This is a genomic window from Polynucleobacter sp. HIN7 (assembly GCF_030297595.1).
GTDB lineage: Bacteria > Pseudomonadota > Gammaproteobacteria > Burkholderiales > Burkholderiaceae > Polynucleobacter.
In genome coordinates, this window is the sequence record NZ_AP028138.1 from 852418 (window position 1) to 910088 (window position 57671).

Here is a 57671-nt window from a genome sequence, read left to right on the forward strand (position 1 = left end):
AGCGTGAGGTGAAGCGGCGCAGCGAGGCTCTCCTTAAGAATCAGGTCATGGAAGAGCTAATCAAGCAATGCCAACTCGATGTGCCTAAATCACTAATTACCAGCGAACAAGAACGTTTAGTAGAAGGCGCGCGTCAGGACCTGATGCAACGCGGCATCCCCAATGCAAAGGATGCGCCGATTCCTGCCGAGATGTTTGCTGAGCAGGCTGATAAGCGCGTGCGTCTTGGATTGATTCTGTCGGATCTGGTGAAGCTTCATAACTTAACCGCGACCCCTGATCAAATTAAAGCGTCGATCGAAGAGACCGCCGCGACCTACGAGGACCCCAAAGAGGTAGTGCGCTGGTATTACAGTGATCCGAGCCGCCTCAAGGAGGTCGAAGCAGTGGTTCTTGAGGAGAACGTGGTGAAGCACATTTGCGGCCTTGCGAAAGTAGCCGACAAATCGGTTAGTTTCGAAGAGCTCAGCAAAATGAGTTAATCTAGTAGCCAATGATTAATCTGGAAAGTTAATGAGCATGAGCGCACTTGAAACCCAAGCCCTTGGTTTAGTTCCAATGGTGGTAGAAACCTCCGGACGAGGAGAGCGTGCCTACGACATCTACTCACGTCTATTAAAAGAGCGGGTGGTGTTTCTGGTGGGTGAGGTCAATGATCAAACCGCCAACTTAGTGATTGCGCAATTACTATTTCTGGAGAGTGAGAACCCCGACAAGGAGATCTCGCTTTATATCAATTCTCCTGGTGGATCGGTCTCTGCTGGTTTAGCAATCTACGACACCATGCAATTCATTAAGCCCCATGTAAGTACCTTGTGCATGGGAATGGCTGCCAGTATGGGTGCTTTCTTACTGGCCGCTGGTGAAAAGGGCAAGCGCTACGCCTTGCCCAATGCGCGCGTGATGATTCATCAGCCATTAGGTGGTGCACGCGGTCAGGCCTCCGATATTGAGATCCAAGCTCGCGAGATCTTGTACTTGCGCGAACGCTTGAACACGATCTTATCGCAACGCACAGGCCAAACGATCGAGACCATCGCTAAAGATACCGATCGCGATAATTTCATGTCAGCTGAGCAAGCACGTGATTATGGCCTGGTTGATAAAGTGATCGATCAGCGCGGTAGCTAATACCTAGATTAAGCGATGAGCGAAACTACCACCACGGATAAAACGCTGTACTGTTCCTTCTGTGGCAAAAGCCAGCATGAGGTCAAAAAACTAATTGCTGGCCCATCGGTGTTTATTTGTGACGAGTGCATCGATCTATGCACCGATATTATTCAAGAAGAAATTGCGAAAGAGCCGCTGGCTAACAAAGGAGATGCCTTACCATCCCCTCAAGAGATTCGCTTAAACCTTGATCAATATGTAATCGGTCAAGATCTCGCCAAGAAAACCTTAGCAGTCGCTGTTTACAACCATTACAAGCGCTTATTGCATCTGCCCCCACCGAAAGTGAAGAAGGCGGAAGGCGACAAAGCGGAAGCACCTAAAGATAATAAGAAAACGGCCGCCCAAGCAGGCAACAACAAGCCACTGGTCGATGGTGTGGAGTTAGCCAAGAGCAATATTCTATTAATTGGCCCTACTGGTTCCGGCAAAACCTTGTTGGCACAGACCTTGGCCCGCATGCTGGATGTGCCCTTTGTGATGGCCGACGCCACTACATTGACCGAAGCTGGATACGTGGGCGAGGATGTTGAGAACATCATTCAGAAGCTCTTGCAAAATTGCGACTACAACATTGAGAAAGCCGAGCGTGGCATTGTGTATATCGATGAGATCGATAAGATCTCTCGTAAATCGGATAACCCATCGATTACCCGTGATGTCTCGGGTGAGGGTGTGCAACAGGCTCTACTCAAGTTGATTGAAGGCACGATGGCCTCGGTGCCCCCTCAGGGCGGACGCAAACATCCCAATCAAGATTTCTTACAGGTCGATACCACCAACATCCTCTTTATTTGTGGTGGCGCCTTTGATGGCCTAGAGAAAGTCATTGCGCAGCGCACCCAAAAGACGGGTATTGGTTTTGGAGCAGAAGTTGCTGCCAAAGACAGTCGAGGTATTGGCCAGCTCTTGGCAGAAGTAGAACCCGAAGATCTCATCAAGTTTGGTTTGATTCCGGAGTTAATTGGTCGTTTACCAGTACTTGCAACCTTAGCGGAGCTTGATGAGACCGCCTTGGTCGCCATTTTGACCGAACCTAAAAACGCACTGGTAAAGCAATACCAAGCCTTGCTTGGGATGGAGGGCGTGGAGTTAGAGGTTCGCCCCGAGGCCTTAAGTGCGATTGCGAAGAAGGCGATTGCTCGTAAAACTGGTGCCCGAGGCCTGCGATCTCTGCTCGAAGGCGTGCTGATGGATGTGATGTACGAACTTCCATCGATGAAGAATGTCCAAAAAGTTGTGATTGACGAGAGTACCGTGCAATCTGGCGCTAAGCCTTTGATTGTGTACAAGCAGGGTGGCGATGACGCGGAGTCATCCCTAAGCAAAAAGGCTTAGGCCTTAGTCATAAAACTCCCTGAAATCAAGCCGTTTTTGCAAAATTAACCCTAATTTGGGGTATTTTTGATCTTTTTTGTATGATTGGTATTGAGTTTTTCGATGAACTCCCCACATAGGTAGTATGCTAGTCATAGAACTAACTGGAGAACAACGCAATGCCAGGACAATTATTACTTCCTTCTGAACCCATCCAGTTACCTTTGTTGCCCTTAAGGGACGTGGTGGTCTTTCCCCATATGGTGATCCCATTGTTTGTGGGTCGCCCCAAATCGATTAAGGCCCTTGAGGCCGCGATGGAGACCGGTAAGAGTGTCTTGCTGGTGGCACAAAAAGCCGCCGCCAAAGATGAGCCCTCGGTTGAGGACCTGTATGAGGTGGGCTGCATTGCCAGCATCCTGCAAATGCTCAAACTCCCGGACGGTACCGTGAAGGTTCTCGTTGAAGGCTCGCAACGGGCTGAAGTCAGTCAGATTGAAGATAGCTTGGGCTACTTCAGTTGCGAGGCCACTCCTAAAGAGATTGAGGTGGTCGACGCGCACGAGACTGAAGCACTGCGCCGTGCGATCATGGCTCAGTTTGATCAATACGTCAAACTTAATAAAAAAATCCCCCAAGAGATCTTGGCATCGCTTGCAGGAATTGATGATCCCAGCCGCTTAGCTGACACCATTTGCGCGCATTTGCCAGTAAAACTTGAGCAAAAGCAGCGCCTATTGGAAATGAACGGTGTGATGCAACGCTTAGAAAGTCTCTTAACGGATCTTGAGAGCGAAATCGATATCTTGCAAGTTGAGAAGCGGATTCGTGGTCGCGTGAAGCGCCAGATGGAAAAGAGTCAGCGCGAGTACTACCTCAACGAGCAGGTGAAAGCCATTCAGAAAGAACTGGGTGAGGGCGAAGAGGGCGCAGACCTTGAAGAGCTGGAGAAGCGCATTAAAGCGGCACGCATGCCCAAAGAGGCTTTGAAGAAGGCCGAGTCTGAGCTCAAGAAATTAAAACTCATGTCACCGATGTCAGCGGAGGCAACGGTGATCCGTAACTTCATCGATACCTTGGTGAACTTGCCATGGCGCAAGAAGAGCAAAATTAATAACGACTTGAGTAATGCTGAAAAGGTATTGAACGAGGACCATTATGGGCTCGACAAAGTCAAAGAGCGCATTCTGGAGTACCTTGCGGTTCAGCAACGGGTAGATCGCGTGAAAGCACCCATTCTATGTTTGGTTGGACCGCCCGGAGTCGGTAAGACCTCACTTGGACAATCGGTTGCACGCGCAACGAACCGTAAGTTTGTGCGCATGGCCTTGGGTGGAGTCCGGGATGAGTCGGAGATTCGGGGGCATCGTCGTACCTATATTGGTTCAATGCCAGGCAAGATTCTGAGTAGTCTCACTAAGGTTGGTGTTCGTAATCCATTGTTCCTACTTGATGAAGTGGATAAGATGGGTATGGATTTCCGTGGCGATCCCGCGAGCGCTCTGCTTGAGGTTCTGGACCCAGAGCAAAACCATACCTTCCAAGATCACTATGTTGAAGTGGACTTTGATCTCTCGGATGTGATGTTTGTGGCAACTGCCAATTCACTTAACATCCCGGGACCCCTGCTCGATCGCATGGAAGTAATCCGCCTAGCCGGTTATACCGAGGATGAGAAACTCAGTATTGCGAAGAACTACCTCATTCCAAAACAAAATAAGAACAATGGCTTGAAAGACGGTGAACTCACCATTGATGAGAGCGCAATTCGGAACATCATTCGTTATTACACGCGCGAGGCAGGTGTTCGTGCACTCGAGCGCGAGATTAGCAAAATCTGCCGCAAGACCGTGAAGATGCTGCTCCTCAAAAAAGAGAGTGCGCCCATCAAAGTCGATGCCGATAATCTCGAGAAATTCCTATCGGTACGCATGTTTGACTTTGGCTCCGCCGCAAAGGAGAACCAAGTTGGGCAGGTTACGGGTCTGGCATGGACAGAGGTTGGTGGTGATTTGCTCACGATTGAAGCAGCTCTGATGCCAGGTAAAGGTACGATCACTCGTACTGGCTCCATTGGTGATGTCATGAAAGAATCCGTCGAGGCTGCCAGAACGGTGGTGCGCTCGCGCGCCAAGGGACTCGGTATTGTGGATGAGGCCTTTGAGAAGAAGGACATTCATATTCACTTCCCGGAGGGTGCCACCCCCAAAGATGGTCCATCGGCAGGTATTGCAATCACCACCGCACTGGTCTCGGTATTTACCGGAATCCCCGTGCGCTCTGATATCGCCATGACTGGTGAGATTACCTTGCGAGGCGAGGTCCTTCCAATTGGCGGCCTGAAAGAAAAACTCTTGGCAGCACACCGTGGCGGGATTAAGTTGGTCCTGATTCCGGAAGAGAACGTCAAAGATTTAATTGATATTCCGGATAATGTGAAGAATGCGATCGAGATTGTCCCAGTTCGCTGGATTGATAAGGTCTTGGAACTTGCCTTAGAGCGCAAGGCCGAGCCTCTACCCGATCCCAGCCCTGAGGAGTTAGCTAAAAAGGCCGCCGAGGCTGCTAAGCAAACCAGCAGCCCTGCGAGTGGAGACGTCATCAAACATTAAGTTACAATCTCGGTTGTCAGTTTTAAGGGTGCTTAGCTCAGCTGGTAGAGCGTCTGCCTTACACGCAGAATGTCAGCGGTTCGATCCCGTTAGCACCCACCATTCTTTTTAATCCATGCTCGACTCCGTTCGTAAACACCAAAAACTAGCGCAGATCATTCTGTTGATCTTTATCGTCCCATCATTTGCGCTCTTTGGTATCTCGAGCTATACGGATTTCTTTGACAAAGATACCGATTTGGTCAAGATTGATGGCAAACCCATTACCACCCAAGAGGTGGATAACAATGCTAAGCGTCAAGCCGAGCGATTTGGTGGAACTAGTCAAATTGCGCAGAGTCTGCCATTCCGACAAGCCGTATTAGATGAGTTGATTCAGCAGCGTCTCTTGGCATTTGCCGTACGCGACCTCAAACTCAGTATTAGCAATGCCTACCTCAGTCAAAGCTTAGCGCAGATCCCAGAGATCAAGGCCATGTACAAACCCGATGGTAGTTTTGACTCTGCCCGCTATCGTCAACTATTAGCCAATGTGGGCATGACCGTTGATCAATTTGAGAATGCTCAACGCTTTGATCTCATGATTCAGCAACTGGTTACCGCAGTGGCGCGTACCGAGTTACCAAATCCAAAATTAGCAAGCATGATCTCAACCATGTATGAGACCGAACGTCAGGTTCAATCTTTACGATTTACAGCCAATGAGTTTGTAAACAAAGTGAACCCAACCGATGCTCAATTGCAGGAGTATTACCAGGCTAATACCAAACTCTTTGAGTCTCCTGAGACCATCGATGTGGAGTTCCTGGTTCTCAAAGCTGATCCGAAAGAAGACGCTAAAGTATTTAATGACAAGGCTGATCAGTTCGCCAACATCACCTATGATCAAGCAGACAGTCTTAAACCAGCAGCGGATAAATTAAAGCTCTCCATTCAGTCGGCCAAAGGGGTGGGGCGTAATGGTCAAGCGAGTCTTTCCAAAGATCATCCCATGAATGATCGACGCGTGGTGCAAGCGCTATTTAATGATGAAGCACTCAAGAACAAACGTAATATCGAAGCAGTACAAATTGCCCCTGGCACCTTTGTATCGGCGCGCGTAGTAACGTTCAACCCCTCTAAAGTTTTACCCTACAAAGAGGTGAGTGCTGAAGTGCGCCGCCAATACAGTCTGAAGGCTGCCCAAAAACTAGCAGCCGAAGCAGCGGGCACGCGCTTTGAGGTCCTACAAAAGAACCCGAATGACACCAATGGTTTTGGTAAGCCAGTATGGGTCTCGCGTAATAAGCCAATCGATCTTATTGGCCCACAACTCGATGCGGTCATGGCGGTTGATCCAGCCAAACTACCTGTAGTGGTATCTGCTCAAGGCTCGGATGGCGGAATCACTTTGTATCGCATTGATCAAGTGCGTCAACCACCAGCTGCAGACCCTAAAATGAGAGCTGCACAAGCACAGCAAATGGAAGCGTTAGCAGCTCAAGCAGAGTTTGCGGCCTTCCTCAATCACATGCGCATCTTGGCAGATGTGAAGATTATCAATCCTCTAAAGTAGTATTGTTCGTGGAGGATTTCTATCAATCACCAGAATTCATGGAAAAACTTCAGGCAGTCGCTAAGAAAAATCCTGACCTGCCAGTTTCGATGATTGAAGATATTTTGATTGGCCTAGATCAAGTTAGTGCAAATCAGACCACTAATTATCATTTTGAATCAGATCTGACCTGATCTTATTGCTAGGGATAGGGTTTTCATTCTTATCCCACGTTAGCAACAAACCTAATTAGTTTTAAGAAGCTCTCGGTATGGTTCGAGAGCCTTCCAGACATTATTAAACAGGATTGGTTGTGCCTGTTCATTTGGATGAATCCGATCCGCCTGAAATAACTCAGGCCGTGTAGCAACACCTTCTAGAAAAAAAGGCAGCAGGGGAACTTGCTCCGACTGCGATAGGGTCACAAACAGCCGCGCAAACTGCTTGGTATATTCCTGACCATAGTTGGGAGGGATTTGCATCCCTAGTAGCAAGACCTCAGCACCACTTTTCTTACTCATCACGATCATCTCTTTGAGGTTTTTCTGAGTCGCTGCGAGTGAGAGTCCTCGCAAGGCATCGTTGGCGCCCAGCTCAATAATCACTAAACGAGGTTTGATACGTTTTAAGAGATCTGGCAGACGACTTAAGCCACCTGCAGTGGTCTCACCGCTAATGCTGGCATTGGCAACTTGCCAAATACTGCCATCCTTACGTAATTGATTTTGGAGCAATCCCACCCAACCGGTGCCGCGTGGCAGTCCGTACTCTGCAGAAAGGCTATCGCCCAGAACGAGGAGTTGTGGAGTCGCGCTTGGGGTCTTAGCAGTTTGTGCCTGCACGGGTGCGGCACTGACGAGTAAGATGGAGGCCAATCCAACAACAAATTGTTTAAACAAGGGATTCACATTGACTATTGTGCATGAATCTGCCCCAGTCTTGCAGGCCAAAGGTGTGGGTAAAACAGTTCAGACCAGTGATGGGCTGCTTGCCATTTTGCAAGACATTAATTTCACGATTCGATCAGGAGAGTCGGTTGCCATCGTGGGAGCATCGGGATCTGGTAAGAGCACACTGTTGGGATTGATGGCTGGCCTAGATCTACCCACGAGCGGCTCGATTGAGCTTATGCAACAGGATCTTGGTCGATTGGATGAAGACGGTCGGGCAAGGCTCAGGGGTCAGTTCGTGGGCTTTGTGTTTCAGTCCTTTCAGCTAGTACCGCATCTCAATGCCCTCGAAAACGTCATGCTACCTTTGGAGATCCGCGGTACGCCCCTCTCTCAAGCACGTGAGCTCGCAGCCGATTGCCTCGCACGCGTCGGTTTATCGCAACGCTTGATGCATTACCCAAAAACCTTATCCGGTGGTGAACAACAACGCGTAGCCTTAGCCCGTGCATTTGTGAGCCAGCCATCCATTCTGTTTGCCGATGAGCCCACTGGTAGTTTGGATGAGACTAGCGGTTCCAAAGTCATTGAACTCCTTTTTGAGCTCAACCGTGAGAACGGCTCCACCTTAATCCTAGTAACCCATGACCCTCAACTCGCAAGGCGCTGCAGCCGTCAGTTAACCCTGCAAGGTGGTCGTCTGGTCTAAAACAAGGACTGGGGTCGCTGGGATCTTATAATTACATGATGTCCTTTTTCCGTTGTCTGCCCGGGGCCGATGCCCTCTCTGTATTCCGTCAACAACGGCTTCTGAGTCACCTCCATCAGGAAGGGATTGAACTTCAGTCGATTCAGGCTCAGTATCTCCACTTTGTTTGGTCCACCAATGAGTTAACAAGCGATGAGCTCGCGACCCTCGAGGCACTACTGCAGTATGGTGAACCATTTGAAGCAAAAGCAGCGCCTAATCGTGCGATCGTGATTCCACGTTTTGGCACGGTTTCTCCGTGGGCAAGTAAGGCGACGGATATCGCCCATCAGTGCGGATTAAAAGTCCTTCGAATTGAACGCGGTATTCGTTACCAATGGAGCGCAAAACGCACGCTCAACCCAGAACAAGAACGTATTCTCCACGCCAGCCTGTTTGATCGCATGACCGAGGTCATCATTGCTTCCCCAGATGAGGCGAACGCCCTCTATCAAACCTTACCCGATCGCCCATTCACTCGGATTGATGTCATTGGTTTGGGTCAAAAGGCACTGGATGATGCAAATCAATCGCTCGGCTTAGCACTCTCTACCGATGAGATCGCTTATCTGGAGGAGAACTTCAGGCGCTTAGGTCGCAATCCTAGCGATGTGGAGTTGATCATGTTTGCCCAGGCAAATAGTGAACACTGTCGCCACAAAATCTTTAATGCGAGTTGGACAATCGATGGAAAGGAGCAAGAGCATTCGCTCTTTGCCATGATTCGGAACACGCACCGCTTGCAACCCAAAGGGACAGTAGTGGCTTACTCGGATAACTCGGCCATTATGGAAGGGTGCGAAGCGGATATATGGAGCTCCACGGGGCCCGCAGGGCAATACCACACCAAGCGAGTCCTAGTACACACCTTAATGAAGGTTGAGACCCACAACCATCCCACTGCGATTGCTCCGTTCCAGGGGGCGGCTACGGGATCGGGTGGAGAGATCCGTGATGAGGGCGCAACCGGTATTGGTGGCAAACCCAAAGCAGGTCTTACTGGGTTTTCGGTATCGAACTTGCATATTCCTGGAACGAACTTGCCATGGGAGCAAAAGCCCTACGGCAAACCAGAGCGGATCGCGACCCCCTTACAAATCATGATCGATGGCCCATTGGGTGGCGCCGCCTTTAATAACGAGTTTGGTCGCCCTAATCTGGGAGGGTATTTCAGGGTCTTTGAGCAAACGATTGCAGGCAAGCGCCGCGGTTATCACAAGCCCATCATGATCGCGGGCGGGATTGGTGCGATTGAAGACATTCACACCCATAAGAAAACCATTCTAGATGGCGATCTACTAATTCAGTTGGGTGGCCCAGGGATGCGCATTGGTATGGGTGGTGGGACAGCAAGCTCCATGGCAACCGGAACCAACACCGCCGATCTTGACTTTGACTCCGTGCAGCGTGGTAACCCGGAGATTGAGCGTCGTGCGCAAGAGGTGATTAATCAATGCCGAGCATTAGGGGAGAACAACCCCATTGTGTCAATCCATGATGTCGGAGCAGGTGGTTTATCGAATGCATTTCCTGAGCTCGCTGACAGCGCCAAGCTCGGTGCGCAATTTGAGCTACGCAACATTCCGCTGGAAGAGAGCGGTATGAGTCCTGCCGAGGTCTGGTGCAATGAATCGCAAGAGCGCTATGTGATTGCGATCCACGCTAAAGACCTTGAGCGCTTTGCCGCTCTTTGCGAGCGGGAGCGTTGCCCCTATGCCGTCGTGGGCCACACCACGCAAGAGCGTCAACTGCAATTGCACGATCAGCAGCAAAGCGCTAACCCAGATCAACAGTATCCAATTGATATGCCCATGGAGGTGCTCCTAGGTAAGCCTCCCAAAATGCACCGTAATGTAGAAAGTACGCAGGAGCAGTTTGCCCCCATCAATTGCAATGAGATTGATCTCAAAGTGGCGATTGAGGCGGTATTACAACAACCAACGGTAGCCAGTAAATCATTCTTAATCACGATCGGGGATCGCACCGTGGGTGGCTTGAACTCGCGGGACCCATTTGTGGGTCCATGGCAAGTACCGGTGGCTGATTGCGCGGTCACCACCATGGACTATCAGGGTTATCGTGGAGAAGCGATGAGTATGGGTGAGCGCACCCCCGTGGCTCTGTTTAATGCGCCAGCAGCAGCCAAGATGGCAGTAGGTGAAGCCATCACGAATATTCTGGCAGCAGATGTCCGAGGAATTGAAGACATTAAGCTCTCAGCGAACTGGATGGCTGCCTGTGGTCAAGCGGGCGAGGATGCCAAACTCTTTGCCTCAGTCGAGGCGGTCGGTATGGAACTTTGTCCGGCCTTAGGAATCTCGATCCCAGTGGGGAAAGATTCTTTATCAATGGCCACGACCTGGCAGGATCAGAATCAAACCAAACAAGTGATTGCACCGGTCTCACTAATCATCTCAGCGTTTGCCCCAGTGCAAGATGTTCATAAAACACTCACACCGCAGCTCAACACCGAGATCGCAGATACCGAGCTGATTCTGATTGATCTAGGGTGCAATCAAAATCGCATGGCAGGTAGCATTCTTACCCAAGTGTTTGATCAAACCGATTTTGAGGCACCCTCCGTTGACAGACCTGAGGTCCTCAAAGGATTTGCCAACGCGATTACACAACTGCGTGCCAAACAAATGGTCTTGGCCTATCACGACCGTTCGGACGGAGGACTCCTCGCCTGTATTGCCGAAATGGCCTTTGCTACTCACCGCGGTATTTCGATCAATGTTGATCTACTTTGCATTGATGCGCGGACCGAACAAGATTATGGTGATGCGAAGAACTGGGCTAGCCAAGTGAGTGGTCGACGCCACGAGCAAACCATACGGGCACTCTTTAATGAAGAGCTTGGAGTGGTCATTCAGATTGAACGGTCCCAGCGCGATCAGGTATTTGCTATCTTGCGAGAGCAGGGCATCAGTGCCTATAGCCATGTGATTGGCAAAGCCAATCAAAACGACACCCTAGAGATCTGGCGAGATGCCAAATGTATCTATACAGAGAGCCGCATCACCTTGCAAAAACTTTGGCAAAACACCAGCTATCAAATTGCGCGCCTGCGCGATAATCCCGAATGCGTCGATAGTGAGTTCAATGCCTTAGATGACGCCAAGGACCCGGGTATGAGCCCGAAACTCACGTTTGATCCCAGTAAAAATATCAGTGCGCCATATCTCCAACAGGTAAGTCGTCCAAAGATCGCAATCTTGCGCGAGCAAGGCGTGAACTCGCATCTGGAGATGGCGTATGCGATGGATCTTGCCGGCTTCGCCACGCATGATGTACATATGAGCGATTTACTGGCTGGCAGAGCCCATCTGAAGGACTTTCAAGGCTTAGTAGCCTGCGGTGGATTTAGCTACGGCGATGTATTGGGAGCGGGTGAGGGTTGGGCAAAGACCATTTTGTTTAACCAGATGCTCAGTGATCAGTTCAAGGCATTTTTCAATCGCTCGGACAGCTTTGCCTTGGGTGTTTGCAATGGCTGTCAGATGATGAGTAATTTATCGAAACTCATTCCGGGGGCGGATGCGTGGCCGAAGTTCACGCGTAATCAATCGGAGCAATACGAAGCGCGTTTGGTGATGGTGGAAGTATTGGATTCACCATCGCTATTCTTTAAAGGGATGGAAGGCAGTCATTTACCCATCGCAGTAGCGCATGGTGAAGGGTATGCCAATTTTAAACACCAAGGTAATTATCAGCAGATTGAATCCAATCACTTAGCAGCCATGCGTTTTATTGATCACTACGGTAATCCAACTGAACGCTATCCCTTTAATCCCAATGGCTCACCCCATGGACTCACCAGCGTAACGACTGCTGATGGCCGCTTTACCGTGATGATGCCGCACCCCGAGCGCGTGTTCAGAAATGTGCAAATGAGTTGGTATCCCAAAGAATGGAACCAAAACGCCGATGGGGCAAGCCCCTGGTTGCGCATGTTCCGTAATGCCCGTGTTTGGGTGAACTAGGTGGCCAGTAATAAAACTAAATTTCCCCCTGTGACATTGTCGGAGTCAGGCGGAATTCGTTATCTCCATCTTGGTACTCCATGGATCCAAGGCGCGATGCGCATTCGCGATCCAAATGAGATCTATCTCGAGTACTCGCAGCAAATGATGGCATGGTTACTCTTTTTGCAGAGTAAGCCCAAGATGCAGGTCGCGCAATTGGGCTTGGGCACTGGCTCACTCGCGAAGTTCACCCTAGAGCATTGTCCCGATGTTGTGAATACGGTTGTCGAGCTAAACCCCGCAGTCATCCTGGCGGCGAGAACGATGTTTGCTTTACCCGACGACCATACGAAGCTACGAGTTCTACAGGAGGATGCCTTAGCCTTTGTGAATAACAAACGGCATCAGCAGCAGTTCGACGTCTTGCAAGTGGATTTATATGATGCGGATGCCAAAGGTCCCGTCTTAAGTTCGCTCGAGTTTTATCAAGGCTGTTACCGAACCTTAAAGACAGTTGGGGTGATGACCGTTAATCTGTTCTCACAACACAAAAGCTTTGACATTAATCTCAATCATATGTGTAAAGCCTTTCAGGGTAGGGTGCTGATATTCCCGGAATCGCACGATTGCAATGCCGTCGCGATCGCTTTCAAAGGACCAATGATCAAAATTGATTGGGAGCGTATTGTGCAGCGCGCCAAAATCATTGAGAAAACGACGGGATTGCCAACCAAGTCTTGGGCAAATGGCTTACGGGCTGTGAATGCCCACCAAGAAGAGCGACTGGTTATTTAAATAACCCTTTTCTTTTACATGTTTAGGTGTAATATTCGCTTTACACAACCTTTGTGGGGTATTAGCGATGACCGACACTACTTTTATTAGCCTTTTCATCCTCTTTGGCGCGTGTTTTGGGTTTATCACCTATGAACAACGTCACTTATTTAGTGAGGGTCCTCATAAGGCAAAGGGCTCGGATGACAGCCCATTTGAGACCCGCACCTTTTGGGTCCTGCTATGCGCATTACTCTGGCCAATCATGGTCGTTACCAGAGTCCACAGCGCTTGGATCATGCATAAACGCAGAAAACAAGCGAAGCCAGTCGCCTTACATTGAGATTTAAATCATCACCGAAGAGTGAAAACTGAAACAAAAAAGCCCAAGGCTAAAACCTTGGGCTTAATCGTTTAAGGGAAGACTTAAACGCTGACGGTATCCGCAACTTCACTAAAGTCTTTGATCTTGTCAAAGTTCATGTAGCGATACACATCATTGGCTTTGGCATTGACCGCTTGGAACTGTTCCAAGTACTCCGCCATGGTGGGTATGCGACCCAAGAGGGCGGCAACCGCAGCCAGCTCCGCAGAGGCTAAATACACCCGTGTATCAATTCCTAAGCGATTAGGGAAGTTACGTGTCGATGTAGAAACCGCTGAGGCACCCTTGCGCATCTGCGCTTGATTACCCATGCACAATGAACAACCTGGCGACTCCATGCGTGCACCGGTGCGACCCAAAATGCCGTAATAGCCTTCCTCAGTGAGGATCATGGCATCCATCTTGGTGGGTGGCGCAATCCATAAGCGCGTTGGAATATCCGTTTTACCTTCAAGGATCTTGCCGGCGGCACGGAAGTGACCGATATTGGTCATGCACGAACCAATAAATACCTCATCGATCTTGTCACCTTGAACCTCCGAGAGATATTTGACATCATCGGGATCGTTGGGGCAAGCCAAGATGGGTTCCTTGATCTCGTTCATATCGATCTCAATGATCTCGGCGTAATCTGCATTCTCATCGGCCTTGAGCAATTGTGGATTGGCAATCCAGCTCTCCATCGCCTTAATGCGACGCGCGAGCGTACGTTTATCTTCATAGCCATTCGCGATCATCCACTTCATGAGCGTAATGTTGGAGCGCATGTACTCAATGATGGGCTCTTTGTTGAGATGCACAGTGCAACCACCGGCTGAGCGCTCGGCCGATGCATCGGAAAGTTCAAAGGCTTGCTCAACCTTGAGATCAGGCAGGCCCTCAATCTCGAGGATGCGACCCGAGAACACATTCTTCTTGCCTTTCTTCTCAACGGTGAGTAAGCCACGCTTAATCGCAAAGAGGGGAATGGCATTCACTAAGTCGCGCAAAGTAATGCCCGGTTGCATTTGACCTTTAAAGCGAACCAAGACAGACTCGGGCATATCCAGAGGCATGACACCGGTGGCAGCCGCGAATGCGACCAGACCCGAGCCAGCGGGGAAGGAGATGCCAATTGGGAAACGAGTATGGCTATCACCACCCGTGCCACAGGTATCGGGCAGTAACAAACGGTTTAACCAACTGTGGATCACGCCATCGCCTGGGCGCAGTGAGACGCCACCGCGATTGGTCATAAACGATGGCAGTTCATGATGGGTACGAATGTCCACTGGCTTTGGATAGGCCGAGGTGTGGCAGAACGACTGCATCACTAGGTCCGCTGAGAATCCAAGGCAGGCGAGATCTTTGAGTTCATCGCGGGTCATGGGGCCAGTTGTATCTTGCGAACCAACGGTGGTCATATGGGGCTCGCAATAGGTTCCTGGACGAACGCCTTGACCTTCGGGCAAGCCACAGGCACGACCGACCATTTTCTGTGCCAAGCTAAAGCCCTTCTTGTTATCAGGTGGGCTAATCGGTACTCGGAACTCGGTTGATGCAGGTAAGCCTAATGAAGCACGCGCCTTGGCGGTTAAGCCGCGACCAATGATGAGTGGAATACGACCGCCGGCGCGGACCTCATCGAGAATCACCGGTGACTTCAGGGTGAACTCCGCAATCACTTTGCCATCTTTGAGCACTTTGCCTTCATAGGGGCGAAGCTCAATGACATCGCCCATATTCATTTGATTGACATCGAGCTCAATTGGCAGGGCACCCGCATCTTCCATGGTGTTAAAGAAGATCGGTGCAATCTTGCCACCTAAGCAAACGCCTCCATAGCGCTTATTGGGAACGAAGGGAATGTCTTGGCCAGTCCACCAAAGCACAGAGTTGGTAGCGGATTTACGAGACGATCCAGTGCCCACCACATCGCCCACATAGGCAATTTGATGACCCTTTTGTTTGAGTGCTTCAATTTGTTTCATGGGGCCACGCACTCCAGCCTCATCAGGCTCAATACCCGGACGGGGGTTTTTGAGCATGACGGTCGCATGGAGCGGAATATCTGGACGGCTCCAAGCATCGGGGGCCGGGGAGAGGTCATCAGTATTGGTCTCACCAGTTACCTTGAAAACCGTTAGGGTCATGGACTCAGGGACGGCGGGGCGGCTGGTAAACCACTCGGCATTCGCCCAGCTCTGAATAACAGCCTTAGCATTTGCATTACCTTTCTCTGCTAAGTCATTGACGTCATTAAAGTAATCAAACATGAGTAAGGTTTTCTTGAGGGCTTCGGTCGCGGCAGCGCCACACTCCTTATCCTCAAGCAATTCAACTAATGGCTTGATGTTGTAGCCCCCAAGCATGGTGCCCAAGAGTTCGGTCGCTTTGACACGAGAAATCACGGGGGACTGCAGCTTACCTTTAGCAACCGCATCCAAAAACTCAGCTTTCACCTTAGCGGCTTCATCCACCCCAGCAGGCACACGATAGGTAATTAAATCAAGGAGTTGTGCCTCTAAACCCTTGGGAGGGTTTTGCAGCATTTTGACCAATTCAGCGGTTTGATCCTTGGTTAATGGGAGGGCGGGGATGCCTTGCGCGGCACGTTCGGCTACGTGGGATTGGTATGCGTCTAACATAAGATTCCTGATCAGAAGTGGGCCAAAAGAACAGGCTATATTGTAAAACTTTACTGACAGCGGATCTAGTGAAAATACCCCTAATCCGCCTGATATTTACAGGATCTCTTCGTCCTTCAGAGCCCAAACCAGGGCAATCACCCAGCCAATTAAGGACCAACCTAAAAAGAGGTTCAGGGCAAAAATAGCCCCGGTATTGGCGCGTTTGCGGTAAAACGCAATCGCTAATGGGAGGAAGTAAAACAGGGATAAAAGGGTGATGAGGATGGCGAACAATAAACGCATTCCCAATTTTACTTAGGGCAAGTCCGAAGTCTCTTTTTTTCAATCCGCTCCAGCTATCGTTATAATTGCGTATTACCAACAGACGTTAAGCGATGACCAAATACGTTTTTGTCACTGGTGGTGTAGTTTCTTCTCTCGGAAAAGGAATTGCAGCCGCCTCGCTTGCCGCGATTCTTGAATCACGCGGCCTGAAAGTCACCCTCCTAAAATTAGACCCTTACATCAACGTTGACCCTGGAACGATGAGTCCGTTTCAGCACGGAGAAGTATTTGTGACCGAAGACGGGGCTGAGACCGATCTCGATTTGGGTCATTACGAGCGTTTTGTCAGCGCCAAGATGCGCAAGAGCAATAACTTCACCACCGGCCAAATTTATGAGTCGGTGATTCGCAAAGAGCGCCGTGGTGAGTATCTCGGCAAGACAGTTCAAGTGATTCCCCACATTACCAATGAGATTCAGGCCTTTGTGGAGAAGGGTGCTAAAGCCAGTCATGATGGCCATGCCGATATTGCCATTTGCGAGATTGGCGGTACCGTCGGTGATATTGAATCACTTCCGTTCTTGGAAGCAGCCCGCCAAATGAGCTTGCGACTTCCTAAAGGTGATTGCGCATTTGTCCATCTCACCCTAGTGCCCTGGATTCAGAGTGCGGGTGAGTTGAAGACCAAACCCACCCAACACTCGGTGCAAAAACTGCGCGAGATCGGGATTTTGCCAACGGTCTTATTGTGCCGTGCCGATCGCGAGATCCCCGATGACGAGCGCGCCAAGATCTCTTTGTTCTCGAATGTGCGTGAAGAAGCAGTGATCTCAGTGTGGGATGTCGATACGATTTATAAGATTCCGAAGATGCTGCATGAGCAGGGGATGGATGAGCTCTTATGCAAGGAGCTCAATATTCAAGCCAAACCTGCCGATCTCTCGATGTGGGATTCCTTGGTGTATGAGCTTGAGCATCCTCAATATGAGGTCACGATTGGTATGGTGGGTAAATATGTGGACCTCACCGAATCGTATAAATCATTGATTGAAGCACTACGCCATGCTGGCATTCACAATCACACCAAAATTAATATTCGCTACATTGACTCCGAGCGCCTTGAGCAGGGCAATCTAGAGTGTCTCTATGATCTCGATGCTATTTTGGTACCCGGTGGATTTGGTAAGCGCGGCACTGAAGGAAAAATTAAAGCCATTCAGTATGCGCGTGAGAACGACGTGCCATATTTAGGTATCTGTTTGGGAATGCAACTTGCTGTGATCGAGTTTGCTAGGCATGTTGCTAAGATTGAGGCGGCCAACAGCACCGAGTTTGATCCAGAGACCCCCAATCCAGTTGTGGCACTCATTACTGAGTGGCTCGACCGTGAGGGCAAGATTGAAAAACGTGCAGCCGACTCCGATATGGGCGGAACAATGCGCTTGGGTTCACAAAAATGCCCAGTGAAGCCCAATACACTTGCTCATAGCATTTATGGTGCTGAAGTAAATGAGCGTCACCGCCATCGCTATGAGGTGAATAATATCTACGCTCCAAAGCTTGAGAAGGCCGGCATGATTATTTCTGCGCGTACCCCCAATGAAGATCTGCCGGAGATGATGGAGTTGCCTAAATCGATGCATCCATGGTTCTTCGGTGTGCAGTTCCATCCCGAGTTCACCTCAACCCCAAGAGCCGGGCACCCCTTGTTCTTGGCGTACATCCGCGCTGCGCTCGCGCGTCAAACTGCTAAAACAGCAGTCGCTGCGTAATTGGATCTTTATGTTTAATCATTTGTGTGGCTTCGAGATTGGTTTAAACAAACCTTTCTTCTTGATTGCGGGCCCGTGCGTGATTGAGTCGGAGCAGTTTTCCATTGACACGGCTGGTCAGATCAAAGCAATTTGTGCCGATCTCAACATCCCCTTCATTTACAAGTCCTCCTTTGATAAAGCCAATCGTTCCTCAGGATCCTCGTTTCGGGGACTGGGAATGGAAAAGGGCTTGGCAATCTTAGAAAAGGTCAAGAAACAAATTGGCGTACCAGTCCTCACCGACGTACATGAAATCAGCGATGTGGCAGCGGTAGCCTCCGTAGTTGATGTCTTGCAAACCCCAGCGTTTCTCTGTCGCCAGACAGACTTCATTGCTGCTGTTGCTCAAAGTGGCAAACCAGTCAATATTAAGAAGGGGCAATTCTTATCCCCGTATGAGATGGGTAATGTAGTCGATAAAGCGCGGGCTGCTGCGCGTGAGAAAAATCTACCCGATCAATTTATGGTGTGCGAACGTGGTGCCAGCTTTGGCTATAACAACTTAGTCTCGGATATGCGTAGCCTCGCCATCATGCGCGCGACGCAAGCCCCCGTTGTGTTTGATGCAACCCATTCTGTGCAATTGCCCGGTGGTCAAGGCAGCAGTAGTGGTGGGCAGCGTGAGTTTGTGCCGGTGCTAGCGCGCGCAGCGGTAGCAGTCGGCATCAGCGGTCTCTTCATGGAAACCCATCCGGATCCAGCTAAGGCTTTATCGGATGGCCCCAATGCAGTGCCGCTCAATCACTTAAAAGAGCTATTAGCAACGCTGCAACAGTTGGATCGTGTTGTGAAACAAGCCAATATGTATTTAGAAGACCGATTTGTGGGTTGACCCTTAGTCAATCATCGACCTTCATCACCGAACAGATATTTAGGAGAGAGCATGAGCGCAATTGTTGACATTATTGGTCGTGAGATCCTGGACTCGCGTGGTAATCCCACCGTCGAGTGCGACGTTCTGTTGGAATCGGGTGTCATGGCACGTGCTGCGGTTCCATCTGGAGCCTCGACTGGCTCGCGCGAAGCAATCGAGTTGCGTGATGGTGATGCAAGTCGTTATCTGGGCAAAGGTGTACTAAAAGCCGTTGAGAACATCAATACCAAAATTGCTGAAACGGTATTGGGTCTAGATGCGAGTGAACAAGCGTTTCTGGATCGCACCTTGAATGATCTTGACGGTACCCACAATAAAGCCGGTCTTGGTGCAAACGCTACCTTAGCCGTATCGATGGCCGTAGCACGCGCCGCTGCAGAAGAGGCCGGCTTGCCACTCTATCGCTATTTTGGTGGCTCGGGCGCCATGCAATTGCCAGTACCGATGATGAACATCGTCAATGGCGGTGCCCACGCTAACAATAGTTTGGATATTCAAGAGTTCATGATCATGCCAGTGGGTGTGGATAGCTTTCGGGAGGCGCTGCGCTGTGGTGCCGAGGTCTTCCACGCACTCAAAAAAATATTGCACGATAAAAATATGCCAACCTCGGTAGGCGATGAAGGCGGCTTTGCGCCCAACTTCAAGAGCAATCAAGAGTGCCTAGAAACCATTCTGAGTGCGATTGAGAAAGCGGGCTATCACGCCGGTGATGATGTGTTGCTGGCCTTAGATTGTGCGGCGAGTGAGTTCTATAAAGATGGCAAGTACCATTTATCAGGCGAGGGTTTGCAACTGAGTTCTACCGAGTTTGCTGATTATCTCGGCAACCTAGCTAATCAGTTCCCGATCGTATCAATTGAAGACGGGATGCATGAGAGTGATTGGGACGGCTGGGCAACCTTAACTCAAAAGCTTGGTCAAACCATTCAGTTGGTTGGGGACGATCTATTTGTCACCAACACTCGCATTCTCAAAGAGGGGATCGATAAAGGCATTGCGAACTCGATTCTGATCAAGATCAACCAAATTGGCACACTCACTGAGACCTTTGCAGCGATCGAGATGGCTAAACGCGCTAATTACACCGCGGTGATCTCTCATCGCTCTGGTGAGACCGAAGACAGCACGATTGCGGATATTGCAGTGGGTACCAATGCTGGTCAAATTAAAACCGGTTCCCTGTCTCGCTCCGATCGGATCGCGAAGTACAACCAGCTCCTGCGCATTGAAGAGGATCTGGGTGATGTGGCGAGCTATCCCGGTAAGGCTGCATTCTACAACCTGCACAATTTAAAGTAAGCCTGCTTGCGTAATGCGCCTGATTATCTACTCGATGTTGGGGTTGCTGATCGTGATTCAGTATCCGCTCTGGTTTGGTCAGGGCGGATGGCTCAAGGCCTATGAGTTAGAGCGTCAGCTTGATGCGCAGATCCAGAAAAATAAAGCCTTAGAAATTCGGAACAATAAACTGGCTGGCGATGTAAAGGATTTAAAAGAGGGCACACGTGCAATTGAAGAACGGGCCCGATCAGAGCATGGGATGCTCAAAGAGGGCGAATATTTTGTGCAGATCGTGCCAAAAGAAGGCGCGCCTCAGAGCCCAAATACTACTCAGGTACCCGTACCCAAACAATAATTAGTGTCCTTTGGAAGGTGGTCGCACAGCATCGCTGAGCGTCGTGCTAGCGAAGGCTTGTTTGCAATCAACGGTATCAAAACGATATTGCATTCCACAAAAGTCGCAGCGAGTCTCTACGGCACCGAGTTCGGCCAATATGCTATCGACCTCTTCTTGACCTAACATTCGAATGACATCTGCGACTCGCTCACGCGAGCAACGGCAGGCAAACCGAACGAGGCGTATTGGAAAGCTACGCACACCAAAGCGCTCAGATTCTTCGAGAAATAAGCGACGCAATAAGGTCTCAGGCGCAACTTCTAAGAGCTCTTCATTGGTAATGGTGCTTCCTAGCATCTGAATGCGCTCCCAACCCTCGGACATCATCTTGGGGTCATATTGAGAGGCGCCACCGGCATCGGGCATGCGTTGCAATAAAAAACCGCCCAAGGATTTTGAACTTGAGGCGAGCCAGATACGGGTATCAATTTGTTCGGAGCGTTGCATATATTGCATGATGGCCTCTGCGACCGTTTCAATCGGCTCGTCCAAACCGGGGTGGGTGGAGGATGGTCGTTTTAATGCCACGATTCCTTGATAGGGTGTTTGGGATGGCTTGCGATCAATCGGATCGAGGGTGATGGCTAAGCGCCCTGAGCCCTCTGCATCAAGTAATTCAGCGAGAGTGGCATTGTCAGGAATTTGACCAAAATCGGGATTGAGGGTGACACTCGCCCGAATCTCAAGTTGGGATGTGCATTCAACTACCAAGAGCTGAATTGGCCCCTTACTCTGGGCTTGAATAATTAAAGTGCCATCGAGCTTGATGCTAGCCGTTAAGAGCGTGGCTGCTGCAATAAACTCGCCCATCACCTTTTGTACCGCCGGTGGGTCATTGCGCAGGGCCAAGATGTTCTGCCATGCACTACCAATCGAGACAAACTCACCCCGCACGGGGGCGCCGTCACACACAAAGACCAAAAGCTGATTCATCCGAAAAATATCCTAAGCAGTTCTGACCTGAGATAATACTGCCCATGCGTATTCGAACTCGTTTTGCCCCAAGCCCAACCGGCTTTATTCATTTAGGTAATCTGCGTAGTGCGTTATACCCCTGGGCCTTTGCGAGAAGCAAGGGCGGGGACTTCATCTTGCGGATTGAAGATACCGATCAAGAACGCTCCTCCCTCGAGGCCGTTGAGGTGATCTTAGAGGGAATGCATTGGCTGGGCTTAGATCCCGATGAGGGTCCCATCTATCAAATGCAACGCATGGACCGCTATCGTGAAGTTCTCAAGCAAATGCTCGCCGATGGCTCGGCATACTATTGTTATATGAGCGAAGATGAGCTCAATCGTTTGCGTGACCAGCAAATGGCTAATAAAGAGAAGCCTCGCTACAACGGCTTTTGGCGTCCCGAACCTGGCAAGACATTGCCAGAACCTCCCAAAGATGCTTTACCCGTAATTCGTTTTAAAAACCCAATTGGCGGCTCAGTCATTTGGAAAGATGCCGTTAAGGGGATGATTGAAATTAGTAACGATGAGTTAGATGATCTCATCATCGCCCGTCCCGATGGCACTCCCACCTATAACTTCTGTGTGGTAGTGGATGATCTCGACATGCAAATTACCCATGTGATTCGGGGCGATGATCATGTGAACAATACCCCACGGCAAATCAATATTATGAAAGCGCTTGGTGGTACGCCGCCGGTCTACGCGCACCTACCAACGGTCTTGGATGAGAGTGGCGAGAAGATGAGTAAGCGCAATGGTGCTCTGAGTGTGCGCGACTATCAAAAAATGGGCTATCTACCTGAAGCGGTCCTAAACTATCTCGCGCGCTTAGGCTGGTCGCACGGCGATGCTGAAGTCTTTACGCAAGAACAGTTTGTGAAATGGTTTGATTTGGAGCACTTGGGTCGCTCACCCGCACAACATAATCCCGAGAAACTACTCTGGCTTAATCACCACTATATTCAGCAGGGCGATGCAAAACGACTTGCGCAGTTGTGCATGCCGTTTATTCATCAGCAGGGGATTGATCTCTCGCAAGGCCCTGATTTTGAGTCCGTGGTTAACTTACTTAAAGATCGTGCGAACACCTTGTTAGAGATCGTCGAAGGTGCCAAGCTTTTCTATCAGGGCCGACCCAATCTCAGTAATGAGCAAATTTCACAAAATATTCCAAATGCTGTGATCCCAGCCATTGCTGATTTTAGAGAGCGACTAATAGCATCAAATCCCAAAACTAAGGAAGAGGTCGCCACTCAACTGAAAGCGACGCTCACTCAGTTTCAACTCAAGATGCCCGCCTTGGCAATGCCAATCCGGTATGCGCTATTTGCCACCACCCAAACGCCAGCGCTTGATGCGGTGATTGCGGTGATGGGTAAGGACGAAGTTGTCGAGCGTCTCTCAAAAATAGGCTAAAATCTTGGATTGTTTTGAAAGTGCACCAATATAAGGGGGTATAGCTCAGCTGGGAGAGCGCTTGCATGGCATGCAAGAGGTCAGCGGTTCGATCCCGCTTATCTCCACCAACAAAACAAGTAGTCCAAGGTCCCCATCGTCTAGAGGCCTAGGACATCACCCTTTCACGGTGAGTACGGGGGTTCGAATCCCCCTGGGGACGCCAGTCATGCAGTGACGCGCATGATGCAGTATCTGGAGCGGTAGTTCAGTTGGTTAGAATATCGGCCTGTCACGCCGAGGGTCGCGGGTTCGAGTCCCGTCCGCTCCGCCAATTTCCAAAAGCCACCTTCGGGTGGTTTTTTCATTTCCTGGTCATGAAAACCACTATCATTACAACAATATTCTCGTTTGAGGTATTTTTGTTAATTAACCATAGAGGAATTTCATGAAGAAAATTGCACTTGTAAGCGCAGCAGTATTAATGATGGGCACATCCGCTGTCATGGCCCAAAATAAACCACAGGCAGTCGTTGCTGTTGAAACTGCCCCAGGCGTCTTAAAAGTAGCTGAAGGTGTTCAGTTCCAAGGTAAATTCAAATCCGTTGATCCAAAAACCCGTGAAGTAGTGATTGTTGGTCCCAATGGTAATGAGTACAAAACCGTATTGGGTGATGAGGTCAGAAACTTTAATCAAATAAAAGTGGGCGATATTGTTACGCTCACTCATGTTGAGATCCTCGTGGCTGACATTAAAAAGCCAAGCAAAGTTGAAATCCGTGAGCGTGTTGAAACCGAAAAAGCAGCACGTGCAAAGTTGGGTGACAAACCTGCTGCTGCAATCGAGCGTCAAGTTACTGTAGTTGCTGACGTAACCGCTGTCGATGAAAAGAAAGGTACTATCACTCTGCGTGGCGCTACCCGTACATTGGATCTAAAAGTGAAGGATCCAAAAGTACTCAAGGGCGTCAAAGTGGGTACACAAGTTGAAGCAACTGTTACCGAAATCATTGCGATTGAAGTAACTGCTCCCAAGAAGTAATTTATATCGTATTGAAGACCCGTCTAGTGTGAACTAGGCGGGTTTTTTCATCATGACCCTCAAGAAAACCGATTTAGCAAAACGCCAAGGTCTTCAGATAGCGCTGCGCCTGAAAAATGCCAGCAAGGCTGATTTGCAAAACAAGCAAACAAAGTCAAAATTAAACGCCAAACCTGCACCCCTATTGCAGTCAATTTTGCGCAAATCCAAACAAGACGACCCCAAGCGCTAAATTAGTATTAGCCCGAAGTCATTTAGAGTCATCTACCCAATTTAGATATAAAGAGTATTCACATCCAAACTAATTGATCTGATTTGCTCTATTTTTGCTTAAATTTGGGCTATTTTTGTAATAGACTAATTTCAGTTCATCAGGAAGTGATTACCAAGCAAAGATCCGAACGGGGGCGTACGATGAGAACAAGTCAAGCAGTTAATGCCGTGGGTAGTATCCCCAAATCGATTGATGGACCGTGCGCATGGCGAGGCGCCGACCTTGCTCAAAAATCGGATTGGATCGTGCACTGGACTCCGGATCAAGTCGCCGAACTCGAGCGCGCAGCTGAGCACTTTGCTAGCACCGGACTTGCTCTTGAGAACATCACACCAGCGAGTTTTCCTCTTCACAATCTAGAGCCATTTATTCAGGGGCAGCTACAAGAGCTCTTACACGGTCGCGGCTTTGTGATGCTGCGAGGCTTGCCAATCGCAAACTGGTCGATTGAGAAAGCAGCCACCATTTATATGGGAATCGGTCGCCACATGGGAAGTTTGCGTAGCTCCAATGGCAAAGGACATCTCTTGGGTCATGTGCGCGATCAAGGCGCCAAAGTGGAGGCGGGCGCGCGTTTTTACCAAACCAACAAGAAGCTGGACTACCACACTGACTCCGCGGACATTGTGGGCCTCTTGTGTCTACAAAAGGCAAAGCAGGGTGGTGAGTCCTTCATCGCCAGCTCAATGGCTGTTTACAACGAACTTGTGAGGCGCCGCCCCGATCTCATTCCTGCGATGTTTACACCGTATCCCACCGATCGCCGTGGCGAAGTTCCCGAAGGACGTGACCCCTGGTTTGAGATCCCCATCTTTAACTGGTATCACGGTGAACTATCGTGCGTTTATCTACGCCATTACATTGAAGAGGCGCAACGACGCTTTCCCAATGCGCCACGCCTCACCAAAGAACAGGTGGAGGTCATGGACTTGATCGATGCAATCTTGCAAGAGCCCGGATTTGCTCTGCAGATGGCATTTGAACCTGGCGATATTCAGCTTTTGCATAATCATCAAATTCTGCATTCCAGAAATGATTTTGAGAACTGGCCTGAACCTGAGCGTCATCGTCATTTGCTAAGACTTTGGATTGCCCCGCCATCTGGACGACCTTTGCCCGATTACTTTGCATCTCGTTGGGGCAATACGACCCCTGGGGATCGGGGCGGCATTATTGTGCCGGGCACCAAACTCTCAGTGGAATTGAGTATTTAGCCCCTAAAAGAGTAAAAACCTAGTTTTAACCCTGATTGGTTTCCCAAAAATCGACTTGTAGTATGGGTTGTTGTGCCTATAAAAACATCCCATTGTGGAGGAGACCTACTATGTTGAAGTCTAGTAAACGCCTAATTGGCAAATCGATTCTTGCGGGATTAGTTGCAAGTGCGCTTGGTATCAGCCCAGCAATCGCGCAAAACTATCCCAATAAACCCATTACCTTAATTGCCCCATACGCAGCTGGGGGTGATAGTGATTTCTCAGGCCGCAATTTAGCCGCTGTTGCAAGCAAATTGATTGGGCAGCCCATCGTGGTACAGAACGTGGTTGGTGCCTCTGGCACAATCGGCTCACAAAAGGTGAGCGCTGCGCCGCCAGACGGCTATACCTTATTAGTATCACGCGGTGGTTCGCAAGCCATTGTGCCAGCGCTCGATAGTAAGGCGCCTTATAAGTGGAATGATTTCACAATGATTTCCTTGTTGGATTTCAATCCAGTGGTGTGTGTGGTCAAAAATGACGCACCCTATAAGACCATGAAGGATCTTATTGATGCAATCCGCGCTAATCCCGGTAAGCTCAATTACGCAACTGCTGGCCCTGGAACAACACAACATTTAGCAGTGGAAGTCATGCTCAGTCAGCTTGGATTGCCATCTACTGCTGCCATGATGATCCCGTATAAAGGAGGCGGCGAGGCAACTACCGCATTATTAGGTGGTCAAGTGCAATTCATCTGCAACAATCTCACCACCATGGTTGGTCAAATTAAGGGCGGTGCCATGCGCGCACTGGTTACATCAACCCCTAATCGCCTAAAGGACTTCCCAGATGTGCCAACTGCCAAAGAAATGGGTATCGGCAACCTAGAGCAAGTCATGGGATGGAGTGGTTTGTATGGGCCCCCAGGATTACCTGCTGAGGTTGTGAACAAATGGCAAGCTGTTTTGAAGGAAGTCGCTAAAGACCCAGCTTGGTTACGTGGAAACGATACCGTTGGTGCAATCCCAGCGATTCGGTCACCCCAAGATACCGAGAAATTTGCCCGAGAGCAATTTGAGCTCTATAGCAAACTTGGAACACAACTTAACCTTAAGAAATAACTAAAACATCTTAAAAACCACGGCCCCAAAATCTGGGGCCGTTTTTATTTGGTCACATTCTCTCGCTTTGCCGCCTCGTATAAGGGCATGACCTTCGGTATCAATGCAGAAAGCTCTTTAATACGATTCTCATTGGAGGGGTGGGTCGATAAAAACTCAGGTGGGTTCTTGCCCTGACTTTCTTTACTCATCTTTTGCCACAGCGTTATCGCAGCGCGAGGATCATAGCCACCACGCGCCGCAAGCTCTAAGCCAATCGCATCAGCTTCGCGCTCATTCTGGCGAGAGTTAGGAAGTACCATCACGTATTGCATGATTTGATTGGCTGCATCAATCGATTGTGCCGAGCCCGCCCCAGCAGCAGCAAGCGCAACATTACTAATAATGTTTTGGGCCAATGCCTGGGAAACTTGCTCCCGTCCATGTTCTCGTACGGCATGAGCAATCTCATGACCCATGATGGCTGCAATTTCATCATCATTGAGGTTAAGTTTATTAATGATCCCGGTATAAAAAGTAATCCGACCACCAGGTGCGCAGGTGGCATTCACAATAGGGGAATCAATCAACTGTAGACCCCAGTTCCAATTGCGGGTATCGTCCCGAAATACCGCGGTCTGTGGAATCAGTCGATTGGCGATGGTCTTGAGGCGCTCATATTCAGGGCCACTGGTAATGAGGATTTTTTTCTTCTGCGCCGCCTTCGCCTGTTGCTCAAAACTAATCGCCGACATCCGATCAATTTGCGCTGCGGAGATCATCATGAACTGCGAGCGTTGCACGCCTACAACCCCAGGACGGCTAGTATTGGCGCACGCCACCAAGAGGCAGCTTGCTACCAAAATACCAACAACTGCTTGAATAAAACGCGGGCGATACATCAGGTGCATGGTCGTTAAACGCCTGATACGTAACAGCGGATGACCCTAACTAACTGCGCTTGAGATTGGGGGCAGGTAAGCCCTCGATCAAGATGTTCAAGATCGCTGGTAAGCCTTTGGCCTGTAAGCGCTGCGCAGCAGGTAAGACATCAACCGCATCAGTTACTAACTCTCCAGCACCACCAAACGCCTCTGCAACCTGATCATAGCGGGAAGGTAAAAGCTCACATCCCTTCGCCCGTTCTTGACCATATTCCCGAATCTGAATCTGATACTCGGCATTCCAGCAGGCATCATTGCCCACGACCCCAATGAATGGCAGTTGATAGCGAACGGCAGTATCGAGCTCGGACGAATGAAAGCCAAAGGTGCCATCTCCCATCACAGCAACAACTGGCACGCCTGGCTTGGTGTACGCAGCTGCAGTCGCAAAAGGCAGTGCTGCACCAATCGAACCAGCAACACCATTAATCACTCGGTTGGGTGCATGCAGGCAAGCCTGTGCCCATTGGCCAATTTCACCACCATCTGCTACTAGTACTGAATCTGGATGGGAGTCGAGGATGGCTTGTAAGGCAAGCATTGCTCTGCCTGGGTGCGCATGCTTGGGTGTCTTAGATGTAGCGGTTGACCAAGTATTGGGGCGATAAGCGATTGCCTCCTTGACCCATGGCAGCCAACTAATATCTTGAGATTTAGCTTGATCACTGTTAGCAGTTTGCAATAAGGTCTCAATAGATGGAAGTAAATCAGCTTGCACCGCCAACTCCAACCGCGAGCCGAGTGCATTTTGAGAGCGCTGCAGTTCAGCCGCTTCTGAGTCAATTTGCATAAAGCGCGCATCGGCTTTGAAAGTTGGTGAGTTACCAAACTTGAGTGTGAAGTCCAGTCGTTTCTCAAGCAATAAGACACAATCACTTTGTGCAAGCACCTCAGCAAAGGCACCTAAACTGGGATCGCCTACGCCACGAGGACTTTCTGTGGCAATCACTGGCACGCCAAGCGCTTCGCTTAATTGGTGAAGTTCCTCAGTGTATTGGTAGCAACCACGCGGACCAACCAAAACCACCGGCTTTTGCGCAGCACGTAACTGCTTTACGATCAACTGTGCATTCTCCAAACTTAAGGGAGGGTTTGATGCAAGTTTGGGTGCGCCGGGACTCGGCGATGCGGAGGCAGCGGTTAAGGGATTCTCAAGCGCATCGGATGGCAGGCTTAAATGAACGGGGCCTGGTCGACCCGATAGAGCAATTGCACAGGCTAGCTCAAAATCGGCTGCTAAATATTGGGGGCCCGCACAGGTCCACGATGCTTTGCATAAAGGCGCGGCAATATCAGCTTGGGACATTTCTTGGAAGGCGCCTTTGCCTAATTGATTTAGAGGAGCATGCCCAGATAAAAGCACCACAGGAGCTTCGGCCATCGCGGCTGTGTATAAGGCAGATACCGCATTGGCATGACCTGGCCCACCTGTGACCATTGCAATGCCCACTTTGCCACTCAAGCGAGCATATGCATCGGCCATATGAACGGTTGCCGCTTCATGACGCGTATGAATTAATTTAATCGGGTGATCAATCACCGCATCAAAAATTGGCATGATGTGATTACCAGAAAGGGTAAATATTGAATTCACATCCTGTGCCTTAAAGGCATCCACCAATGAATGCGCACCAAGCCGTTCTGCCATGATTGCTCCTTAATAATTGCTTTATTTTAATTAGACGTTCTTATTTTTTCTGGGTAGCAGCAGTAGGAGCCGTAAAGGATGCAGCCATTGCATCGTATAAAACAATCTTGACCTCGTCGTTGACGGCAATATCCTTAAGTAGGGCCGCATTCTTGATGCGGTAGGTATCGGGCTTACCTTTGGGACCCTTAACCGAGATGGTCATCTTCTGGCGATCAATACCAATCACGGTGGCAATAATCGTGGTGGTATTAGAAATGACTGAAGCGGGCTTGCTGCCAAGTGGAGCAGAGGTTTGGCTGGTGGTTTGTACTTCGCTGCGAATACCCTGGTTGTTGACCTTAGCCAATTCAATTACAACTGCCAACTCATGTGTGACGGTAAGACGATCGCCCACTTTAATTTGGGGGAAGTTCTTGATCTCGGGCCCTGCAACAAAATTGGTCACTGTGCCGTCTTTATCTTTTAGGGTAACCGTGCGCGTTTTGCTATCGACCTTTGTTACTACTGCATCGACTAATTGATAGACCTCATCAATCCCAGCAGCCGCGATCGGAGCCTTATTGGGGTCAACCATTGCCGGCTTGTTTTGGGCAAAGCCAGTAGAAGAGAGGCCAATACCTATAGCGAGGATTGCAAGATTTTTTGAGATGTATAACGATGAGTTCATGATTTTGAGCAATAGTTGATTGAATACCAAATGATTATGACCCGATTTCTCTGGCCCACCAGTTTCCCTTAAATTGACCTGCGAGCCAATCGATTAATTTACTAACTTTACTCGTTAGCAGTCGTGGTGAGCTATAGACCGCATGGATCTCTTGAGCGGGCATGGTCCAATCTTCTAACAAGGGCTTAAGGTGTCGGCTTTGAACGGAGGTATAGGCTACATACCAGGGAAGGGCCGCAATTCCGAGATGTTGCCTGGTTGCAGATAGAAGTGCTGAGAGATTATTGGAGTAGAGGGGGCCTTGAACCTGAATGGATTTGTTGGAGCCGTCACGACCAGTAAATTGCCAACGATGGTCTCCTTGAACGGAGCTGTAGATCAGTGCGGTATGACGACTTAAATCACTGGGTATAGAGGGCGTGCCAGCTTGCATGAGGTATTCAGGGGTGGCGACCAGGACCCAGGGATTGAGACCCAAAAAACGTGCGCCCAAACTGGAATCGGATAGACGCCCCATCCGAATCGCTAGATCAACACCTTCCTCAACCAAATTAATGTAGCGGTCATCTAAGTTGAGGCTTACCTGTAACTGTGGATGATCCCTCATGAACTCTAGGACCAGCGGAGTCAGTACACGACGACCGAAGGCGACCGAGCTACTGATATTGAGTTTGCCTTGTACTTCGGTTTGTAAGAGGCCGGCTAGATTCTTGGCATCCTCAACTTCATGAATAATTGTTTTGCACTTCTCATAATAAATCTTGCCGATTTCGGTGGGCGTTACCCCGCGGGTACTGCGATGGAGCAGAAGGGATCCCAGGCGCTTTTCAAGGGCGGCGACATGCTTGGTGGCGGTGGGTTGAGTTATTCCCAAACTGCTCGCCGCTTTGCTAAATGATCCCGTTTCGACCACTCGTATGAATAAGGAAATGCCTTGAATTCGATCCATAAATTATTGATTTAAATGAATTAAAACTAATATATTCCAAAATAGAATAGATGATATTAAGGTATCACACTTCTCAGAATACCTCAATTTAAGGATGATTCATTCATCTTATTCAAAAGGAGGCAACAATGGCACTCATGAAAGCCGCAATGGCAGCTGTTTTGGTAATGGAAAAAGAGGGCATCACCACCGCGTTTGGCGTTCCTGGTGCCGCGATTAATCCCCTGTACGCACAATTACGCGAGCGTCAATCCATCACCCATATTCTGGCACGTCACGTCGAGGGCGCATCTCACATGGCTGAGGGCTACACCCGTGCCAAGGCTGGCAATATCGGTGTTTGTATCGGTACCTCCGGCCCCGCTGGAACGGACATGATTACTGGCTTGTATTCAGCAAGCGCAGATTCAATTCCAATCCTATGTATTACAGGCCAAGCACCACGTGCCCGTCTCTATAAAGAAGATTTCCAGGCGGTTGATATCGAGAGTATTGCCAAGCCAGTGACCAAAATGGCCGTCACCGTGCGCGAGCCTGGTTTGGTACCTCGCGTATTTCAGCAAGCCTTTCACGTAATGCGCTCAGGACGTCCTGGCCCTGTACTGATTGATTTGCCCATCGATGTGCAGTTAGCCGAGATCGAGTTTGATATCGATACCTACGAGCCATTGCCGGTTTACAAACCATTTGCCAATAAGAAGCAAATTGAGAAGGCGATGGAGATGTTGATGTCTGCCGAGAAGCCATTGATCGTGGCGGGCGGCGGAATCATTAATGCAGATGCCGCAGATCTTTTAGTGGAGTTTGCCGAGATTACTGGTGTTCCTGTGATCCCAACATTAATGGGCTGGGGTGCAATTCCAGATGATCATCCCTTGATGGCTGGCATGGTGGGTTTACAAACCTCGCATCGTTATGGCAATGCCACGATGTTGGCCAGCGACTTTGTATTAGGAATCGGTAATCGTTGGGCCAATCGCCATACTGGTTCGTTAGAGGTCTACACCAAAGGCCGTAAGTTTGTACACGTCGATATTGAGCCAACTCAGATTGGTCGCGTATTTAATCCTGACTACGGCATTGTGTCTGATGCGAAGGCTGCCCTCGAACTCTTCGTTGAAGTAGCCAAAGAGTGGAAGGCGAAAGGCAAGCTCAAAAATTACAGCGATTGGGTCTCGCGTTGCCAAGAGCGTAAGCGCCTCATGCTTCGCAAAACAAACTTTGATAATGTACCCATCAAGCCTCAGCGTGTTTATCAAGAGATGAACCAAGCGTTTAAACGCGATACCGTTTATGTATCAACCATTGGTCTTTCACAAATCGCTGGCGGCCAGTTCTTGCATGTCTATGGCGCACGTCAATGGATTAATTGCGGTCAAGCAGGCCCCTTAGGTTGGACTGTGCCAGCTGCACTTGGTGTGTTGGCTGCTGACCCAACTCGCACCGTCGTTGGTCTTGCAGGTGATTATGACTTCCAGTTCTTGATTGAGGAACTGGCCGTTGGCGCTCAGTTTAAATTACCACTCGTCATGGTTCTCGTGAACAACAGTTACTTAGGTCTCATCCGTCAGGCGCAGCGTGGCTTCGATATGGATTACTGTGTACAGCTCGCGTTTGACAATATCAACGTACACGATGACAACCTGAAGGGCTATGGCGTTGATCACGGTAAGGTGGTTGAAGGCTTAGGTTGTAAAACCTTGCGCGTTACCCATCCAGGCAAGATTCAGGAGGCTTTGATTGAGGCCCAGAAGATGGCCAAAGAGTATCGAGTCCCCGTAGTCGTTGAAATCATTTTGGAGAAGGTCACCAATATCGCCATGGGTACCGAGATCAATAATGTCAACGAGTTTGAAGACATTGATTGCCGTCACCCAGCCGGTACTGAAGGTTTGGTAACGGCCGGTCTTTTAGAATAAATCTTTTTTAAACTCACCAGAGGAACTGGAATGCCAAAGTTTGCTGCAAATCTAACCATGTTGTTTAATGAAGTGCCCTTTATGGAGCGCTTTGATCGTGCAGCCGCTTGTGGTTTTCAGGCAGTCGAGTTCCTCTTTCCATATCCGTTTGCAGCGAGCGAGATTAAAGCAGCGTTAGATCGTAATCAACTCAAACTGGTGTTGCATAATTTGCCCGCTGGTAATTGGGAGGCGGGTGAACGTGGCATTGCGTGCCTGCCCGATCGAGTCGAGGAGTTTAAGTCTGGTGTTGCTAAGGCGATTGAATATGCCAAGGCTCTCGGGGTTGGTCAGCTCAATTGCTTGGCCGGCAAAGTTCCAGACGGCGTTGATCACAAGACCTTGCACGCAACATTTGTGAGTAATTTGCGGTACGCAGCGGCTGAACTGAAAAAACATCAGCTCAAATTGCTAATTGAACCTATCAATACATTTGATATCCCTGGTTTCTTCTTGTCTACCACCGCCCAAGGAATTGCAATCTTGGATGAGGTGGGTGCCGATAACGCTTTCTTGCAATACGACATCTATCATGCCCAACGCATGGAAGGGGAGTTAGCCAATTCCATGAAGAAGTACCTCAGTCGCATTGCGCATCTGCAGTTAGCAGACAACCCTGGTCGTAATGAGCCCGGGACTGGTGAAATTAACTACGCCTATTTGTTCAAGTTCATTGATCAATTGGGATATCAAGGTTGGATCGGCTGCGAATATAAGCCAGCCACCACCACGGAAGCCGGCTTGGGTTGGTTGAAGTCGATCTCCTAAAATCAATTTAGTTCGTTATTTTTCTTCAAAGGGATTGCTATGAGTGCAAAGAAATTGGGTTTTGTTGGATTAGGCATTATGGGTTCACCAATGGCTGGTCATTTAATTAAGGGTGGTCATTCGGTCTATTTAGCAACCCGTAGCCAAGTACCCGAGGAGCTCATCAAGGCCGGCGGGATTGCCTGTAAGACCCCTGCCGAAGTGGCTCAACATGCCGACATCATCTTCACAATGGTTCCTGATACACCCGATGTTGAAAAAGTTCTGTTTGGGGAGAACGGTATCGCGTCCGGAATTAGTAAAGGCAAGATTGTGGTGGATATGAGTTCCATCTCACCGATTGCGACCAAAGAGTTTGCTAAAAAGCTCAACGATCTTGGGTGTAACTATGTCGACGCCCCGGTATCGGGTGGTCAAGTAGGCGCACAAAACGCCACGCTCTCGATTATGGTTGGAGGAGACGAAGCGGTATTTAATCAAGTCAAGCCGCTTTTTGAGCTCATGGGTAAAAACATTAACCTAGTGGGTGGTAATGGAGCAGGGCAAACCGCAAAAGTGGCTAATCAAATCATTGTGGCTCTCAATATTGAGGCGGTTGGTGAGGCTCTCTTATTTGCTGCTAAAGCAGGTGCTGATCCAGCTAAGGTTCGTCAAGCCTTGATGGGCGGCTTTGCAAGCTCGAAAATTTTGGAAGTGCATGGTGAGCGCATGGTCAATCGCACCTTTAATCCAGGCTTTCGGATTGAGTTGCATCAAAAGGATTTGAACTTGGCGCTTAGCAGTGCCAAAGCACTCGGCGTTTCATTACCCAATACGGCAACTGCCCAAGAGTTATTTAACTCCTGCGCAGCTCACGGTGGCAAGGCCTGGGACCATTCAGCCATGGTAAAGGCGCTCGAGACCTTAGCCAACTTTGAGATTGGACAAAAAGCAAACTAAGACACTATGCCCGATCATCCTGATCTGCTAATTGTCTATTTGCACGGATTTCGGTCCTCACCGAACTCCTCCAAAGCACAACTGACCAGGGATGCAATTGCATCCCTCGTTGAAAAAGGCAAATCCATTGACTGGTATTGCCCTCAATTGCCCCCATCACCCGCAGAGGCGATCGCGATGATCAGGGCAAAAATTGAAACAGTAAATCCCAAACGGATTAGTTTTATTGGCTCATCGCTTGGTGGCTTCTATGCAACTCATTTAGCCGAGCAATTTCCTAATGCGCGTGCTGTGTTACTGAATCCAGCAGTGCGAGCTGCTCGAGAGTTGGCACCTTATGTTGGGCAACTGACTGCCTATGACAGCGATGAGCCTTTTGATTGGCGCGCAGAGTATGTCGAACAGTTGCGTGCCCAGCAAGTCGAAGCGGTCACCCATCCCGAGCGCTATTTACTGGTTGCAGCAACAGGCGATGAGTTACTCGACTGGCATGAGATGGTTGACTTTTACCCCAATGCGAACCATGTCGTAATTGAGGGGAGCGATCATGGCATCACAGAGTATCCTCTGTATTTAGATCGTGTAGTTCACTTTGCCAGTTATCTCGACTAAGAACTAGAATTAATCCCAGTTCTAAATTGTTCTTCAATCGCTTTGGTGATTTTGGTGCGGGCATGATTTTTTCGTTCAAGTAAGCCCACCCGACGATAAATCGTTTTACGGGGCGGATTTGCAATCACAATTCGTTTGTCTTTATCCCACTCAACATTGGCTAATTTTGGTACTACGGCATAGCCGAAGCCTTGGCGAACTAATTCAATAATGGCCTCTACCGAGTTAACCACCATGCTGTTGCGTATCTCTAAACCATTGACCCGAATAAAGCGATCGACTAGCTCCCCAGTCCAGGTTTTGGGTTCAAACCGAATGAAGGGGAGATTGGCAGGGTTCTTGCCTTTGGGGTATATCAAGATCATGGGCTCTTCATACAGCAAGGTCCAGCGAACACTTTTGGGTAATGCGTAAGGGGATTCAGTAACGATGGCTGCATCGAGCATGCCATCAATCACTTGTTGCAAAAAATCGCTCGATAGGCCGGTACTAATTTTTAATTCCAGACCTGGATACTCATCTTTCAAATGGTCCAATGTTTTACCAAACTGACCCATTAGGCTTGAGACCAAAGCGCCCACGGTAAGAGAGCCAGAAAGTCCCGTCCGAAATTGACTTCCGAGGGATTCATAGCGGGAGAGAATATCTTGGATGGGCTCAATCAGAGCGCGGCCTTGATTATTGAGGATTAGTGAGCGTTTATTGCGATCAAATAGCGTCACACCCAATTCGGCCTCGAGCTGTGCAAGCTGTTGTCCTGCAGCAGCGGGGGTCAAGCCAATTTCACGGGCCGCAGCAGCCACGCTGTTGTGACGCGTGATGGCGATGAAATTTTTAAGTACCCGGATGCTGGTCATTGATTCAATAGTAAATAATTTTTTTATCTCAATTAAAATACTATTCGATTTATTTTTTATTGTCTATCCCTATAATGCTTACATGAATCCAAGCATCCTCAAAGTAAAAGTCTGGCGGGGCACCGATGACGGTGAGTTTGTAGAGTACGACGTGCCACGTGCCGCCAATCAAACAGTATTGGACGTAGTTACCTACATCCAACGCAAAATTGACCCAACTCTAAGCTATCGTTTTGCATGTCGTGTAGGAATGTGCGGCTCCTGTGCGATGACGGTGAACGGTAAAGCACGTTGGACCTGCCGTACTCATGTTGCCAAAATTGCAGATCAAAATACGCTTGAGATTGCGCCTCTCGATAATCTACCCATCATCAAAGACCTGGCCACCGATATGCGCGAGTTCTTTGACAAGATGAGTAAGGCGGTGGGTTACTTTAAAGGTGATAAAACCCGATTTGATGATTTTGCACAAGTCAAACCAGATTCAGAGGAGCGTCAATTGGCGAATGCTGGTATTGAGTGCATTGGTTGTGGGGTTTGCTACGCCTCGTGTGAGGTGGTCTCATCACGTGATAGTTATTTAGGTCCAGCCGCCCTCAATCGTGCCTGGACCCTAGTGAACGATGAACGCGATACCCAGCAACTGGATCGCTTGCGTGCGGTCGCTGGGGATGCAGGATGTCATTCATGCCATACGCAAGGTACCTGCTCAGAGCGCTGCCCTAAACAGATTGAGCCAACCGCTGGTATTGCAGGATTGAAAAAGATGGTTGGTCGTGCAGCAGTTAGGGGTAGCAAATGGGGCAAACTGTAATGACCAGCGGCGCGATTCTTCAGGCCAAACTTTGGTACTACCAACGCATCAGCGCCATGGTGCTTACGCTGTGTGTCGCAATCCATCTCGTAATTATCTATTACGCTATTCAGGATGGCCTAAGTGCTGGAGAAATCTTGGCGCGTACGCGAGGTAATCTTGCCTTTGCTCTTTTCTATGAGATCTTTGTTCTGGCTTGCTTTGTTCATGCGCCCATTGGCTTAGCAAATATTCTGCGTGAGAACATCCAAAGCGCATTTCTGATTCGGGCGCTTCCAATATTGCTTGCCGCATTCATCCTGATCCTGGGAACGGCTGCTGTTATTGGCGTAGTGTGGGGTGCGCCATGAGCAAGGCGGGGCGTCGACTCGACTTTCGAACCAAGGCGCATTGGTCTTACTTTGCCTATTACCTGCATCGCGTCTCTGGACTCTTGCTAGCGTGCTTTTTGCCACTGCACTTTTTTTTCCTCTCGCGCTCCCTGTACGGAGAAGCGGAACTGGGACGGTATCTGCAGTTTACCGACCATCCCATGGTCAAGTTTGGTGAATGGGGACTGGTGACTTTGTTAGCCCTTCATCTAATTGGCGGCACCCGTTTATTGGTGATCGAGTTTGGAATCTGGAAAGGCCTCCGAAAGGCCTGGGTGCAGGTGACCTTAATTGGCTCCTTAATTAGTGGAGCCTTGTTTTTAATTCTTTCTCGCTAAGGCGAATCATTTATGGAACTGAACCTGCAACACGTTGAAGATGCATGCAAAGAGCTTTACATCCGGGCCTTGAAATTATTACCTGACGATATTAAAGAGGGAATTAACGATCTCAAACAGAAAGAGCGCGATGCTCGCGCGCAAGTGGTGCTGGAGACGATGGTCACGAATATTGCCGTGGCAGAACGTGAAGATAATCTGCTTTGTCAAGATACGGGATTGCCAATCTATAACGTTTGGATTGGTCGAGATGTTCAATTTGATGGAGTCCAGCTGAAGCAGGCGATTCGAAAGGGCTGTGAGCGGGCCACAACGGAATACCCCTTACGCTCATCCGTTGTGCACCCCATCACCCGAAAAAATAATCACACCTCCACTGGTATTGACATGCCAGCAATTCATATTGATTTTATGGATAAGCCCGGCGTGATTGAGATTGAAATGATTCCCAAGGGCAGTGGCTCGGAGAATAATTCGTTTCTGAAGATGGCCATTCCAGCTGAAGGAATCTTAGGAGTTAAAGCATTTGTCATTGAGAGCGTTGTCAACGCTGGCGGTAAGACCTGTCCACCGACCATTGTTGGTGTTGGGGTGGGCGGCACATCCGACCAATGCGTGGCACTTGCAAAGCGCGCTGCTACTCGGCCGCTTGGCACTATTTGCAGTGATGCGGAAGGCGCCCAGTTGGAGAAGGAGCTAAGTACCGCAGTCAATCAACTCGGAATTGGTCCCCAGGGACTTGGTGGTGATGGTACAGCGTTTGCAGTGCATGTGGAATTGGCGGCTACGCATATCACCATGAACCCTGTTGCAGTCAATATGCAATGCCACTCGGCTCGACGCGCGCGGGCATCGATTGGATCACACGGTATTGAATACGGCTTTTAAGGAAGATCATGGCGCACTACAACCTAGCAACACCAGTCAGTGAGGGTGATATCCGCAAGTTGAGGATTAATGACACCGTTACCTTACAACAGACCTTATTTGGTATCCGCGATGCAACGCAAATTCATTTATTTGATCGGGGACGAAAAACTAAATTTGATCTTCAGGGGCATGCTGTGATTCATACAGCACCCAATGTTCGTAAAGTGCCTATTAGTTCTGACTTCCCAGCGGGTTATGAGCCGATTTGCATTGGCACAACGACATCGGATCGAATGGAGCGGTTTACAGAACCTCTCATGCGGGAATACGGGGTTCGCATGATTGTGGGTAAAGGTGGCTTACGGGAATCATCCGCAAAAGCGTTTGAGCAGTTCGGTGGCGTCTATCTTGCCATTATTGGTGGCACTGCGGCTCTTGAGACTACCTGGATTGACCAAATTGAGGACGTGGATCTCGATGACCTAAACCCTGAATCACTCTGGAAGTTCAAAATTAATCAATTTGGTCCTTTGTTAGTGGCGATGGACAGCCACGGGGGCAGCATCTATCAAGAAGTGAAATCCGATGTTGCAAGTAACAAAGAAGCGGTACTTAAAAGCTTAGGCATTGTCTAAAGAAAGAGAAGGTTGGTATGTCATCGATTGAAACCATTCAAACTGATATCTTGGTCCTAGGCTCCGGCGGGGCAGGTCTCTTTGCAGCTTTGCATGCGCATCAAGCCAACCCAAATTTGCATATTACGATTGCAGTAAAAGGTCTTTTGGGCAAATGCGGTTGCACTCGTATGGTTCAAGGCGGCTATAACGTTGCGCTGGCCGAGGGTGATTCGGTTGAACGCCACTTTATGGACACCATCGAGGGTGGCAAATGGCTATCTGATCAAGAGCTCGCTTGGACCTTGGTGACTAAATCGGTTGAACGAATTCATGAGCTCGAGAATGAATTGGGCTGCTTCTTTGATCGCAACCCTGATGGCACGATTCATCAAAAAGCATTTGCTGGACAAACCTTCGATCGTACGGTTCATAAGGGCGATCTCACTGGAATTGAAATCATTAATCGCTTGGCAGAGCAAGTTTGGGCTCGTGGAATTCATCGCTTAGAGGAACATCGTGCGATCGAATTAATTAAAAGCACCGACGGTAAAGCAATTGCTGGAGTATTAATGCTCAATATGCGCACTGGTCAATTTGTGATGGTGCGTGCTAAGGCAGTCTTATTGGGAACCGGTGGCGGCCCCACGATGTATAAATACCATACCCCATCGGGTGATAAAAGCTGTGATGGATTGGCCATGGCCCTTCGAGCAGGATTGACGCTGCGCGATATGGAAATGGTGCAGTTTCATCCAACTGGAATGTTGGCTGGCCCCGATACGCGTATGACCGGAACGGTTTTGGAGGAGGGCTTACGAGGAGCGGGTGGTTACCTACTAAACGGTAATCAAGAGCGCTTTATGGGTAACTACGATCCACGCAATGAGCGCGCCACACGTGATATTGTCTCGCGCTCGATTTACTCCGAAATGCGCGCTGGGCGGGTTAGCCCAAATGGTGGGGTTTATATTCAGATGCATCATCTGGGGCCCGACAATGTTCGTAAATTGTTCAAAGGAATGGTCGAGCGTTGTGCCGACTCGGGATTTGATTTGGCAGGAGGATTGGTTGAAGTTGTTCCCACCGCCCATTACATGATGGGTGGAGTGGTGTTCCACGCGGACACTAGTACGGATCTGCCTGGCCTATTTGCTGCTGGTGAAGATACCGGTGGCGTACATGGTGCGAACCGATTGGGCGGCAATGGTGTTGCAAACTCCACAGTATTTGGTGGGATTGCCGGCGATACGATGGCGCGCTATGTATCCGATCGAGAGTTCTTGGAATTTGATCCCGTAATGATCGAACAAAGTATTGCGATACATCGCAAACCACTAACACAAGCCCAAGGGGATATTGAGTTCATTCGCGATGAGTTGGCTGATTGCATGTGGGATCAGGTGGGTATCTTACGTAATCGCAAGGATTTAGAAGCGGCCCGGGAACGCTTAGATCGCTTAGATCAAATGTTGCAAACCATGGGAGTGGGTGATACCAACCCTGCATTTAATCTTACATGGCAGGATTGGATGAATTTACGTAATCTATTGCTAGTTAGCAAAACTGTTGTAGGGGCTGCCATCGCTCGCGAGAACTCTCGGGGGGCGCATTATCGTGAGGACTACCCTGAAGAAGGCGACCTGGAGACTTCCTACTATACGGCTGTGCAAATGGTTGGCGATCAATTAACGATCGATAAAAAACCTGTGATATTTAGCATGGTCAAACCAGGCGAAACTATTTTGGTGGAGGCATAAAAAAAGCCCAGATCAACTGGGCTTAAGAGATATGAAGGGTTTTATTGTTATTGACTTAAATTGCGAGCCTTCACAATCTTTTCCCAGTTTGCACCTTCTTTTTTAATCTGAGCTGCGAATTCTTGTGGTGTATTAAGAACCGGGGTTAAGCCAGCACCTTCAACGCGTGCCTTGAACTCAGGGTTCTTAAAGGCTTCTAGAGTTGAGCGATAAATTTTGTCGACAATCGCGTTGGGTGTGCCAGAAGGGACCACCAAACCAAACCAACCCGTGTTTTCAAAACCAGGAATTGTTTCTGCAATGGTAGGTACGTCTGGTAATTGTGGAACACGTTTCGTACTGGTAACGCCCAGAGGACGAATCTGCCCCGATTTTGCAAACCCAGTCGCAGCAGTTAAGTTACCCACCATAAAATCAATTTGACCAGCAACCAAGTCGTTTAATGCTGCAGATTCACCCTTGTAAGGAACGTGGGTGGCATTGATGCCAGCAGCATAGGTAAAGTTTTCACCCGCCATATGCACTTGGCTACCAATACCTGCAGAACCAAAGTTGAGGTTCTTGGTTTTAGCCAATGCAATTAATTCCTTAACGTTCTTCGCAGGCACCTTTGGGTTTACCGATAGAAGCATTGGGCCGCTTGCGACATTGGTTATAACCTTGAAATCCTTGTCGTAATCGATTGGCAATTTCTTATAAAGGTAGGGATTTACGGTCAACATACTGCCTGAAGCCAGCATGATGGTGTATCCATCGGCAGGGGACTTAGCTACTAAATCCGCAGCGATATTGCCTCCCGCACCGCCTTTGTTCTCCACAATCACGTTTTGTTTCCACTCGGTGCTTAATTGCTGGGCCAACAAACGACCCAAAATATCGGTTGTACCACCAGCAGCAAAGGGAATCACAAGCTTTACAGGCTTATCAGGCCAGCTTTGCGCCTGAATCGAAGGGCTTGTGAACGCGATCGAACTGGCCGCCACAAGACCCAAGGCAAACTTCATACGACTAAGTACGGTTTTATACATACTGATCTCCTTGGTTATCTATCTTCTGATCCATTTAATCACATATTCGATCGGCCGCCTCTTGCAAGAGATCTAAGTCATCTATATGATATGGATATGTCTAATATTTTCATCTCGGAATTCATTACGAGTCAAGCCCTAGAAACCCTTAAGGTTCGGCATATGGTTATTTATCAGCCAGATGCCTATCAAGACCCAAAGCAAATGGCTGATTCCTTGGTCAGCGCCGATGCCTGGATTGTGCGAAATCTAAGCAAAGTTTCGAAGGAATTGGTCGAAGGAGCCAAGCAGTTGAAGGTGGTTGGTCGCTTAGGCGTTGGCCTTGAGAATATTGATTTACATGCCTGTGCTGAGCGAGGCATTCGGGTGATCCCGGCCACCGGTGCGAATGCTGAGTCGGTAGCCGAGTATGTGCTTGGCACTGCGATGGCACTCATGCGCTCGTATCGCGAGGCCACGTTAGAAACTCTCGCAGGAAAATGGCCCAGACCGACTTACTCCAAATGCCACGAAATTGCTGGTAAAACAATTGGCATCGTCGGATTTGGGAGTATTGGTCGTGTCGTTGCTGAAAAAGCACTCGCGCTGGGAATGCGCTGCATTGCCTACGATCCTTTCATTAAACAATCCTCTATTGCCATAAAGGGTGGGGATGTCGTAATGCGCTCGCTATCGGAAGTACTTGCAAATAGCCAAATTGTTAGCCTGCATCTGCCATTACTCCCTGAGACTAAGGGTCTATTCAATCAGAATTTGCTCAACCAGATTCAAGAAGGTGCTTATCTAATTAATACAGCTCGTGGCGGCATTGTGGATGAGCTAGCGCTCGCACAGTCTTTGAAATCCGGCAAGCTCGGTGGAGCAGCGCTAGATGTGTTTGCGCTTGAGCCCGCAAAGGACCTTAGTCATTTTATTGGTGTGCCGAATTTAATTCTGACGCCACATGTAGCAGGCGTTACCGAAGAAAGCAATGATCGTGTGAGCACCATGATTGCCCGAGAAGTTAATCTATTTTTGGAGAAGAATACGTGAGTCATTCATTTCAGGAGCTAGTACAACTTGCTTATCAGGGCTTATGTGCCGCTGGAGTTAAACATGAGGCAGCAGCAGATACCGCCTTATTTTTAGCCTTAGCAGAGATTGATGGATTAGCCTCTCATGGCCTAGCACGGGTTGCACAGTATTCGGGGCATGCTAAACATCAGCGAATTAATACTCAAGCAGTCATTAAGACGCATCCCTATAAATCCTCGGCAGCATTAGTTGACGGTCAAGATGGTCTTGCATTTCCTGCGCTGAAGTACGCAACAGATCTTTCAGTAAATCTTGCACATCGCCATGGCGTTGGCTTGGTGGCAATTAAGAACACCCATCATTTTGGTGTTGCGGGTCACTATACAGAAGCCGCAGCTAGAGCTGGATACATCTCGATTTTGCTCGGTAACACCCCTGCGGCAATGCCGATGGCTGGCGGCACCAAAGCGGTCTTCGGAACCAATCCACTGGCTGCTGCCTTTCCAGTTCAGGGCAAGGATCCTTTGGTCATTGATATGTCACTCTCTGCAGTGGCGCGAGGCAAATTATTAGTGGCATCCAAAAAAGGGGAGTCAATTCCATTGGGTTGGGCTCTAACTGCTGACGGCCAGCCCACCACCGATCCGAATGAAGGTCTTAAGGGTTTAATGGTTCCGCTCGGTGGTGATAAAGGTGCGTTATTGGCACTCATCATCGAACTACTTGCAGTTGGTTTATCGGGAAGTCAGTACTCGTATGAAGCTGATAGCTTCTTTTCAATGAAGGGTAATAAGCCACGATTAGGTCAGCTCATCATCACGATTGATCCTGGTCTGCCAGGTAAGGGTGTCTACCGCAATCGTATGCTTGACTTACTAAACACCTTTGCAAGTGATATGGGTGTGCGATTACCTGGACAACGTCGCTTTGCCGTACGCCAAAAGGCAATGAAGGCTGGAGTTGTGGTCAATGAAGCAGTATTGCAAGAGATTCAGAATGGCATTCAAAGCCGTTGGAATAGTTAATAAGTCAATCTTTAAAGGAGAGAAAGCATGATTCACTTTGTCGTACATGAACCCGGAGATGTGGTGGGTGTCGTAGTAGTGGAGGGCGTGAAAGCCGGTAATGACCTAACAGGGTGGGTGATGGACGGCGATACCACCCTGAACATTAAATCCGAGAGCGATATTCCGATTGGTCACAAGATCTCATTAAAAGATTTAAAGGTCGGTGATACCGTGATCAAGTACGGAATTGATATTGGCAAAGTAGTCGCCCCAATTAAAAAGGGCGAACATTTGCACGTTCAAAACGTCAAGACAAAGCGCTGGTAATCGATTAGCCAACTGATTAACTAATTTTTTGATTGAGAGAAAGAACAAATGATTGATTTGAAAAAAGCGACCTTTATGGGATATCGTCGTGAAAATGGACGTATGGGTATTCGTAATCACGTAATTATTTTGCCCCTTGATGATTTGTCGAATGCGGCCTGCGAGGCGGTAGCAAACAATATCAAGGGCACCATGGCAATCCCACATCCTTATGGGCGTTTGCAGTTTGGTGCTGATCTAGAACTCCATTTCCGCACCCTGATCGGCACTGGCTGCAATCCCAATGTGGCTGCAGTTGTGGTGATTGGAATTGAGCCCCAGTGGACCAATACCGTAGTTGAGGGGATCAAGAAATCAGGTAAGCCTGTTGAAGGATTCTGGATTGAAGGCAATGGTGATACAGCGACCATTGCTGCTGCAAGCAAAGCTGCCTACAAGATGATGAAGCACGCATCGAAGTTACAGCGTGTCTCTGCACCCTTGTCTGAGCTCTGGGTCTCTACCAAATGCGGTGAATCCGACACCACCTCAGGTTGCGGTGCCAACCCGACCGTTGGCAATGCCTTCGATAAGCTCTATGACATTGGCTCTACTTTGGTGTTTGGTGAAACCACTGAATTAACCGGCGGTGAGCATCTAGTAGAAGCGCGTTGCCGTACCCCTGAAATCAAAGCGAAGTTCAAACAAGTCTTTGATCGTTACCAAGATGTGATTGAGCGTCACAAAACCAGTGATCTTTCTGACTCACAACCAACCAAAGGAAATATTGCCGGTGGCCTAACAACTATTGAAGAAAAAGCACTAGGTAATATTCAAAAGATTGGTAAAAAGTGCATGATTGATGGCGTATTGGATAAAGCCGAAACCCCAACTGGTAAAGGTCTGTACTTTATGGATTCCTCATCAGCGGCTGCTGAGATGGTGACCCTATGTGCAGCCGCGGGGTATGCAGCCCATTTTTTCCCAACCGGACAGGGCAATGTGATTGGTAACCCTATTCTTCCAGTGATTAAGCTATGCGCAAATCCAAAAACAGTACGTACGATGTCTGAGCACATTGACGTCGATGTTTCTGGAATCTTGCGCCGCGAGGAAAACATGGATACCGCCGGAGAGAAATTATTAGATTGCCTCTTGCGAACTGCGAATGGCGAGCTAACCGCTGCTGAGATTTTGGGTCATCGCGAGTTTGTTCTCACTCGCTTATACGAATCGGCCTAATTTGTCCCATGGGCCATTCAGACGTCTGACTGGCCCGGATTGGTATGAAAGCAATTACTGCGTATCAAGAAGTAAAACAGAAGATCACGGGCGATATCGTCCGTGGTCGTTACTTTATGGGCGAGGCCCTGCCTGCTGAAAAGGAGTTGGCAAAAGAGCTGAAGGTATCAATTGGCACTCTCCGCAAAGCAGTGGATGAGCTTGTATCAGAAGGTATTGTGATTCGACGGCAAGGGAAGGGCACCTTTATTGCCGAGCATGACGAACAGCGCTTGTTGTATTACTTCTTTCATGTGATTAAGCATGACGCTGACCACAAAAAATATCCAACGGTTGAATTAGTCTCGTTCCAAAGTGCAAGCGCAAATAGCGAAGAAGCAAAAAAGCTTCAACTAAAAGAGGGTTCGCCAGTATGGCGGATTGTCAATCGCCTCTCACTAGATGGTCAATGCGTCATCGTCGATCGCCTTACGCTCAGCAAAGAGCGATTTCCAACCTTGACTCGAAGTGCTTTTCAGCATCGTGAGGGCAGTATTTATCAGTTGTATCAGGCCCAATATGGACAAGTGGTTGCGCGAACCAGTGAGCGATTACGAGCCGGTGCAGCAAGTAAACAAGATGCTGAATGGCTTCACTTAAAGGTTGGTGACCCCGTAATTGTGATTCGTCGTCTAGCGATTGGAATGCAAGACGAGCCGATTGAGTGGCGAGTCTCAACCCTAAATACCCAGCATTACGAGTACTTCAGCGAACTAGGGACTTAAGCAATACGCTGGTAATACAGATTTTGTGGGTGGTTGGATTCAGCAAAAAATAGCCAGCGCTCTGCCATTAGACCAAGCAGATGCACTAAAAACGCTACGATAATTAAATTTAAGCTAGCTTGACTTGCCGCAAATACCAGTAGGGTAACTGGAAGCAGATAAGCCCCAAAAAATGCCAGCTTGCGAACATTGGCGACAAAGAAATTGGATTGCTGATGAAAAAACTCACGCGTATTAAAACTACCACCCATCATTCCCATCGAAATTTGTCGAACGGGGCCTTGCTGGATTCCGGTCGCCGACTGCAAGGTTGATTTTGGCTTAAGGCTGCGATTTCGTTTCCAGATCCAGAGTTTCAGAGTGAGCGATAGCAACAGTAAGAATCCGGTAAAACCAGTCACACCAGCAATGTTTTGAGAGGTGACGATAGCTTGTTCAGGTAGCCATGCTGACCAAATGGTAAATAGGGTCATTAGCAAAAACCATCCTGAAGCAAACCCAAGTGCAATGAAATTAACCATGGTCATCGGATGGGCCCACTCTTGAATAAACCGAATGCATTGGTAAATCATGGCAGTGCACACCCACAGAAGAACTGCAAAAATACCGAGTAACATCCACAGCCAATTGGGAATCGAACCCATTTGCCAGGAGTAAATATAGGCTAGAACTGTGAGGGCGATGAAACTTGGTAATACCAACACCTCACGCGAGAGCCAGGAAGTTCTCCACATCAAAATGGCGCGCCATGCACGCTCTGGATGCCCCAGATGAAAAAATGAGGCGAGTAATCCACCAGCCAATAGCAATAGCACGATTGGAAAAGCCAGGTAGTTCATGAAGTGACTGGGCAATGGATCACCTGCTAGATGCAAAACGAGAAGGCTCATCACCATACCCTGAGCCATACCGGCCATACCGGTAAAGAAGATGAGTGAGAAAGCGGGATGCATTAGTTTTCTGCCTTTACAGCCGCAATGGTTTCAGTAATCGAGCGGGGCAAGTAGTGATTGGCTGGTTGGGTCTGCCATTCAGGCATTAAACCGTATCCACCTCGTTGGGCAATCGCCTTACTGGCATCTGACTCTGGATCATGTACATCACCAAAGATCCGAGCGCTGGTTGGACAAGCTAAAACGCAAGCTGGCTTACGCTCTGACTCTGGTAGGGTCTCGCTATAGATGCGATCGACACATAAGGTGCATTTGGTCATCACCTGCCGGTCCTCATCGAGCTCACGAGCTCCATACGGGCAAGCCCAAGCACAATACTTACAACCGATGCACTTGTCATAATCAACCAGCACAATGCCATCTTCTTTGCGCTTATAGCTAGCTCCGGTTGGGCAAACGGGCACGCATGGTGGATCCTCACAATGTAAACAGGATTTCGGGAAATGCACGGTCTCCATTTTTGGAAATACACCAGCCTCAAACGTTTGGACCCGATTAAAAAAGGTGCCGCTGGGATGAGCGCCGTAAGGATCTTGATCGGTCATCGGGCCAGCTGATCCCTGCGTATTCCATTCTTTGCATGAGGTAACGCATGCATGGCAGCCCACGCACACATTTAAATCAATTACGAGTGCTAACTGTTTACTCATTCGGCTTCTTAATTTCGTACGATGATAGTTTGAGCATGCCAGGAACTTCTTTGGCTTGTGCCGCTGGCCAAGTATCTAGATTTTCACTTGATCCAGCAGGGGATATCTTGACGCGCACATCGTACCATCCCGCTTGACCAGTAATCGGATCTGAATTGCTGACACGGAAGCTGCCCTCGCGTGTGCCCATGGGCAGCTCTTCGGTAATTAAATGATTAAGTAGGAAGCCCTTCTTAGACTCATCCGCATTAGGATCAAGATGCCATGCGGATTCTGCTTTACCAATGGCATTCCAAGTCCAAACAGTCCCAGTTTCAACAGCCTGGGTATGACGGGCCATGCAGCGTACTTTGCCCCATTGGGATTCCACCCAAATCCAAGCGCCGTCCTCAATACCATGATCAATGGCCGTAGCTGCATTAATAAACAGGAAGTTATGACTGTGGATTTGTCGTAACCAGGCATTTTGTGAGTCCCACGAGTGATACATCGCCATCGGCCGTTGCGTAATGGCGTTGATGGAGTACTCGTCTAAATTAGTAACCGCATCCTCCAAAGGTGGATACCAAAAGGGCAGCGGATCAAAAAATTGGATGATCCGTTCTTTGAGGTGATCCGGCGGTACGCGACCGGGGCGTTGGCCTTTGGCAGCCAGTCGAAACTGTTGAACGATATCTGAATACACCGCCAAAATAATCGGATCGTTCTTTTGCCGTAAGGCGTTGGCTTTGGCAAAGTCTAAATAGCCTTGGTTCCAGTTACGCATGTATTGATGTTCGGGGGGCATGCTGTAGTGAAAAACACAATTATTTTCTTGGTAGCGCTCCCATTGGTTGGGATTCGGTTCACCACGAATACTTTTATCACCATCCTTGCCGCGCCAACCCATTAAGAACCCAATACCTGAATCGGGTGCCGTCTGGAAGTTGGTAATGAAGTCGGGATAATCCTTGAACTTTCTTTGTCCATCCGCGGTTGTGAACGCAGGGAACTTTAAGCGGGAGGCAAGCTCAATTAAGACATCTTGAAAAGGTTTGCATTGTCCGGTCGGCGGCAAAACTGGGATACGTACTGAATCGCATGGCCCGTCAAATTCAGAGATAGGGCGATCCAACATACTCATTGCATCGTGGCGCTCAAGATAGGTCGTGTCAGGAAGCACGAGATCAGCAAAGGCCACCATCTCCGATTGAAATGCATCACAAATCACAAGAAATGGAATCTTGAACTGTCCATTTTCATCTTTAGCATTGAGATGCTGTCTAACTTCCATGGTGTTCATCGTGGAGTTCCATGACATATTGGCCATGAAAATCATTAAGGTATCAATCGAATAGGGATCGCCTTTGACAGCATTAGTAATAACGTTATGCATCAATCCATGAGCGGCTAAAGGGTGCTCCCAGGTATAAGCCTTGTCAATACGTAAAGGCTTACCATCCTGATCAAGTGCCAGATCTTCTGGGCGAGTTGGCCAACCAAGCGGTGCTTTTGCTAATGGCGTATTGGCTTGAATATCGTTTTCAGAAGAGGGCGGTTTGATGTTCGGAGGAATCTGGCGAGGGTAGGGGGCTTTATGACGAAACCCACCTGGACGATCAATGGTGCCGAGTAGAGTCATTAATACAGCTAAGGCACGCGTGGTTTGAAAGCCGTTGGAGTGTGCAGATAAGCCACGCATCGCATGAAATGCCACAGGCCGTCCGGTTACCGATGTATGCTGCTGACCAAAGGAATCGGTCCAAGCAATTGGTAATTCAAATGATTGCTTAAATGCGGTGTGCGCCATTTCCTTGGCCAGTAAGCGAATGCGTGCCGCTGGAATCGAGGTAATTTTCTCGGCCCACTCGGGCGTGCAAGTCTTAACTTGACGACGCAATAATTCAAATGCAGGGGCAACCCGCTTGCCCTGATGGGGGCCGGGACCCATGACATACTCGCCTGATAGGGCAGGGTCAACATCATTTGCAAAACAGGCTTTTGCAGCATTGCTTTTGATGTCCCAAATGTATTTGTTATGAGGAATGTCGGTATTAATTGGATCCGACTCAGGATCAAATAAAAATAATCCTTCTTCAGGACCCGCATCAAGACAAACCAACTGCGATGAGTTGGTATACCGCTTTAAGAATGGATGATCGACTTGATTGGATGCAATTAACTCATGCATCAAAGCCATGAATAGCGCGCCATCAGTACCCGGTTTAATTGGAATCCATTCATCGGCGATCGCTGAATAACCAGTTCGTACGGGATTAATTGAAATGAATCGCCCACCATTGCGCTTGAACTTCGACAACGCAATCTTCATTGGATTGCTATGATGATCCTCCGCAGTGCCAATCATCACAAATAATTTGGCTCGCTCTAAATCGGGACCGCCAAACTCCCAAAAGCTACCCCCAATGGTGTAAATCATGCCCGCGGCCATATTGACCGAACAAAAACCTCCGTGGGCTGCATAGTTAGGAGTGCCAAATTGACGAGCAAATAAGCCTGTAAGAGCTTGCATTTGATCGCGTCCAGTAAACAGTGCAAATTTTTTGGGATCGGTTTCTCGGATACCTCGTAAACGATCTTCCAAAATACTAAAGGCTCGTTCCCAAGAGATTTCTTCAAACTCCGATTGGCCGCGCTCTGAACCTGGCTTACGTAAGAGTGGCTTCGTGATCCGCGCAGGGGACTTCTGCTTCATGATGCCCGATGCACCCTTGGCACAAATGACCCCCTGATTCAGCGGATGATTTGGATTGCCATCAATATAGACCAGTTCGCCATCCCGCAAATGCGCTCGGATGCCACAGCGGCAAGCGCACATATAGCAGGTCGTGGTTTTTACCTCAGTCGCCGAGTTTTGCGAATGGATCGGATCGTGAACTGGTTGGGAGGATAGGAATTTGAACATGCAGCGACTTATAGTTATCTCTGAATTGTAGCGACATTTCAGTGAATTCACAGGTATTACAGCACCATTTGTTTTATAAATTCATGATTGAAATCAATGATTTGAAGATATTCTTGGATAGTTACCGTAAAGCTCATTTTATGAGCCTTTAATGAACCACAATGATCTCTCAAAACAAGGAGAGGGTCATGAAAAAACTATCGGAATGGATCGTTTGGTTGGTATTCGCAGAGCGTCCTGGGGAGTGGGGTCGTAAAGAATGGGTTTGTAAACGATTTGAGTAGAAACCAAGCTCTTTCCAGCAATTACTCATAAATCCTCTGGGGGCTTGAAAAACGTCATCTTTTTATAGGAAACTTAGACTATATTAAGAGTTATCAGGCGTGCCATGGCGCTAAGACCATGACAGAGAGGAGGAGTGGTGCTCAGCATTTTGAAGTTGGATGCGGGCGGTATCCCCCAGTGCTGGATAGATGCTGAGGATGCAACCCGACATTATGCGGATGACAGCGTTTCATGGACGCTGGGTGAACCTGTCGCCATCATGCGTGGTGGCATCTCTCGTTTAACCGGCCAACAATCGATCATTGAGCTGCACTCCATCATTGCTGTTAAGGGCTCTGCAAAAATAAATTTGTTTGATGTGGTTCCAGCCATCACGAAACGCAAGCTCTATCGACGTGACCGCGGCCTATGCGCCTATTGTGGCTGCCGAATCTCAGAGCACGATGCTGAAGCAGAGCATATTGTTCCCAACAGTAAAGGCGGTAGCTACACCTGGATGAACCTAGTTGTCTCATGCCGTCCTTGCAATCAACGCAAAGGTAATCGTACGCCCGAGAGAGCGGGGATGAGCCTTCTCTACGCCCCTTATACGCCTAGTTTGTACGAAGATATGATTTTGAAGGGCAGAAATATTTTGGCAGATCAGATGGATTTTCTGGCTGCCAATCTGCCGAAGGATAGCCGCATCTTGCAAGACCCATTTTGGGTCTAATTGATTGCAGTAGCAATCGTTCGCTGAGTCTTTTTATGAATGGTTTGCGCTTACTCAAACCGCGTACGATTGTGCTGTTTGCAATCACCATATCGGTATTGGTCCATCTTTACATATTTGTTGGGTTTCCCAGTTTTTTATTCTCTAAGGCGGCTCCATTAGAAGATGTGACCGTCGCCGAGCTGCGTGTCGAACCTGTTAAAAAAGTTCAGTTAAGTAAGCCACCCGCACCTGAGCCAAGCGTGCGGGATCAAAGCTCAAATGCAGTGGGCGATGGGGCGGTCATTGAGTCCGGTGGCGGGAACGGTACAGGGCAAGTGGAGCAAGAAGGTCAGGCTTTTCGAGTTCCCGATCCTGGTATTTATTACTACGATGCCTATCTCGATGGCCAATACTTGCAAACGGCTTCAATCGAGTGGCAATTTGATCCAAAACTTGGCTATCGATTATTCATCAATATTCCCTATGCATTTGTTGGGCCATTTATCTTTGAATCCCGAGGAAAGATTGATGCCTACGGATTGGCCCCTGATTTTTATGTGGAGCACCTTGGGAGCCGGCCAGCACGATTTACCCGATTTGATCGCGATGAAAAGGGGGGAGGGAAGTTATTCTTCTCTCAAAAGCCAGATCAATTAAAAGATATTCCACCTGGCACCCAAGATCGTTTCAGTCTCATGATGCAGCTTGCATCACTACTAGCGGGCAATGATCAGATTGATGAAAAAGGTACCGTGCGAGAAGTTCCAATTGCTAATTTGGATACAGTGGAGACCTGGCGCTTTCAAAGCCAAGGTGAAGAATTATCGGATGCAGTATCGACTCTAGGACCCACGGTCCTGCGGCACTACAAGCGCTTACCTGTCAAGGAGATGGACCACAAGCGCAGAAATGACATATGGTTAGTGAAAGATTTTGGCTGGATACCGGGTAGGGTGCGCCTGGAAAATGAAAAGGGTCGAACCTTTGAACTATTTCTAAAGCAAGTCGACCCAATTGCAGATTTGCCCAAGTAAAACTTATTTGACTGTTTTCTTGCGGATAATCTGACCAATCATATTAAAGAGGACCGCCCCAGACATCGAGGCAGCAAATATTCCGCTAAAGGCAACAACGATGGGTAAGATTTTCCAGTTATCTGGTAGCGGAAAGCTTCCATAACCGACCGTGGTATACATCTCGCCAGCAAAGTAAAAGGCGTTGGTATCGACCTCAAAAATCTTCAGTGCAATTAGTGCGTAGGACCACACCACAATATCGACCAAATGGGTCATTAACACCAGGCCAACAGCAATCATATAAAACGGGATCGATAACCAAAAAATGTTTCGGTTGTCTGCCCAGTCAATCAACACTTGGTAGATCTTGCCAATCAATAGGATTAGTAGCGCATGGGCAACCAACATACCAATGGCCGTCATAAATACAACGGTTAGCTGGTCTGGGAAGCTTTCACCAACTTGCTGCGCAAGAGTAAAGAAGTTTGGAAGGGATGACATCGCTATTGAATGCTATATGTTATTTGACATAATAATGATTATACGCAAATATGATATCTAGCCCTTAGGCTGGGATTCCACGGCTACAGGCTTTGGACCCCCCTCATATTTGGTTTTATAGAGCTTTTCCCAACGCGAACGCAGACCTCTCGATATCTCTTCTTGATTGAATAAATCTGCAACATCAATGGCACTAAAGCCTTGGTGATTGCGGATTTGCAAATCGGCGCCACGATCAAGCAATAGTCTTACTAGCTGAATATTCCCAGATCGCACAGCCATCATCAGTGGCGATGTATCACTATCAGACAAGGCGTTTACCTGAGCACCTTTATCCAACAGAAACTCCGCAACTTGCAAATGACCGTTAGTACAGGCGTAATGCAGTGGCGTCCAACCCGATTTATTAATCGTAGCGGCCCGCTTATCGACCAGGGTCTTAACCTCAGGTAGCAGCCCATAAAGCGAAGCCATCATCAGAACGTTTTCACCCGAGAGGTTCGGTTGGTCGACATCCAAATTCTTAAGAGTAAGAAGGTAATCGAGGGTGGTACGCGAGTTCTCTCGCACTGCGTAAACCGAGATCGGATTGCCACCGCGAACGAGCAAATTGGGGCTTACGCCGTCTTGTAGGAGCCTTTTCACTTGCGCAAGGTCGTCAAATTGGACAGCGCGCGCCATTCGATCGGTCTGCTCTTGAGATTGGGCAATAGCAAAACCTGAGATAAAGCTTAGGGCGGTAAGAGCAATAAAACTGCGACGTAGCATCATGAATAACTTCTATTTAATTGAAAACATTGAAAAAAATTATCTGTAGTTTGCTTGGCAATACGTTCAACTGGTTCACCACGCAATTGAGCAATATAGCTCGCCACATGCGCTACCCAGGCAGGCTCATTGGTTTGGCCGCGGTGCGGTACGGGAGCCAAATAGGGTGAATCGGTCTCAATGAGCAATCGGTCTAAAGGCAAGGCCTTACAGGTTGCCTGAAGATCCTTGGCATTCTTGAAGGTCACGATTCCAGAAAACGAGATATAAAAACCAAGTTCAATTGCTGCCTTGGCCACTTCATAAGACTCTGTGAAGCAATGCATCACACCACCAATCGCATCAGCGCCCTCCTCTCGCATGATTCGCAAGGTATCTTCTGAGGCCGAACGCGTATGGATAATCAAAGGCTTTTTGGCAAATAAGGCAGCGCGAATATGAGTCCGAAAGCGTTCGCGCTGCCACTCCATTGAGTCATAGGATCGATCACCCATTCGGTAGTAATCAAGCCCGGTCTCACCAATCGCAATGACTTTATCGTCTTTGGCTTCCTCAACTAAAAACTCAAGCGTTGGCTCGGGGGTTTCCTCGTAATCCGGGTGAACGCCAACCGAAGCAAATAAATTTGGATAAGTGTGGGCGAGTTGCTTCACCTTGGGAAAATCTGGAATGTCTACGGAGATGCAAAGCGCATGACTCACATTGGCGCGCATCATATTCCCCAAAACCTCGGGAAGGCGATCTTGGTATTCTGGGAAGTCGAGATGACAGTGCGAATCAATAAACATAACAACTAATTTTAGTCTGCAAAGAGCTGTTGATATTGCAAGAGCATCGATTCCATTTGAACCCGTGTGGACAAGGGGTGATTCTCGTGACGACGAGCGAGCGTTAGGGTTGACCACAATCGCTGAGCTTTTGCCAATTGCAGTTGGGACGCTAGTTGCCCGATGAGTTGGGCATGCCGGCGGTAGTAGCGCACCTCCCCTAACTGGCGAGATAATTGCAAATCAAACAGCCAGCGTTGCATACACATTAATAAAGCGGAATACGGGGCTTTTTGAACCTTCTCTGCGCATTCCAAGTAAGCAATCTGAGGCCCTTTGCTTAAAGCCTCTAACAACACTCTCGTGGCATGGATGGCAAGACCAATGCCATCCTTATCATCGCCGAGATGCCTTACCAAAATCTGATCCTTTGCGCTTAGCGGTGCACCCGCATGCTCATCGATCGTAGCTTCCAGTTCCTCGGTTCGAACCGTATCCGTTAGTAATAATTTCAGCTCAGATTGCAACCAATCAAGCGCCAGCTCCCGACTTGGTTTTGGTAAGGCAATCAGTTGGCAACGTGACCGTATGGTTGGTAGCACTCGATCAATGCGGTCGCTCACCAGAATAAAAATTGTGTCGGGATTGGGCTCCTCCAATGATTTGAGCAAGGTGTTGGATGCATCCTCTCGCAAACTTTCTAAGGGATAAATCAAAATGATGCGTTTGCCACCCCGGTGCGAACCAATATTGATGCCCCCAAGCGCCCCTCTCACCTCATCAATTTTGATGAAAGCACTCTCTTTCTTTCCATCGCTATCGTCTTGGTTCTCAGAGGCTGCAGGGTCGATTTTTGGGCTTCCTTCCAGTTCAGCTTGGACCAAGCGCCCTTTTAAGCTTTGCGGTAGTAAAGCAATAAAGTCTGGATGATTTCCAGTATCAAACCAACGGCATGCCTCGCAAGAATTGCAAGGCTTATGCCCTGTTGAGAACAAATCAGCCTCACACAGCAGTGCCTTAGAAAGCCAGCGGGCAAAATCAAATTTACCGATGCCCGGCTGCCCATGAAACAAAATTGCCTGGGGGGTTGCCTCCAAATTGAATGCTTTACCAAGCGCATCAAACCATGGCAATAGCTTCACTGATTCATGATGAATATTTTCTATTGGCATGGATTTTAGAAAAAACCTATCATGAAATTATTCATATAAATCAGTAATTTGCATCAGTAATTCAACTGAATTTCTGATAAATGCTTCCAGATCAGCTCTTGCGATTGCCGTGCATCAATCACCATAAAGCGGCCGGGATCGGCCTTAGCACGTCGCAAGTACTCATTGCGAACGTTCTCAAAAAAATGCAGATCCAAGCGTTCAAACTTATCGGGGGTTCTCGCCTTCGAGCGACGCTGCTCCGCAATCTCGCCAGGTAGGTCAAATAAGAGCGTGAGGTCCGGCTGTATCAATTCAGCCCCCCTCCCCTGCACCAGAGTCTCAAGTGTATTTAAGGTATCGAGACTTAAACCCCTTCCACCCCCCTGATACGCAAAGCTGGCATCGGTAAACCGGTCCGAGATCACAATCTTGCCAGCCTGTAAGGCGGGCTCAATAACCTGAGCTAGGTGCTCACGTCTAGCGGCAAACATGAGCAAGGCTTCAGTCTCAATATGCATCGGCTCTTGCAATAAAAGTTGCCTTAGTTTTTCACCCAAAGGGGTGCCGCCTGGCTCACGAGTAAGCACAACCTCATGATTGGGATAGCGCTGCCCTAAATGCTTGGCAAAGGCTTCAAGGTGAGTACTCTTCCCAGCACCATCGATGCCCTCGAAGCTAATAAAAAAACCGGGACGATTGATATCCATTGGTTACTTTACCGACTTGGTCGACGATTGGGCAGGCAAGCGCTGATAGCGATCAACCGCAGCCTCATGCTCTTTCAAGGATGGAGAAAAATGACTACTGCCATTGCCCTTGGCAACAAAATACAGTGCATTGGTGGGAGCGGGTTGCGCAGCGGCAATTAGCGATTCTTTGGAGGGTATTGCAATCGGGGTTGGAGGTAAGCCATAGCGCATATAGGTATTGTAGGGAGTATCGCGGCGTAAATCGGTTTTTCGGATATTGCCATCAAATCGTGGGCCGATTCCATAGATGACCGTTGGATCGGTTTGCAACATCATGCCCTTTCTGAGCCGATTATGAAATACCCCAGAAATTAATCCACGCTCAGACGCTTGGCCGGTTTCCTTCTCAATAATCGAGGCAAGGATCAGTAATTGATATGGGCTCTTTAAGACCTGATCATTAGGCTGGCCTTGCAGATAAAGATCCCATGCATTCGCTAATTGCTTTTGCATACCCACATAAGCACGTTGATAAATACTCGAATCTAAATCATCGGGATCAAATACATAGGTGTCTGGAAATAACCACCCTTCTGCACTCGGCTGCGTTAGCCCTAAGAGCTTAGCGAGCTGAGCATCACTGAGCGAATTCGTTTGATGAGTTAGTGCTGGGTGCGCATCAATTGCTGCCCGAACCTGCCATATGGTCATGCCAGGAATAAGCTTCACAACCTCCCGAACTCGATCGCCCCGAGCCATTTGCAGCAGTATGCTGCCCAAGCTCGCATTGGCCGGAAACTCATAAGTGCCGGGCTTTAATGATGAAGCGACTCCAAGGGATCGAGCGCCGATTTGGAAAACCAAAGCAGGAACCCTAATTCCCTGGTCTTGCAGCTGGCTTGCGATCTTTGAGACCCCGGATTTCGGTAACACCTTAAACCGCACGGCAGCATCTTCTACCTTGGCCTGGCTGGACAAAGCAGATTTGGGTGGCACCACCCCCCATGTGAATAAAGCAAGGTAATACAGGCAGGTAATACCGATGAGCGATAGAAACCCAAGACCCACTAATCGTTTACTCAGAGCCATGGTAAGCAATAGAAAATTAGATGACTTAGAAAGTTTTTGCACATAGCACTATGATAAAAGGCTAAAGAACTGACATGACCATCATCGATCAAGC

General features: G+C 48.8%; 55 protein-coding genes and 4 tRNA genes (1 of these 59 running past the window's edge). 40 read left to right on the forward strand and 19 right to left on the reverse strand.

Annotated features, from left to right (window positions below; genetic code table 11):
• The 7 genes from tig to QUE64_RS04540 form a co-directional block, all read left to right on the forward strand.
• Nucleotides 1–482 carry the end of a trigger factor gene (gene tig, locus QUE64_RS04510; protein ID WP_286226087.1) on the forward strand. The gene continues 850 nt to the left of window position 1, outside the view, so the window shows 482 of its 1332 coding nt (coding positions 851–1332); its start codon lies beyond the left edge, outside the window; it ends in the stop codon at nt 480–482.
• Between the two features lie 37 nt (nt 483–519).
• A complete protein-coding gene (gene clpP, locus QUE64_RS04515) occupies nt 520–1131 on the forward strand; it encodes an ATP-dependent Clp endopeptidase proteolytic subunit ClpP (protein WP_407675549.1) in 612 nt (203 codons plus the stop codon).
• Nucleotides 1132–1146: 15 nt separating this feature from the next.
• Nucleotides 1147–2511: an ATP-dependent Clp protease ATP-binding subunit ClpX gene (gene clpX / locus QUE64_RS04520; RefSeq protein WP_286226088.1), complete on the forward strand. Its 1365-nt coding sequence runs from the start codon at nt 1147–1149 to the stop codon at nt 2509–2511.
• Nucleotides 2512–2669: 158 nt separating this feature from the next.
• Nucleotides 2670–5102, forward strand: a complete 2433-nt coding sequence (lon, locus tag QUE64_RS04525) for an endopeptidase La (RefSeq protein WP_108508368.1) — start codon at nt 2670–2672, stop codon at nt 5100–5102.
• 26 nt (nt 5103–5128) lie between these two features.
• Nucleotides 5129–5204 (forward strand) — tRNA-Val (locus tag QUE64_RS04530).
• A 13-nt stretch (nt 5205–5217) separates the two neighbouring features.
• Nucleotides 5218–6657 carry a peptidylprolyl isomerase gene (locus QUE64_RS04535; RefSeq protein ID WP_286226089.1) on the forward strand — a complete coding sequence of 480 codons (1440 nt, stop codon included), beginning with the start codon at nt 5218–5220 and terminating at the stop codon, nt 6655–6657.
• A gap of 38 nt (nt 6658–6695) precedes the next feature.
• Nucleotides 6696–6830, forward strand: a complete 135-nt coding sequence (locus QUE64_RS04540) for a hypothetical protein (RefSeq protein ID WP_286226090.1) — start codon at nt 6696–6698, stop codon at nt 6828–6830.
• A 51-nt stretch (nt 6831–6881) separates the two neighbouring features.
• Here QUE64_RS04540 and QUE64_RS04545 read toward each other — a convergent pair whose 3' ends face one another.
• Nucleotides 6882–7544: an arylesterase gene (locus QUE64_RS04545; RefSeq protein WP_458574693.1), complete on the reverse strand. Its 663-nt coding sequence runs from the start codon at nt 7542–7544 to the stop codon at nt 6882–6884.
• A gap of 1 nt (nt 7545) precedes the next feature.
• Here QUE64_RS04545 and QUE64_RS04550 point away from each other — a divergent pair, with 1 nt between their 5' ends.
• The 4 genes from QUE64_RS04550 to QUE64_RS04565 all read left to right on the forward strand — a co-directional run bounded on the left by QUE64_RS04550 (nt 7546) and on the right by QUE64_RS04565 (nt 13359).
• Nucleotides 7546–8235 (forward strand): ABC transporter ATP-binding protein, encoded by a 690-nt coding sequence (locus QUE64_RS04550; protein ID WP_286226091.1) that lies wholly within the window; start codon nt 7546–7548, stop codon nt 8233–8235.
• A gap of 38 nt (nt 8236–8273) precedes the next feature.
• Nucleotides 8274–12260, forward strand: coding sequence for a phosphoribosylformylglycinamidine synthase (gene purL, locus QUE64_RS04555; protein WP_286226167.1), 3987 nt, complete (start codon nt 8274–8276; stop codon nt 12258–12260).
• 30 nt (nt 12261–12290) lie between these two features.
• A complete protein-coding gene (locus tag QUE64_RS04560) occupies nt 12291–13037 on the forward strand; it encodes a spermine/spermidine synthase domain-containing protein (protein ID WP_286226092.1) in 747 nt (248 codons plus the stop codon).
• 67 nt (nt 13038–13104) lie between these two features.
• Nucleotides 13105–13359, forward strand: coding sequence for a hypothetical protein (locus QUE64_RS04565; protein ID WP_286224647.1), 255 nt, complete (start codon nt 13105–13107; stop codon nt 13357–13359).
• 83 nt (nt 13360–13442) lie between these two features.
• On the opposite strand, the gene acnB is transcribed toward QUE64_RS04565, so the two are convergent.
• Both acnB and QUE64_RS04575 read right to left on the reverse strand, forming a co-directional pair.
• On the reverse strand, nt 13443–16028 hold the full coding sequence (gene acnB, locus QUE64_RS04570) for a bifunctional aconitate hydratase 2/2-methylisocitrate dehydratase (protein WP_286226093.1): 2586 nt from the start codon (nt 16026–16028) through the stop codon (nt 13443–13445).
• Nucleotides 16029–16124: 96 nt separating this feature from the next.
• On the reverse strand, nt 16125–16313 hold the full coding sequence (locus QUE64_RS04575) for a superinfection immunity protein (protein ID WP_286226095.1): 189 nt from the start codon (nt 16311–16313) through the stop codon (nt 16125–16127).
• 92 nt (nt 16314–16405) lie between these two features.
• Between QUE64_RS04575 and QUE64_RS04580 the strand changes: the two genes are divergently transcribed.
• From QUE64_RS04580 to ftsB, 4 genes are read left to right on the forward strand one after another with little or no spacing between them, the layout of a single operon-like run.
• Nucleotides 16406–18067, forward strand: a complete 1662-nt coding sequence (locus tag QUE64_RS04580) for a CTP synthase (RefSeq protein ID WP_108508375.1) — start codon at nt 16406–16408, stop codon at nt 18065–18067.
• A 10-nt stretch (nt 18068–18077) separates the two neighbouring features.
• Nucleotides 18078–18941 carry a 3-deoxy-8-phosphooctulonate synthase gene (gene kdsA / locus QUE64_RS04585; protein WP_286226097.1) on the forward strand — a complete coding sequence of 288 codons (864 nt, stop codon included), beginning with the start codon at nt 18078–18080 and terminating at the stop codon, nt 18939–18941.
• 51 nt (nt 18942–18992) lie between these two features.
• Nucleotides 18993–20285, forward strand: a complete 1293-nt coding sequence (gene eno, locus QUE64_RS04590) for a phosphopyruvate hydratase (protein WP_286226098.1) — start codon at nt 18993–18995, stop codon at nt 20283–20285.
• 13 nt (nt 20286–20298) lie between these two features.
• The gene (ftsB, locus tag QUE64_RS04595) at nt 20299–20622 is read left to right on the forward strand and encodes a cell division protein FtsB (protein ID WP_286224653.1); all 324 of its coding nucleotides are present in this window, start codon (nt 20299–20301) and stop codon (nt 20620–20622) included.
• Here the strand turns inward: ftsB and hslO are convergent, their stop codons facing one another.
• Entirely contained in the window at nt 20623–21597 is a 975-nt protein-coding gene (hslO, locus tag QUE64_RS04600) for an Hsp33 family molecular chaperone HslO (RefSeq protein WP_286226099.1), read from the reverse strand.
• Nucleotides 21598–21635: 38 nt separating this feature from the next.
• Here hslO and gltX point away from each other — a divergent pair, with 38 nt between their 5' ends.
• The 8 genes from gltX (at nt 21636) to QUE64_RS04640 (ending at nt 26654) form a co-directional block, all read left to right on the forward strand.
• Nucleotides 21636–23039 carry a glutamate--tRNA ligase gene (gltX, locus tag QUE64_RS04605; protein ID WP_286226168.1) on the forward strand — a complete coding sequence of 468 codons (1404 nt, stop codon included), beginning with the start codon at nt 21636–21638 and terminating at the stop codon, nt 23037–23039.
• Nucleotides 23040–23073: 34 nt separating this feature from the next.
• A tRNA-Ala gene (locus tag QUE64_RS04610) sits at nt 23074–23149 on the forward strand.
• Between the two features lie 19 nt (nt 23150–23168).
• Nucleotides 23169–23244: transfer RNA gene (locus QUE64_RS04615), tRNA-Glu, on the forward strand.
• A gap of 31 nt (nt 23245–23275) precedes the next feature.
• A tRNA-Asp gene (locus QUE64_RS04620) sits at nt 23276–23352 on the forward strand.
• Nucleotides 23353–23466: 114 nt separating this feature from the next.
• Nucleotides 23467–24060 (forward strand): hypothetical protein, encoded by a 594-nt coding sequence (locus QUE64_RS04625; protein ID WP_286224655.1) that lies wholly within the window; start codon nt 23467–23469, stop codon nt 24058–24060.
• A 52-nt stretch (nt 24061–24112) separates the two neighbouring features.
• A complete protein-coding gene (locus QUE64_RS04630; protein WP_286226100.1) occupies nt 24113–24292 on the forward strand; it encodes a hypothetical protein in 180 nt (59 codons plus the stop codon).
• Nucleotides 24293–24474: 182 nt separating this feature from the next.
• On the forward strand, nt 24475–25548 hold the full coding sequence (locus QUE64_RS04635) for a TauD/TfdA family dioxygenase (RefSeq protein WP_286226102.1): 1074 nt from the start codon (nt 24475–24477) through the stop codon (nt 25546–25548).
• Nucleotides 25549–25658: 110 nt separating this feature from the next.
• A complete protein-coding gene (locus QUE64_RS04640; protein WP_286226104.1) occupies nt 25659–26654 on the forward strand; it encodes a Bug family tripartite tricarboxylate transporter substrate binding protein in 996 nt (331 codons plus the stop codon).
• A gap of 44 nt (nt 26655–26698) precedes the next feature.
• On the opposite strand, the gene QUE64_RS04645 is transcribed toward QUE64_RS04640, so the two are convergent.
• The 4 genes from QUE64_RS04645 to QUE64_RS04660 are packed head-to-tail and all read right to left on the reverse strand — an operon-like array spanning nt 26699 to nt 30844.
• On the reverse strand, nt 26699–27544 hold the full coding sequence (locus QUE64_RS04645; RefSeq protein WP_286226105.1) for a M48 family metallopeptidase: 846 nt from the start codon (nt 27542–27544) through the stop codon (nt 26699–26701).
• Nucleotides 27545–27584: 40 nt separating this feature from the next.
• Nucleotides 27585–29225, reverse strand: coding sequence for a thiamine pyrophosphate-binding protein (locus QUE64_RS04650; RefSeq protein WP_286226106.1), 1641 nt, complete (start codon nt 29223–29225; stop codon nt 27585–27587).
• Between the two features lie 40 nt (nt 29226–29265).
• Nucleotides 29266–29895 carry a hypothetical protein gene (locus tag QUE64_RS04655; RefSeq protein WP_286224661.1) on the reverse strand — a complete coding sequence of 210 codons (630 nt, stop codon included), beginning with the start codon at nt 29893–29895 and terminating at the stop codon, nt 29266–29268.
• A gap of 34 nt (nt 29896–29929) precedes the next feature.
• Nucleotides 29930–30844, reverse strand: a complete 915-nt coding sequence (locus QUE64_RS04660) for a LysR family transcriptional regulator (protein ID WP_286226107.1) — start codon at nt 30842–30844, stop codon at nt 29930–29932.
• A 128-nt stretch (nt 30845–30972) separates the two neighbouring features.
• Between QUE64_RS04660 and gcl the strand changes: the two genes are divergently transcribed.
• The 4 genes from gcl to QUE64_RS04680 are packed head-to-tail and all read left to right on the forward strand — an operon-like array spanning nt 30973 to nt 35121.
• Nucleotides 30973–32763: a glyoxylate carboligase gene (gene gcl / locus QUE64_RS04665; RefSeq protein ID WP_286224663.1), complete on the forward strand. Its 1791-nt coding sequence runs from the start codon at nt 30973–30975 to the stop codon at nt 32761–32763.
• A 30-nt stretch (nt 32764–32793) separates the two neighbouring features.
• Nucleotides 32794–33570, forward strand: a complete 777-nt coding sequence (gene hyi, locus QUE64_RS04670; protein WP_286224664.1) for a hydroxypyruvate isomerase — start codon at nt 32794–32796, stop codon at nt 33568–33570.
• Nucleotides 33571–33603: 33 nt separating this feature from the next.
• Nucleotides 33604–34509, forward strand: a complete 906-nt coding sequence (gene glxR, locus QUE64_RS04675) for a 2-hydroxy-3-oxopropionate reductase (RefSeq protein ID WP_286226169.1) — start codon at nt 33604–33606, stop codon at nt 34507–34509.
• Between the two features lie 6 nt (nt 34510–34515).
• On the forward strand, nt 34516–35121 hold the full coding sequence (locus QUE64_RS04680; protein WP_286226108.1) for a YqiA/YcfP family alpha/beta fold hydrolase: 606 nt from the start codon (nt 34516–34518) through the stop codon (nt 35119–35121).
• On the opposite strand, the gene QUE64_RS04685 is transcribed toward QUE64_RS04680, so the two are convergent.
• Entirely contained in the window at nt 35118–35978 is an 861-nt protein-coding gene (locus QUE64_RS04685; protein WP_286226115.1) for a LysR family transcriptional regulator, read from the reverse strand. The two genes, QUE64_RS04680 and QUE64_RS04685, sit on opposite strands and share 4 nt — an antisense overlap.
• Before the next feature lie 82 nt (nt 35979–36060).
• Here QUE64_RS04685 and QUE64_RS04690 point away from each other — a divergent pair, with 82 nt between their 5' ends.
• From QUE64_RS04690 to QUE64_RS04715, 6 genes are read left to right on the forward strand one after another with little or no spacing between them, the layout of a single operon-like run.
• A complete protein-coding gene (locus QUE64_RS04690) occupies nt 36061–36792 on the forward strand; it encodes a succinate dehydrogenase/fumarate reductase iron-sulfur subunit (protein WP_286224667.1) in 732 nt (243 codons plus the stop codon).
• On the forward strand, nt 36777–37142 hold the full coding sequence (locus QUE64_RS04695) for a succinate dehydrogenase (RefSeq protein ID WP_286226116.1): 366 nt from the start codon (nt 36777–36779) through the stop codon (nt 37140–37142). The genes QUE64_RS04690 and QUE64_RS04695 overlap by 16 nt, the downstream gene beginning before the upstream one ends.
• Entirely contained in the window at nt 37139–37501 is a 363-nt protein-coding gene (sdhC, locus tag QUE64_RS04700; protein ID WP_286224669.1) for a succinate dehydrogenase, cytochrome b556 subunit, read from the forward strand. The genes QUE64_RS04695 and sdhC overlap by 4 nt, the downstream gene beginning before the upstream one ends.
• Nucleotides 37502–37513: 12 nt before the next feature.
• The gene (locus QUE64_RS04705; protein ID WP_286226117.1) at nt 37514–38389 is read left to right on the forward strand and encodes a fumarate hydratase; all 876 of its coding nucleotides are present in this window, start codon (nt 37514–37516) and stop codon (nt 38387–38389) included.
• An 8-nt stretch (nt 38390–38397) separates the two neighbouring features.
• On the forward strand, nt 38398–39006 hold the full coding sequence (locus QUE64_RS04710) for a fumarate hydratase C-terminal domain-containing protein (protein WP_286226118.1): 609 nt from the start codon (nt 38398–38400) through the stop codon (nt 39004–39006).
• A gap of 17 nt (nt 39007–39023) precedes the next feature.
• Entirely contained in the window at nt 39024–40745 is a 1722-nt protein-coding gene (locus tag QUE64_RS04715) for an L-aspartate oxidase (protein WP_286226119.1), read from the forward strand.
• 47 nt (nt 40746–40792) lie between these two features.
• Here the strand turns inward: QUE64_RS04715 and QUE64_RS04720 are convergent, their stop codons facing one another.
• Nucleotides 40793–41773 carry a Bug family tripartite tricarboxylate transporter substrate binding protein gene (locus tag QUE64_RS04720; protein WP_286226120.1) on the reverse strand — a complete coding sequence of 327 codons (981 nt, stop codon included), beginning with the start codon at nt 41771–41773 and terminating at the stop codon, nt 40793–40795.
• A gap of 96 nt (nt 41774–41869) precedes the next feature.
• Between QUE64_RS04720 and QUE64_RS04725 the strand changes: the two genes are divergently transcribed.
• From QUE64_RS04725 to QUE64_RS04745, 5 genes are read left to right on the forward strand one after another with little or no spacing between them, the layout of a single operon-like run.
• Nucleotides 41870–42805, forward strand: coding sequence for a hydroxyacid dehydrogenase (locus QUE64_RS04725; protein ID WP_286226121.1), 936 nt, complete (start codon nt 41870–41872; stop codon nt 42803–42805).
• Nucleotides 42802–43812 carry an Ldh family oxidoreductase gene (locus QUE64_RS04730; protein ID WP_286226122.1) on the forward strand — a complete coding sequence of 337 codons (1011 nt, stop codon included), beginning with the start codon at nt 42802–42804 and terminating at the stop codon, nt 43810–43812. The genes QUE64_RS04725 and QUE64_RS04730 overlap by 4 nt, the downstream gene beginning before the upstream one ends.
• A 27-nt stretch (nt 43813–43839) precedes the next feature.
• Nucleotides 43840–44121, forward strand: a complete 282-nt coding sequence (locus tag QUE64_RS04735) for an SAF domain-containing protein (protein WP_108508403.1) — start codon at nt 43840–43842, stop codon at nt 44119–44121.
• 48 nt (nt 44122–44169) lie between these two features.
• Nucleotides 44170–45342, forward strand: a complete 1173-nt coding sequence (locus QUE64_RS04740; protein ID WP_286224676.1) for a UxaA family hydrolase — start codon at nt 44170–44172, stop codon at nt 45340–45342.
• 44 nt (nt 45343–45386) lie between these two features.
• Nucleotides 45387–46106: a GntR family transcriptional regulator gene (locus QUE64_RS04745; protein ID WP_286224781.1), complete on the forward strand. Its 720-nt coding sequence runs from the start codon at nt 45387–45389 to the stop codon at nt 46104–46106.
• On the opposite strand, the gene QUE64_RS04750 is transcribed toward QUE64_RS04745, so the two are convergent.
• From QUE64_RS04750 to QUE64_RS04760, 3 genes are read right to left on the reverse strand one after another with little or no spacing between them, the layout of a single operon-like run.
• Nucleotides 46103–47059 carry a dimethyl sulfoxide reductase anchor subunit family protein gene (locus QUE64_RS04750; RefSeq protein WP_286224782.1) on the reverse strand — a complete coding sequence of 319 codons (957 nt, stop codon included), beginning with the start codon at nt 47057–47059 and terminating at the stop codon, nt 46103–46105. The genes QUE64_RS04745 and QUE64_RS04750 overlap by 4 nt on opposite strands.
• Complete coding sequence (locus QUE64_RS04755) at nt 47059–47709, reverse strand: 4Fe-4S dicluster domain-containing protein (protein WP_286224679.1); 651 nt, start codon at nt 47707–47709, stop codon at nt 47059–47061. The genes QUE64_RS04750 and QUE64_RS04755 overlap by 1 nt, the downstream gene beginning before the upstream one ends.
• Complete coding sequence (locus QUE64_RS04760) at nt 47702–50614, reverse strand: molybdopterin oxidoreductase family protein (RefSeq protein ID WP_286224783.1); 2913 nt, start codon at nt 50612–50614, stop codon at nt 47702–47704. The genes QUE64_RS04755 and QUE64_RS04760 overlap by 8 nt, the downstream gene beginning before the upstream one ends.
• A gap of 421 nt (nt 50615–51035) precedes the next feature.
• Here QUE64_RS04760 and QUE64_RS04765 point away from each other — a divergent pair, with 421 nt between their 5' ends.
• Complete coding sequence (locus QUE64_RS04765) at nt 51036–51611, forward strand: HNH endonuclease (RefSeq protein ID WP_286224681.1); 576 nt, start codon at nt 51036–51038, stop codon at nt 51609–51611.
• A 35-nt stretch (nt 51612–51646) separates the two neighbouring features.
• The gene (locus tag QUE64_RS04770) at nt 51647–52627 is read left to right on the forward strand and encodes a DUF3108 domain-containing protein (RefSeq protein WP_286224784.1); all 981 of its coding nucleotides are present in this window, start codon (nt 51647–51649) and stop codon (nt 52625–52627) included.
• A gap of 3 nt (nt 52628–52630) precedes the next feature.
• Here QUE64_RS04770 and QUE64_RS04775 read toward each other — a convergent pair whose 3' ends face one another.
• From QUE64_RS04775 to mltG, 6 genes are read right to left on the reverse strand one after another with little or no spacing between them, the layout of a single operon-like run.
• Nucleotides 52631–53110 carry an ion channel gene (locus QUE64_RS04775; protein WP_286224785.1) on the reverse strand — a complete coding sequence of 160 codons (480 nt, stop codon included), beginning with the start codon at nt 53108–53110 and terminating at the stop codon, nt 52631–52633.
• A gap of 57 nt (nt 53111–53167) precedes the next feature.
• A complete protein-coding gene (locus tag QUE64_RS04780) occupies nt 53168–53881 on the reverse strand; it encodes an ankyrin repeat domain-containing protein (RefSeq protein WP_286224786.1) in 714 nt (237 codons plus the stop codon).
• Nucleotides 53878–54666: a TatD family hydrolase gene (locus tag QUE64_RS04785; RefSeq protein ID WP_286224787.1), complete on the reverse strand. Its 789-nt coding sequence runs from the start codon at nt 54664–54666 to the stop codon at nt 53878–53880. The genes QUE64_RS04780 and QUE64_RS04785 overlap by 4 nt, the downstream gene beginning before the upstream one ends.
• An 11-nt stretch (nt 54667–54677) precedes the next feature.
• The gene (locus QUE64_RS04790; RefSeq protein WP_286224788.1) at nt 54678–55817 is read right to left on the reverse strand and encodes a DNA polymerase III subunit delta'; all 1140 of its coding nucleotides are present in this window, start codon (nt 55815–55817) and stop codon (nt 54678–54680) included.
• Nucleotides 55818–55870: 53 nt separating this feature from the next.
• Nucleotides 55871–56506: a dTMP kinase gene (gene tmk, locus QUE64_RS04795; protein WP_286224789.1), complete on the reverse strand. Its 636-nt coding sequence runs from the start codon at nt 56504–56506 to the stop codon at nt 55871–55873.
• 3 nt (nt 56507–56509) lie between these two features.
• Complete coding sequence (mltG, locus tag QUE64_RS04800; protein WP_286226170.1) at nt 56510–57577, reverse strand: endolytic transglycosylase MltG; 1068 nt, start codon at nt 57575–57577, stop codon at nt 56510–56512.
• Nucleotides 57578–57671: the final 94 nt, after the last annotated feature.

Bases quoted from the DNA above. Each gene is read 5' to 3' on its own strand.
- clpP (WP_407675549.1), top strand. From the start codon at position 520: ATGAGCGCACTTGAAACCCAAGCCCTTGGTTTAGTTCCAATGGTGGTA.
- clpX (WP_286226088.1), top strand. From the start codon at position 1,147: ATGAGCGAAACTACCACCACGGATAAAACGCTGTACTGTTCCTTCTGT.
- lon (WP_108508368.1), top strand. From the start codon at position 2,670: ATGCCAGGACAATTATTACTTCCTTCTGAACCCATCCAGTTACCTTTG.
- QUE64_RS04535 (WP_286226089.1), top strand. From the start codon at position 5,218: ATGCTCGACTCCGTTCGTAAACACCAAAAACTAGCGCAGATCATTCTG.
- QUE64_RS04540 (WP_286226090.1), top strand. From the start codon at position 6,696: ATGGAAAAACTTCAGGCAGTCGCTAAGAAAAATCCTGACCTGCCAGTT.
- purL (WP_286226167.1), top strand. From the start codon at position 8,274: ATGTCCTTTTTCCGTTGTCTGCCCGGGGCCGATGCCCTCTCTGTATTC.
- QUE64_RS04565 (WP_286224647.1), top strand. From the start codon at position 13,105: ATGACCGACACTACTTTTATTAGCCTTTTCATCCTCTTTGGCGCGTGT.
- acnB (WP_286226093.1), bottom strand. From the start codon at position 16,028: ATGTTAGACGCATACCAATCCCACGTAGCCGAACGTGCCGCGCAAGGC.
- QUE64_RS04575 (WP_286226095.1), bottom strand. From the start codon at position 16,313: ATGCGTTTATTGTTCGCCATCCTCATCACCCTTTTATCCCTGTTTTAC.
- QUE64_RS04580 (WP_108508375.1), top strand. From the start codon at position 16,406: ATGACCAAATACGTTTTTGTCACTGGTGGTGTAGTTTCTTCTCTCGGA.
- kdsA (WP_286226097.1), top strand. From the start codon at position 18,078: ATGTTTAATCATTTGTGTGGCTTCGAGATTGGTTTAAACAAACCTTTC.
- eno (WP_286226098.1), top strand. From the start codon at position 18,993: ATGAGCGCAATTGTTGACATTATTGGTCGTGAGATCCTGGACTCGCGT.
- ftsB (WP_286224653.1), top strand. From the start codon at position 20,299: ATGCGCCTGATTATCTACTCGATGTTGGGGTTGCTGATCGTGATTCAG.
- hslO (WP_286226099.1), bottom strand. From the start codon at position 21,597: ATGAATCAGCTTTTGGTCTTTGTGTGTGACGGCGCCCCCGTGCGGGGT.
- QUE64_RS04625 (WP_286224655.1), top strand. From the start codon at position 23,467: ATGAAGAAAATTGCACTTGTAAGCGCAGCAGTATTAATGATGGGCACA.
- QUE64_RS04630 (WP_286226100.1), top strand. From the start codon at position 24,113: ATGACCCTCAAGAAAACCGATTTAGCAAAACGCCAAGGTCTTCAGATA.
- QUE64_RS04635 (WP_286226102.1), top strand. From the start codon at position 24,475: ATGAGAACAAGTCAAGCAGTTAATGCCGTGGGTAGTATCCCCAAATCG.
- QUE64_RS04640 (WP_286226104.1), top strand. From the start codon at position 25,659: ATGTTGAAGTCTAGTAAACGCCTAATTGGCAAATCGATTCTTGCGGGA.
- QUE64_RS04645 (WP_286226105.1), bottom strand. From the start codon at position 27,544: ATGCACCTGATGTATCGCCCGCGTTTTATTCAAGCAGTTGTTGGTATT.
- QUE64_RS04650 (WP_286226106.1), bottom strand. From the start codon at position 29,225: ATGGCAGAACGGCTTGGTGCGCATTCATTGGTGGATGCCTTTAAGGCA.
- QUE64_RS04655 (WP_286224661.1), bottom strand. From the start codon at position 29,895: ATGAACTCATCGTTATACATCTCAAAAAATCTTGCAATCCTCGCTATA.
- QUE64_RS04660 (WP_286226107.1), bottom strand. From the start codon at position 30,844: ATGGATCGAATTCAAGGCATTTCCTTATTCATACGAGTGGTCGAAACG.
- gcl (WP_286224663.1), top strand. From the start codon at position 30,973: ATGGCACTCATGAAAGCCGCAATGGCAGCTGTTTTGGTAATGGAAAAA.
- hyi (WP_286224664.1), top strand. From the start codon at position 32,794: ATGCCAAAGTTTGCTGCAAATCTAACCATGTTGTTTAATGAAGTGCCC.
- QUE64_RS04680 (WP_286226108.1), top strand. From the start codon at position 34,516: ATGCCCGATCATCCTGATCTGCTAATTGTCTATTTGCACGGATTTCGG.
- QUE64_RS04685 (WP_286226115.1), bottom strand. From the start codon at position 35,978: ATGACCAGCATCCGGGTACTTAAAAATTTCATCGCCATCACGCGTCAC.
- QUE64_RS04690 (WP_286224667.1), top strand. From the start codon at position 36,061: ATGAATCCAAGCATCCTCAAAGTAAAAGTCTGGCGGGGCACCGATGAC.
- QUE64_RS04695 (WP_286226116.1), top strand. From the start codon at position 36,777: ATGGGGCAAACTGTAATGACCAGCGGCGCGATTCTTCAGGCCAAACTT.
- sdhC (WP_286224669.1), top strand. From the start codon at position 37,139: ATGAGCAAGGCGGGGCGTCGACTCGACTTTCGAACCAAGGCGCATTGG.
- QUE64_RS04705 (WP_286226117.1), top strand. From the start codon at position 37,514: ATGGAACTGAACCTGCAACACGTTGAAGATGCATGCAAAGAGCTTTAC.
- QUE64_RS04710 (WP_286226118.1), top strand. From the start codon at position 38,398: ATGGCGCACTACAACCTAGCAACACCAGTCAGTGAGGGTGATATCCGC.
- QUE64_RS04715 (WP_286226119.1), top strand. From the start codon at position 39,024: ATGTCATCGATTGAAACCATTCAAACTGATATCTTGGTCCTAGGCTCC.
- QUE64_RS04720 (WP_286226120.1), bottom strand. From the start codon at position 41,773: ATGTATAAAACCGTACTTAGTCGTATGAAGTTTGCCTTGGGTCTTGTG.
- QUE64_RS04725 (WP_286226121.1), top strand. From the start codon at position 41,870: ATGTCTAATATTTTCATCTCGGAATTCATTACGAGTCAAGCCCTAGAA.
- QUE64_RS04735 (WP_108508403.1), top strand. From the start codon at position 43,840: ATGATTCACTTTGTCGTACATGAACCCGGAGATGTGGTGGGTGTCGTA.
- QUE64_RS04740 (WP_286224676.1), top strand. From the start codon at position 44,170: ATGATTGATTTGAAAAAAGCGACCTTTATGGGATATCGTCGTGAAAAT.
- QUE64_RS04745 (WP_286224781.1), top strand. From the start codon at position 45,387: ATGAAAGCAATTACTGCGTATCAAGAAGTAAAACAGAAGATCACGGGC.
- QUE64_RS04750 (WP_286224782.1), bottom strand. From the start codon at position 47,059: ATGCATCCCGCTTTCTCACTCATCTTCTTTACCGGTATGGCCGGTATG.
- QUE64_RS04755 (WP_286224679.1), bottom strand. From the start codon at position 47,709: ATGAGTAAACAGTTAGCACTCGTAATTGATTTAAATGTGTGCGTGGGC.
- QUE64_RS04760 (WP_286224783.1), bottom strand. From the start codon at position 50,614: ATGTTCAAATTCCTATCCTCCCAACCAGTTCACGATCCGATCCATTCG.
- QUE64_RS04770 (WP_286224784.1), top strand. From the start codon at position 51,647: ATGAATGGTTTGCGCTTACTCAAACCGCGTACGATTGTGCTGTTTGCA.
- QUE64_RS04775 (WP_286224785.1), bottom strand. From the start codon at position 53,110: ATGTCATCCCTTCCAAACTTCTTTACTCTTGCGCAGCAAGTTGGTGAA.
- QUE64_RS04780 (WP_286224786.1), bottom strand. From the start codon at position 53,881: ATGATGCTACGTCGCAGTTTTATTGCTCTTACCGCCCTAAGCTTTATC.
- QUE64_RS04785 (WP_286224787.1), bottom strand. From the start codon at position 54,666: ATGTTTATTGATTCGCACTGTCATCTCGACTTCCCAGAATACCAAGAT.
- QUE64_RS04790 (WP_286224788.1), bottom strand. From the start codon at position 55,817: ATGCCAATAGAAAATATTCATCATGAATCAGTGAAGCTATTGCCATGG.
- tmk (WP_286224789.1), bottom strand. From the start codon at position 56,506: ATGGATATCAATCGTCCCGGTTTTTTTATTAGCTTCGAGGGCATCGAT.
- mltG (WP_286226170.1), bottom strand. From the start codon at position 57,577: ATGGCTCTGAGTAAACGATTAGTGGGTCTTGGGTTTCTATCGCTCATC.